The sequence below is a fragment of the Pseudoalteromonas shioyasakiensis genome, from assembly GCF_001550135.1.
In the GTDB taxonomy this organism is placed as follows: Bacteria; Pseudomonadota; Gammaproteobacteria; order Enterobacterales; family Alteromonadaceae; genus Pseudoalteromonas; species Pseudoalteromonas shioyasakiensis.
In genome coordinates, this window is the sequence record NZ_LRUE01000016.1 from 57,672 (window position 1) to 115,342 (window position 57,671).

General features: G+C 42.0%; 47 protein-coding genes (2 of these 47 cut by a window edge). 14 read left to right on the top strand and 33 right to left on the bottom strand.

Annotated elements, in window-relative coordinates:
- Positions 1-762 carry the final stretch of a S8 family peptidase gene (locus PASHI_RS13160; RefSeq protein WP_062565976.1) on the top strand. 1,374 nt of this gene lie to the left of the window's left edge, so the window shows 762 of its 2,136 coding nt (coding positions 1,375-2,136); the start codon falls outside the window, past its left edge; its stop codon occupies positions 760-762.
- Positions 763-1,094: 332 nt separating this feature from the next.
- On the opposite strand, the gene PASHI_RS13165 is transcribed toward PASHI_RS13160, so the two are convergent.
- From PASHI_RS13165 to prlC, 5 genes are all read right to left on the bottom strand, one after another.
- A complete protein-coding gene (locus tag PASHI_RS13165) occupies positions 1,095-1,568 on the bottom strand; it encodes a peroxiredoxin (RefSeq protein WP_062565977.1) in 474 nt (157 codons plus the stop codon).
- A 106-nt stretch (positions 1,569-1,674) separates the two neighbouring features.
- Positions 1,675-3,600, bottom strand: a complete 1,926-nt coding sequence (locus PASHI_RS13170; protein ID WP_062565978.1) for a methyl-accepting chemotaxis protein — start codon at positions 3,598-3,600, stop codon at positions 1,675-1,677.
- A gap of 149 nt (positions 3,601-3,749) precedes the next feature.
- The gene (locus PASHI_RS13175; RefSeq protein ID WP_062565979.1) at positions 3,750-4,505 is read right to left on the bottom strand and encodes a class I SAM-dependent methyltransferase; all 756 of its coding nucleotides are present in this window, start codon (positions 4,503-4,505) and stop codon (positions 3,750-3,752) included.
- 43 nt (positions 4,506-4,548) lie between these two features.
- The gene (locus PASHI_RS13180) at positions 4,549-5,727 is read right to left on the bottom strand and encodes a response regulator (protein ID WP_062565980.1); all 1,179 of its coding nucleotides are present in this window, start codon (positions 5,725-5,727) and stop codon (positions 4,549-4,551) included.
- Between the two features lie 109 nt (positions 5,728-5,836).
- Entirely contained in the window at positions 5,837-7,888 is a 2,052-nt protein-coding gene (gene prlC / locus PASHI_RS13185; RefSeq protein ID WP_062565981.1) for an oligopeptidase A, read from the bottom strand.
- A 151-nt stretch (positions 7,889-8,039) separates the two neighbouring features.
- Here prlC and gorA point away from each other — a divergent pair, with 151 nt between their 5' ends.
- The 5 genes from gorA to PASHI_RS13210 all read left to right on the top strand — a co-directional run bounded on the left by gorA (position 8,040) and on the right by PASHI_RS13210 (position 13,285).
- Entirely contained in the window at positions 8,040-9,401 is a 1,362-nt protein-coding gene (gene gorA / locus PASHI_RS13190) for a glutathione-disulfide reductase (RefSeq protein WP_054563362.1), read from the top strand.
- A gap of 178 nt (positions 9,402-9,579) precedes the next feature.
- Positions 9,580-10,563, top strand: coding sequence for a helix-turn-helix domain-containing protein (locus PASHI_RS13195; protein ID WP_062565982.1), 984 nt, complete (start codon positions 9,580-9,582; stop codon positions 10,561-10,563).
- A gap of 97 nt (positions 10,564-10,660) precedes the next feature.
- Positions 10,661-11,905 (top strand): tetratricopeptide repeat protein, encoded by a 1,245-nt coding sequence (locus PASHI_RS13200; RefSeq protein ID WP_062565983.1) that lies wholly within the window; start codon positions 10,661-10,663, stop codon positions 11,903-11,905.
- 10 nt (positions 11,906-11,915) lie between these two features.
- Positions 11,916-12,428 carry a S41 family peptidase gene (locus PASHI_RS13205; RefSeq protein ID WP_062565984.1) on the top strand — a complete coding sequence of 171 codons (513 nt, stop codon included), beginning with the start codon at positions 11,916-11,918 and terminating at the stop codon, positions 12,426-12,428.
- A gap of 125 nt (positions 12,429-12,553) precedes the next feature.
- Entirely contained in the window at positions 12,554-13,285 is a 732-nt protein-coding gene (locus PASHI_RS13210) for a glutaredoxin family protein (protein WP_062565985.1), read from the top strand.
- 54 nt (positions 13,286-13,339) lie between these two features.
- On the opposite strand, the gene tldD is transcribed toward PASHI_RS13210, so the two are convergent.
- From tldD to PASHI_RS13255, 9 genes are all read right to left on the bottom strand, one after another.
- Positions 13,340-14,779, bottom strand: a complete 1,440-nt coding sequence (gene tldD / locus PASHI_RS13215) for a metalloprotease TldD (RefSeq protein ID WP_055021391.1) — start codon at positions 14,777-14,779, stop codon at positions 13,340-13,342.
- The gene (locus PASHI_RS13220; protein WP_062565986.1) at positions 14,776-15,606 is read right to left on the bottom strand and encodes a carbon-nitrogen hydrolase family protein; all 831 of its coding nucleotides are present in this window, start codon (positions 15,604-15,606) and stop codon (positions 14,776-14,778) included. The genes tldD and PASHI_RS13220 overlap by 4 nt, the downstream gene beginning before the upstream one ends.
- Positions 15,596-19,453, bottom strand: coding sequence for a YhdP family protein (locus tag PASHI_RS13225; protein WP_062565987.1), 3,858 nt, complete (start codon positions 19,451-19,453; stop codon positions 15,596-15,598). Before PASHI_RS13225 ends, PASHI_RS13220 begins: the two co-directional genes overlap by 11 nt.
- Positions 19,453-20,925, bottom strand: a complete 1,473-nt coding sequence (rng, locus tag PASHI_RS13230) for a ribonuclease G (RefSeq protein WP_054563357.1) — start codon at positions 20,923-20,925, stop codon at positions 19,453-19,455. Before rng ends, PASHI_RS13225 begins: the two co-directional genes overlap by 1 nt.
- A 1-nt stretch (position 20,926) precedes the next feature.
- Positions 20,927-21,496, bottom strand: coding sequence for a Maf family protein (locus PASHI_RS13235; protein ID WP_062565988.1), 570 nt, complete (start codon positions 21,494-21,496; stop codon positions 20,927-20,929).
- On the bottom strand, positions 21,496-21,975 hold the full coding sequence (mreD, locus tag PASHI_RS13240) for a rod shape-determining protein MreD (protein WP_058583828.1): 480 nt from the start codon (positions 21,973-21,975) through the stop codon (positions 21,496-21,498). The genes PASHI_RS13235 and mreD overlap by 1 nt, the downstream gene beginning before the upstream one ends.
- On the bottom strand, positions 21,968-22,810 hold the full coding sequence (mreC, locus tag PASHI_RS13245) for a rod shape-determining protein MreC (protein ID WP_054563354.1): 843 nt from the start codon (positions 22,808-22,810) through the stop codon (positions 21,968-21,970). The genes mreD and mreC overlap by 8 nt, the downstream gene beginning before the upstream one ends.
- Positions 22,810-23,853, bottom strand: a complete 1,044-nt coding sequence (locus PASHI_RS13250) for a rod shape-determining protein (RefSeq protein WP_054552787.1) — start codon at positions 23,851-23,853, stop codon at positions 22,810-22,812. Before PASHI_RS13250 ends, mreC begins: the two co-directional genes overlap by 1 nt.
- 132 nt (positions 23,854-23,985) lie before the next feature.
- Complete coding sequence (locus PASHI_RS13255; RefSeq protein ID WP_054563353.1) at positions 23,986-26,013, bottom strand: SUMF1/EgtB/PvdO family nonheme iron enzyme; 2,028 nt, start codon at positions 26,011-26,013, stop codon at positions 23,986-23,988.
- Between the two features lie 238 nt (positions 26,014-26,251).
- On the opposite strand from PASHI_RS13255, the gene PASHI_RS13260 reads away from it, so the two are divergent.
- Entirely contained in the window at positions 26,252-27,151 is a 900-nt protein-coding gene (locus PASHI_RS13260; RefSeq protein ID WP_062565989.1) for a 1-aminocyclopropane-1-carboxylate deaminase/D-cysteine desulfhydrase, read from the top strand.
- On the opposite strand, the gene PASHI_RS13265 is transcribed toward PASHI_RS13260, so the two are convergent.
- The 4 genes from PASHI_RS13265 to PASHI_RS13280 form a co-directional block, all read right to left on the bottom strand.
- Complete coding sequence (locus PASHI_RS13265; protein ID WP_062565990.1) at positions 27,148-28,872, bottom strand: EAL domain-containing protein; 1,725 nt, start codon at positions 28,870-28,872, stop codon at positions 27,148-27,150. The two genes, PASHI_RS13260 and PASHI_RS13265, sit on opposite strands and share 4 nt — an antisense overlap.
- A 217-nt stretch (positions 28,873-29,089) precedes the next feature.
- A complete protein-coding gene (locus PASHI_RS13270) occupies positions 29,090-31,069 on the bottom strand; it encodes a methyl-accepting chemotaxis protein (RefSeq protein ID WP_062565991.1) in 1,980 nt (659 codons plus the stop codon).
- 337 nt (positions 31,070-31,406) lie between these two features.
- Entirely contained in the window at positions 31,407-32,096 is a 690-nt protein-coding gene (ssb, locus tag PASHI_RS13275) for a single-stranded DNA-binding protein (protein ID WP_054563349.1), read from the bottom strand.
- 20 nt (positions 32,097-32,116) lie between these two features.
- On the bottom strand, positions 32,117-33,484 hold the full coding sequence (locus PASHI_RS13280; protein ID WP_062565992.1) for an MFS transporter: 1,368 nt from the start codon (positions 33,482-33,484) through the stop codon (positions 32,117-32,119).
- Positions 33,485-33,646: 162 nt separating this feature from the next.
- On the opposite strand from PASHI_RS13280, the gene uvrA reads away from it, so the two are divergent.
- Positions 33,647-36,466, top strand: a complete 2,820-nt coding sequence (uvrA, locus tag PASHI_RS13285) for an excinuclease ABC subunit UvrA (RefSeq protein ID WP_062565993.1) — start codon at positions 33,647-33,649, stop codon at positions 36,464-36,466.
- A gap of 12 nt (positions 36,467-36,478) precedes the next feature.
- Entirely contained in the window at positions 36,479-37,534 is a 1,056-nt protein-coding gene (locus tag PASHI_RS13290) for a hypothetical protein (RefSeq protein ID WP_062565994.1), read from the top strand.
- A 14-nt stretch (positions 37,535-37,548) separates the two neighbouring features.
- Here PASHI_RS13290 and PASHI_RS13295 read toward each other — a convergent pair whose 3' ends face one another.
- Positions 37,549-37,794, bottom strand: a complete 246-nt coding sequence (locus PASHI_RS13295) for a hypothetical protein (protein ID WP_062565995.1) — start codon at positions 37,792-37,794, stop codon at positions 37,549-37,551.
- Positions 37,795-38,071: 277 nt separating this feature from the next.
- On the opposite strand from PASHI_RS13295, the gene PASHI_RS13300 reads away from it, so the two are divergent.
- Positions 38,072-38,263, top strand: coding sequence for a hypothetical protein (locus PASHI_RS13300; RefSeq protein ID WP_062565996.1), 192 nt, complete (start codon positions 38,072-38,074; stop codon positions 38,261-38,263).
- 54 nt (positions 38,264-38,317) lie between these two features.
- A complete protein-coding gene (locus tag PASHI_RS13305) occupies positions 38,318-39,208 on the top strand; it encodes a TraB/GumN family protein (RefSeq protein ID WP_062565997.1) in 891 nt (296 codons plus the stop codon).
- A 129-nt stretch (positions 39,209-39,337) separates the two neighbouring features.
- Here PASHI_RS13305 and trpS read toward each other — a convergent pair whose 3' ends face one another.
- The 3 genes from trpS to rpe are packed head-to-tail and all read right to left on the bottom strand — an operon-like array spanning position 39,338 to position 41,741.
- Positions 39,338-40,342 (bottom strand): tryptophan--tRNA ligase, encoded by a 1,005-nt coding sequence (trpS, locus tag PASHI_RS13310; protein WP_054552798.1) that lies wholly within the window; start codon positions 40,340-40,342, stop codon positions 39,338-39,340.
- 50 nt (positions 40,343-40,392) lie between these two features.
- Positions 40,393-41,058, bottom strand: a complete 666-nt coding sequence (locus PASHI_RS13315; protein WP_062565998.1) for a phosphoglycolate phosphatase — start codon at positions 41,056-41,058, stop codon at positions 40,393-40,395.
- Entirely contained in the window at positions 41,055-41,741 is a 687-nt protein-coding gene (gene rpe / locus PASHI_RS13320) for a ribulose-phosphate 3-epimerase (RefSeq protein WP_054563342.1), read from the bottom strand. The genes PASHI_RS13315 and rpe overlap by 4 nt, the downstream gene beginning before the upstream one ends.
- Positions 41,742-42,074: 333 nt before the next feature.
- Here rpe and PASHI_RS13325 point away from each other — a divergent pair, with 333 nt between their 5' ends.
- Together PASHI_RS13325 and PASHI_RS13330 are read left to right on the top strand one after the other, a co-directional pair.
- Positions 42,075-42,371, top strand: a complete 297-nt coding sequence (locus PASHI_RS13325) for a hypothetical protein (protein ID WP_062565999.1) — start codon at positions 42,075-42,077, stop codon at positions 42,369-42,371.
- A gap of 5 nt (positions 42,372-42,376) precedes the next feature.
- The gene (locus PASHI_RS13330) at positions 42,377-42,562 is read left to right on the top strand and encodes a DUF2970 domain-containing protein (protein WP_054563341.1); all 186 of its coding nucleotides are present in this window, start codon (positions 42,377-42,379) and stop codon (positions 42,560-42,562) included.
- Here PASHI_RS13330 and PASHI_RS13335 read toward each other — a convergent pair.
- From PASHI_RS13335 to PASHI_RS13375, 9 genes are all read right to left on the bottom strand, one after another.
- Positions 42,534-43,376, bottom strand: a complete 843-nt coding sequence (locus PASHI_RS13335; RefSeq protein WP_054563340.1) for a Dam family site-specific DNA-(adenine-N6)-methyltransferase — start codon at positions 43,374-43,376, stop codon at positions 42,534-42,536. The genes PASHI_RS13330 and PASHI_RS13335 overlap by 29 nt on opposite strands.
- Positions 43,377-43,429: 53 nt before the next feature.
- Positions 43,430-44,821 (bottom strand): SPOR domain-containing protein, encoded by a 1,392-nt coding sequence (locus PASHI_RS13340; protein ID WP_062566000.1) that lies wholly within the window; start codon positions 44,819-44,821, stop codon positions 43,430-43,432.
- Positions 44,821-45,891, bottom strand: a complete 1,071-nt coding sequence (gene aroB, locus PASHI_RS13345; RefSeq protein WP_062566001.1) for a 3-dehydroquinate synthase — start codon at positions 45,889-45,891, stop codon at positions 44,821-44,823. The genes PASHI_RS13340 and aroB overlap by 1 nt, the downstream gene beginning before the upstream one ends.
- Before the next feature lie 27 nt (positions 45,892-45,918).
- Complete coding sequence (gene aroK / locus PASHI_RS13350) at positions 45,919-46,437, bottom strand: shikimate kinase AroK (RefSeq protein WP_036973192.1); 519 nt, start codon at positions 46,435-46,437, stop codon at positions 45,919-45,921.
- Between the two features lie 179 nt (positions 46,438-46,616).
- The gene (locus PASHI_RS13355; RefSeq protein WP_082401713.1) at positions 46,617-48,710 is read right to left on the bottom strand and encodes a type IV pilus secretin PilQ; all 2,094 of its coding nucleotides are present in this window, start codon (positions 48,708-48,710) and stop codon (positions 46,617-46,619) included.
- A complete protein-coding gene (locus PASHI_RS13360) occupies positions 48,697-49,233 on the bottom strand; it encodes a pilus assembly protein PilP (RefSeq protein WP_054563337.1) in 537 nt (178 codons plus the stop codon). The genes PASHI_RS13355 and PASHI_RS13360 overlap by 14 nt, the downstream gene beginning before the upstream one ends.
- Entirely contained in the window at positions 49,230-49,835 is a 606-nt protein-coding gene (locus PASHI_RS13365; protein ID WP_054563336.1) for a type IV pilus inner membrane component PilO, read from the bottom strand. The genes PASHI_RS13360 and PASHI_RS13365 overlap by 4 nt, the downstream gene beginning before the upstream one ends.
- Positions 49,825-50,397, bottom strand: coding sequence for a PilN domain-containing protein (locus PASHI_RS13370; RefSeq protein ID WP_055021382.1), 573 nt, complete (start codon positions 50,395-50,397; stop codon positions 49,825-49,827). The genes PASHI_RS13365 and PASHI_RS13370 overlap by 11 nt, the downstream gene beginning before the upstream one ends.
- A complete protein-coding gene (locus PASHI_RS13375) occupies positions 50,385-51,464 on the bottom strand; it encodes a pilus assembly protein PilM (protein WP_054563334.1) in 1,080 nt (359 codons plus the stop codon). The genes PASHI_RS13370 and PASHI_RS13375 overlap by 13 nt, the downstream gene beginning before the upstream one ends.
- 132 nt (positions 51,465-51,596) lie before the next feature.
- Here PASHI_RS13375 and PASHI_RS13380 point away from each other — a divergent pair, with 132 nt between their 5' ends.
- Positions 51,597-54,101 carry a penicillin-binding protein 1A gene (locus PASHI_RS13380; RefSeq protein ID WP_062566002.1) on the top strand — a complete coding sequence of 835 codons (2,505 nt, stop codon included), beginning with the start codon at positions 51,597-51,599 and terminating at the stop codon, positions 54,099-54,101.
- A gap of 80 nt (positions 54,102-54,181) precedes the next feature.
- On the opposite strand, the gene metL is transcribed toward PASHI_RS13380, so the two are convergent.
- Both metL and metB read right to left on the bottom strand, forming a co-directional pair.
- Complete coding sequence (gene metL / locus PASHI_RS13385; protein ID WP_062566003.1) at positions 54,182-56,527, bottom strand: bifunctional aspartate kinase/homoserine dehydrogenase II; 2,346 nt, start codon at positions 56,525-56,527, stop codon at positions 54,182-54,184.
- Positions 56,528-56,532: 5 nt separating this feature from the next.
- A protein-coding gene (gene metB / locus PASHI_RS13390; protein ID WP_062566004.1) for a cystathionine gamma-synthase crosses the window boundary here: on the bottom strand, positions 56,533-57,671 show its 3' portion. The gene runs 121 nt beyond the window's last position; the window shows 1,139 of its 1,260 coding nt (coding positions 122-1,260); its start codon lies beyond the right edge, outside the window — the gene reads right to left on this strand; the stop codon is at positions 56,533-56,535.

Consider the following 57,671-nt stretch of genomic DNA (forward strand, 5'->3'; position numbering starts at 1 on the left):
TTAAAATCAACAACTCGTTCTTTCCCTGCAACATGTACAAGCTGTGGTACAGGTATTGTTGATGCAGCAGCCGCTGTGGCAGCAGCATCAGGCACAACACCGCCACCACCAACAGGCAATGTGTTAGAAGATGGTCAAGCCCTAACAGGTTTAAGTGGCTCTGCTAGCAGCCAAACTTTCTACACAATGGAGGTGCCAACAGGTGCAACTAACGTAACCTTCACAATGAGTGGCGGTACAGGTGATGCTGACCTTTACGTTCGTGCAGGTAGCGCACCAACAACGTCAACCTATGATTGTCGCCCGTATAAAGGCGGTAACAACGAAGTATGTTCTATCGATAACCCAACAGCAGGCACTTACCATGTAATGCTCAATGGTTACTCTGCATACTCAGGTGTTAGCCTTGTGGGTGATTTAACAACTTCTGGCGGTGGTTCAGGCTCAGGTTCACCACAAGCAGGTGGCGGCACAGTGACTGATATCTCTGCAAGTGCTGGTCAATGGAAACATTACACACTAGAAGTACCAGCAGGTATGGCAAGCTTCACTGTTACGACGTCTGGTGGTTCAGGTGATGCTGACTTATTCGTTAAGTTTGGTAGCCAACCAACGTCATCTAGCTATGATTGTCGTCCGTACAAAAACGGTAACGCAGAAACATGTACATTCAGTAATCCACAAGCAGGTACGTGGCACTTAAGCTTAAATGCTTACCGTACTTTCTCTGGTGTAACATTGGATGCACAGTATCAACCTTAATAGTTGATCTCCCCAGTATCCCCCTGGGACTTTTCAGCCGGACTTACGTCCGGCTTTTTTGTATTTATACCCAAACCACCTCAAGATGCGAGTTTCAGTTGGAATTAAAAGCGGTTTAGGCAAGGCATTGATTGCAAGTAATAGTGGTTCTATTGTTAAAATCAATAACGCAGTATAAATCGCTTTTAAACCAACCCTTTGGGCGTTTCACAGGCACTTACTCTCATCGTTGTTACTTCTTAAAAGGGACTACCATTATTGCAAAGTAACGCCTTGATATTAAGCACCTGTGAAACGCTGAATTCTGCATCTTGAGGTGGCTTGGGTATATATTAAAGCTTTTCAAGCACAGCTTCAGCGCGGCTTACTACAAACTCTTTGCCTTGTTCAACAAACAGCCCTGTTACCGTTTGGTTTTCAACGATCATCGCATAACGCTTTGAACGTACGCCACCAAAGCCAGCTGTGTCTTTATCTAGACCAAGTGCTTTAGTAAAGCTTGCATCACCATCGGCTAACATACGAATATGCTCAGCGTTATGAGCTTCACCCCATGCTTTCATTACAAATGCATCGTTCACCGATACGCAGTAAATTGCATCAACGCCTTTCGCGGTAATTTTATCGGCTAGCGTAATAAACTCAGGTAAGTGAGCATTTGAGCAGGTTGGCGTAAATGCACCAGGCACCGCAAATAACACTACTTTTTTATCTGCAAATAATGCCTCTGTTGATAGGGTTTGCATGCCCTCGCTAGTTAATTCACTAAGGGTTGCTGCAGGTAAAGTTTGGCCTTGTTCGATCATTGTAATTCCTTGAAAGAAAATAAGAGTACAGAGTATATACCCAAAAAATTGAATACCGCATGATTTAAGGGCAAACAATGCAAACCATTGCTCGCCCCTTGAAGAGTTATAAACCTAAGCTGGTTTTAATGGTGTGCATTTGCTCTTGTAGGCGGTGCTGAATATCACTAACCAGTGAATTTGACTCACTTACCTGCCCTTTCATGCTCTGCATTGATTGGCTAAAGTTTTCGAGTAAGGCATTTTGCTGTTTAGCAAGCTCCATAGCATCAAACGCGACTTTGTTAGCATCTTGCGCGTTATCGGCAACACCTTCTGAGTTACGTTTAAGCTCTTGAGCATTTTGTGTTTGTAGCTCGGCATCAGTAGCCAGTGCACTAATTTGCTCTGATACCATGGTTGAGTTTTCACTTAGGCGGTTTAGCTGATTATTGATGTCATCAAGCGAGCCTTGTGTTTGTCTGGCAAGCTTTCGTACTTCGTCAGCGACAACCGCAAAGCCTCGACCATGCTCACCTGCACGTGCCGACTCAATCGCCGCATTCAATGCCAGTAGGTTTGTTTGCTCAGCAATGTTTTTGATCACCTCAATAACTTGGCCAACATCATCAACGCCTTTTAATAGCTCTTTTAAGCTATCTAGACCTTGCTCAACGCGCTCTTCAGTGCGAGAGCTTGAGGTTAACATGCTGTCGGCAAAGCCTAAGCTCTGCTCCATCGCACCAAAGGTTTGTTTGGCGTTATCAGCAACTTGACCATTAATGTTATTAACCTGCTCACCAATGTGTTGAATATCAGTAAGTAAACCTTGGTTTTGTTCAACCTGAGAGTGGCTGGCATCCGTTTGCTGAGCAATGGTATGTAAGTGCTCGCTCATCTCTAGCATAAAGTCGTTAATAACCTTAAGCATTTGTGCTCGCTCTTCTGCCTCACCACGCTGGCGTTCAATCAATTGATTAAAGTAATGAGCAATTTCACCAACCTCGGTTTTCGGGTTTTTACTCTCAATGTTTTTAAGTTCATTACTTTCAATCAAGAAGGCAAAGCCATCACGCAATTGGCGCAGAGGGTTAAGCACTTGGTTGCGCTGTACAAAATACACACCCGCCGCTAAAACCACCAGCATGCCAATAGCGACACAAAACACGATAAACACTTGTTGCTTAAGCTGGCTTTGTTCATCTTTTAATTTTTGCTCTGCACCGAGCACCGTTGCAGACAACGCGCCGATTTGTTCGCGAAGTGCTTGCATGCCGGTTTGTCGTTGCTCAGCTTGCTCAAGTGTTGATGCTAAATCACGAGGGAAACGTTTAGGCCAGCTTGTTAGCTCTGCTTTAATATCACCGGCTAAATCTTCTGCTTCTTCACCAAAAAATAAAGCGTCTTCATCCACTTCACTCATTACACCTAGGTTTTCGAGTCTGTCGATTTTAGTAGCAAGGGCATTTAAGTTTTCAACACTTTGATTAAGGCTGTTTTTAGTGTCTTGATCAAAGTTGATCACTAACTTGTAAGTATATAAAGCAAGTGATGTCACTTCGCTGTAGTAGTCAGCAGCAAGTTGATAATATTCAAGCGCAAGCGCTGTTTGCGGCTGTGCTTTACGTGCATAGCCAATTAACGAAGAGGCAGAGCCTGCCATTTGTCTTAACGAGTTATCGAGCAGTGCCATTTCGTTACCCGATAGCTTACCTAAAGCGCGATACTTACCATTAATGTCTTTATCGAGGGCCGTAAGTTGGCTATTTAGTTGACCCGCTAGATCATTTGGTAGCTCAGCTAAATGCTGCTTTTTAACATCGCTAATCAGCGTTGAGGCTTTATTTAAGTGTTGGCTGTCACCTTGCTCTAAATAATCATCAAGGTAACTTTTTAAATCAATAATGATGGTGTTTTTCAGCTTATTATAAGCGTTATCTTGCTGCTCTAAGCCGAGTAAGGTTTGACTAGCCCAGAACAGAGTGGCTGCCAGTAAGATACTGGCGAGTGTGAGTAAAACGGCCAATAACCGAGTAAATGATGACACGCGCATAAACGATATTCCCAAGTAACGTTACGCGCGTAGAATATTAACCTTTTATGACAATTTGATGTAAGCCGTAAAAAATAACAGGTAAAAGTGAGAGTAACTAACCCAAAAGGATTAAATAAATACCAATTCGCTTAATATTGCGGATGGTATCAGACCATTGCAGCTTTTACGTATACATCAAAGCGGTTCTTCTTGGTTTTGATTTGCATACTCGGGGTTTTGTCATTTAGAAATGGGGCGTAATCAGGGCGCTTCACAACGACTCGCTTACTAGCAAGCGGATAAGCAAATTCTAATAGATCATCGGCATCGCTATCTCCGCCAACAAGCTCTTGGAATACTCGCATTTCTTTTTTAACTAGGGCTGATTTTTCACGATGAGGGAACATAGGATCTAAGTACACAACATCAGGAGTATCACTACACTGCGCCAGTAAAGTATGGCTTGAGCCAAACACTAGGCTCATGTTTTCTTTCATCCAAGGGCCGATTTCTGCATCGTTATAGGCGCGTTCTAGGCCGTCAAATAATAGCGCAGCAACTACAGGGTGGCGTTCATGCAAAATCACTTTACAGCCTAGTGATGCCAGTACAAAACCATCGCGGCCAAGGCCTGCAGTGGCATCAAGCACCACTGGCGTGGCACCTTTGTTTAACCCTACAGCCTTAGCTATTGCCTGCCCTTTACCACCACCAAACTTGCGTCGATGAGCTGCAGCACCCGTTACAAAATCAACATGAATAGCACCAAGCTTTGGCTCGTCCTTTTTCTTCAGGCTAAGACCTTGGTCGTCATAATGAAGCGAAAATCCCGCATTTTGCTCAGCCCACTTAGCCAAACCAAAACGTTGCTCAATCGCATCTAAATAAGGACGCATTTCTTTAAAAGGACAATGAATTACCACGTAAAACTCCGAGCTATATTATTCGGCGCCAGTATAGCATGGCTTAAAATAGCTCGATATCCGTTTGTGAAGTCACATCTTCGGTCTCACTCGGTTCAGCCATTTTTTGTAAGCTCGCTAAAAGTTCACTACGCGATTCGATAATATGCTTTAGCTGAAACTTTATAAACGATAAGTCTTCATTCAGTGAGGTAAATATTAGCTGGGTTTGTTTTAATTGCTGCAAGTGAAATGCGACTTCGTCGCTGCCCGATAAACCACTTTGCTCAATAGACTTATTTAGCTCATCAAGTTGGGCGGCAAATTTCTCGACAGCATGTTCGCGCGAATCACTGTTTTGGTACATTTGATCAGATAACTCATTAAACGAGTTACCAATTTGCTGCGCCTGAGTCAGTGCCCGCTCATTGTTTTCCATGTCTTGTACTTTGGCGTTAGTCACCTCAAGAATATGCGGGAATAGATCTTTATAACGACCATAAAGCTGGGCATCATCAAGTGGCATGTTTTTGATCAGCATCGACACTTTAGGGTAATTAATAATAGTGCGATGGCTAAAATCAACAAAGCGATTTGCATCACGGTGTTTTTCGAGCAGCTCTTGCTCAAGTGGACACACCCCGCCCTCAGCACTACAAAATATGCCTACATCTTGATACCAAAACGCCAGTACGACATCGAGCTCCATCGGATTAAAAAACTCAAACATATGCTCAGATAACGCTTTGATATCGTGTGCATGATAGCTTTGCCCAACGTAGCGCATTATACGACCCATATCCCCTGAATCTGTCATCGCGATTTCGGCAGTGATTTGCGCTCGCTCTACATCACTTTTAAGCTTTTTAGAGTGCTGACGATATTGATATAACACGCGAATACGTGCCATGAGTTCTTCAGCATTAAATGGTTTTACAATGTAGTCAGCAGCACCTGCGTTATAACCTTTTACACGGTCTGGTAGGTCAGCTTTACCCGATAAAAACATCACAGGCGTGTCTTTTGTTTGCGGGTTAGCTTTTAATTCGTTACATACCTCAAAGCCCGTTTTACCCGGCATTTCGATATCTAGTAAGATGATATCAGGGTTGTACTTTAACGCCTGTCTTAATCCTTCGTCGCCATTTTTAGCATGGATCAGTGTGCAAAAGCCCGATAGCGATTCCTCAATCACATGATGGATATATTTATCATCATCAATGGCTAATACAAGTTTTGACATGCTTAATTCCTATAAACTCTTTTTTAAGAAGGATAGTACGAGAGCGTGATTTTGCGAAGAAATATTAATAAAAAAAGCGCCTTACGGCGCTTTAGATCAACAAACTTTATTATGCAGCAATGCCGCTGTGTCTAAGTAGTGCATCAACTTGAGGTTCGCGTCCTCGGAACTTTTTAAATAGCTCCATCGGCTCTTCACTGCCCCCTTTCTCTAAAATGTTCTTTAAGAAAGCTTCGCCCGTTGCTGGGTTAAAGATGCCTTCTTCTTCAAATTTAGAAAACGCATCAGCCGAAAGTACTTCAGCCCACTTGTAAGAGTAATAACCTGCGCTGTAACCGCCCGCAAAAATGTGGCTAAAGCCATGCTGAAAGCGGTTAAATGCAGGCGCTTTAACAACGGCCGTTTTACTGCGCACATCATCAAGAGTTGCTTGAATGTTACATGGCTCACCCGCTTTGTAAGTATAGTGAATAGTAAAGTCAAACAACGAGAACTCAAGCTGACGCAGCATTTGCATACCTGATTGGAAGTTCTTCGCAGCTAGGAGTTTATCTAATAACTCTTTTGGTAACGGCTCATCTGTTTCGTAATGGCCCGAAATAAAGCTCAGCGCTTCTTCTTCGTAGCACCAGTTTTCAAGGAACTGACTTGGTAACTCAACCGCATCCCATGCAACACCGTTAATACCTGCAACTGGCGCAGCATCAACTTGTGTCAACATATGGTGAATACCATGACCAAACTCATGGAATAACGTAGTCACTTCGTTATGCGTAAACAAAGCAGGCTTATCACCCACTGCTTTATTAAAGTTACACACTAAGTACGCAACAGGGGTTTGTAATTCGCCGTTTGCACGTACTTTTCGACCCATGCAGTCATCCATCCATGCGCCGCCACGCTTACGATCGCGAGCGTATAAATCTAGATAAAAACGGCCACGTAAAGTATTGCTACTATCGTAAATTTCGAAAAAACGTACATCGGGGTGGTAAGTATCAAACTCTGTGACTTCTTTTACGCTAATACCAAATAAACGATTTACAGTAGTGAATAAGCCACTTAAAACTTTATTGGCAGGGAAATATGGGCGCAGTACTTCATCAGAAATCGCGTATTTTTCTTGCTTAAGTTTTTCACCGTAATAAGCGTAGTCCCACGCGGCAAGCTCTGTCACACCGTGCTTATCTTTTGCGTAAGCAGTTAGCTCAGCAAGCTCTTGCTCAGCTTGTGGTTTAGACTTAGCTGCTAAATCTTCTAAGAATGAGAAAACTTGCTCTGGCGTTTCTGCCATTTTAGTCGCCAATGACATATCAGCGTAGCTGTTAAAGCCAAGTAACTCGGCAAGTTCATGACGAAGGGCAAGCTCTTCGCTCATAATGGCAGAGTTATCAAACTCACCGGCATTAGGGCCTTGATCAGAGGCACGCGTCACAAACGCAGTGTAAAACTCTTCACGTAACTCACGGTTATCAGCATAAGTCATGATTGGTAAGTAAGATGGAAAATCTAACGTGAATACCCAGCCATCTAGCTCTTTACTTTTAGCTGTATCAGCACCAAGAGCTAACGCAGACTCTGGTAAACCAGCCAGTTCGCTTTCATCTGTAATGTGCTTTTGCCAAGCGAGTGTGGCATCCATGACATTGTTACCAAACTTAGAGGCCAGCTCAGATAAACGCGCACTGATTTCGCCATAACGCTTTTGTTGCTCTGGCTTTAAAGCAATACCAGATAGCTCAAAATCACGCAGTGCATTAGTAATGGTTTTTTGCTGGGCAATCGTTAGTGTTTTAAATTCGTCACTGTTGTGAAGCGCGTTGTAAGCATCGTATAAACCTTGATGCTGACCAACAAACGTTGAATACTCAGATAACAACGGCAAACATTGCTCATAGGCTTCACGTAGCTCGTCGTTATTAACGACAGAATTCATATGTGATACCGGTGAAAATAAGCGTGATAACTTGTCATCAGCTTCTTCAAGCGGAAGCACCAAATCATTCCATGTGTATGATTTAGTTTCCAGTACCTCATCTATTTTGGTACGACACTCAGCAATCGCTGCTTTTAATGCTGGCACTACGTGTGCTGGTTTAATTTTAGAAAACGGCGGAAGCCCTTCTAAACCAATGAGTGGGTTATTTTCTGCAATTGTCATTTTCGTTCTCAAATTTTATGCGAAGATGATTTTGAAGTTGGGGCGAATTGATGAAATACAAGGGGCTTAACCTTGGTCTTTATTATGCTATTATCAACTTATTACTAAATCGATTAATTAATAAAGAATTATCTATTTTTGAGGACAAACTATGGCTCAGCATTTTGATTACATTGCAATTGGTGGTGGTAGTGGCGGTATTGCCTCTGCAAACCGTGCAGCAATGCGTGGCGCAAAAGTCGCTCTTATTGAAGCAAAACACATGGGTGGCACCTGTGTAAACGTGGGTTGTGTTCCAAAGAAAGTTATGTGGCACGGCGCACAAATTGCTGAAGCAATTAACGCGTATGCACCTGACTACGGCTTTGATGTTGAATTAAAAAGCTTTAGCTGGGCTAAATTAGTTGAAAGCCGCGAAGCGTATATAGGCCGTATTCACCAAGGTTACAACAAGTACTTATCTAGCAATGGTGTAACTGTAATCAATGGCTTTGCTAAGTTTGTTGATAACAAAACAGTTGAAGTTAACGGTGAGCTATACACGGCAGACCATATCCTTGTTGCTGTTGGTGGTCGCCCTACTATTCCTAACATCCCAGGCGCTGAGCTTGGTATTGATTCAAATGGCTTCTTTGAGCTAGACGCACAGCCTAAGCGTGTTGCTGTGGTTGGTGCTGGTTACATTGCCGTTGAAATCGCAGGTGTACTTCATAGCCTTGGTACAGAAACACATCTGTTTGTTCGTAAAAACAAACCACTACGTACTTTTGACCCATACATCGTTGATACGCTTGTCGATATTATGGCAAAAGAAGGCCCTACTCTTCACACTGAGTGCACACCAAAAGAAGTGGTTAAAGAAAGCGATGGTAGCTTAACAATTCACTTTGAAAATGGTCACAGCCAAAACGTTGATGAAGTTATTTGGGCAATTGGCCGTACACCAACAACAGACAAGATCAACCTTGCAGCGGCAGGTGTTGAAGTAACTGAAGGTGGTTACGTTAAAGTAGACGAATTCCAAAACACTACAGCTGAAAACGTATACGCAGTTGGCGATATCATCGAAAACGGTATTGAACTTACGCCAGTAGCCGTTAAAGCGGGCCGTACTCTATCAGAGCGTTTATTCAATAAAGAATTGCCTGATGATTTAAAAATGGATTACGAGCTAGTACCTACAGTGGTATTCAGCCATCCACCAATCGGCACAATTGGTTTAACAGAGCAGCAAGCAATTGATCAGTACGGCAGCGATAACGTTAAAGTATATAAATCAAGCTTTGCTGCAATGTACACAGCGGTTACTCAGCACCGCCAAGCATGTAACATGATGCTAGTGTGTGCAGGCGAAGACGAAAAAGTTGTTGGCTTACACGGCATTGGTTTTACCGTTGATGAAATGATCCAAGGTTTTGCCGTTGCAATGAAGATGGGCGCAACCAAAGCAGACTTTGATGCTGTTGTGGCAATTCACCCGACTGGCTCTGAAGAGTTTGTTACCATGAGATAAACTCGCGTTACGAGTCAATTTTAAAACCTTGTGGTGCTGCCACAAGGTTTTTTTATGCCTATGATTACAAAGAGAGGGTGAGTTGTTAAACTCAGTTAAAAGAATAAAAACGTAAACTACTTTGCAATCAATCACTTTATTTCCTGTACACCTTGTACAGTGCATCTTTCTGTTTCAAATGTTATTTGGTGCATTATTAATTAATAGCCAAAAACAAAGTCGTTCCTTGGTGCTGCTGTTTGCGTTTCAAGGCTGTGTATGTGCCTTTAACCTGCTAGAAGGGTTAGGGTTTTCTAGTTACTTAATCACCCCTGCATTTACATTACTGTATGGGCCTATGATTTACTTTTTTACCTTGTCGATTACAGGTAAACAGCCCTTTAAAACATCACACTACGCGGTTCACTTAATTCCTGCGGCTATTTCCTTAGCCTTTACCCATTACACGCAAGCGATTATTTTACTTGGTTCGCTCAGTCAACTTGGCTACTTTTACTTTGCTTATGGCATTTTAAAGCGCTATCACAAACAACTTATGCATGCGCGATCAGATGCTGAGAGCCTTAAATTAAAGTGGCTGATCAAAGCATTATTTATTTTTGCCATTATTGTCATATTCGATTTGCTGCGCATGAATGCGCAACCAATTACGCCGCTCGATTTAAAGATGCACTGGTATTTATTAAACGAAATACTGTTACTGCTAATGTTTAGCTTTTTGTTGTTTCACACCATCAAAAATAGCTTTCAATTCGAGCCAGTCACATTCTCTGAAGAACCCGAAGCTGAACAAACTGATTCGTCTGACGAGCAACTTGCACAGCAAATTTTCTCAACCATTGATGACTTGATTATTAACGAATCGCTTTATCGACAACCTAGGCTCTCACTGAACGACTTAGCAAATCAAACTGGACTCTGTAGTAAAGAAATATCTTGGGCTATTAACAGCACAACGGGAAACAACTTTTGTGAGTACATCAACCAGCATAGAGTGAATGATGTTAAACGCGAAATAGAGCAAGACTCACCTCAAAAACTCAGCCTGATAGAGCTGGCATTTCAAGCTGGCTTTAATTCTAAATCGACGTTTAATGCCGTGTTTAAAAAAGAAACGGGATTAACACCGAGTCAATTTAAGAAGCAAACGCAAAATAATTAGCTCATAAAACAGACAAAAAACGTCCTAAATCCTATTTTAGGACGCTTTTTTACAACCCAAACGCTAATTTAAACAAAAAACAGCTTTGAGACTCCTGATGAACAAGTCCTATTTTTTACTACTCACATTGTGCCTATTAATAAACTTTTCGGGTTTTGCGTTTGCAACGAATCACTCTTTAGAAGTAACGAATCAAGCCTTAAAAGTACAACCAAGTCGTGTTGGTGCAAGCGACCCAATCGCTTACTTTCAATCGAAAACAGCAGCAATAGAGTTTGCTAAACAACAAAACTGGGCTCAGGTGAATAAACTCACAGAAAAGCTCATTAATGAATATCAACATGATGGCGATACTTGGTATTTACTTGGTCTCAGTTATTTTCAATTGGCCGATTATCAAAATGCCAGCAATGCTTTGAAACGCGCACTTGCAATTGGAACTAGCTTAAAAGGCATTCCTAATGGGGCCAGTAACCCTAACGATTTAATGGTGAAAATTGCAGAGGCATATGCAGAGCTTAATAACCAACAGCAAGCCGAGTATTGGCTTAAAGAAGCACTGGCAGCAAGATGGGATGACCGCCCAACACTTGCTGGCACCAGCTTATTTAAATCTGGTATTAACCCTCACTTTCAAGGCTTTGCGCAATCAGCCAGTTATAAATCACTTGCAGGTAATGATTTAGATACTGAGCTCAATCGAGATCAAAAATGGCGCGCCGATTTAGCGTTTTTAGTCGCAGAGATTAAACGTTTACACGTGGCAATGTATCAAAACATGAGCTCACAACAGTTTGCAGAAAAAGTAGCTGAGATTGATAAATCGATTCCTGATCTGACTGATCAGCAAATTGTTTTTCAGTTTATGGAGCTAATTGCATTGCTTGGCAATGGCCATAATTTATTGATTCCAGCATGGGGTAAAAAAGGCAACTTTCAGCAACTACCATTTCAGTTTTATCAATTTAGTGACGGTTTATATATCACCAAAGCTAGTAGCGATTACCAACAATATGTTGGCTATAAAGTTGAGGCATTTGCCGATACACCAGCCCAGCAAGCTCTTGAGTTAACTAAGCGTGTTAATGCTCGCGATAATGAAATGCAAACCCTTTGGCTAGGCCCATATTATTTAAGTTTGCTTAATGTGCTAAACGGGCTTGGCATTAGCAAAGGTAACGAGGTAACACTCACGCTCAGCTCACCAAAAGGCGCTATCACCACAATTACACCAGCGCTCAAATCAATGCAATTTGCAGGCTTTCCTAAGTTACCAAAACTTGCTGAACACCCTACGCTTAGATACTTAGCAAAAAACAAGATGCCAATTTGGAGCGAATAAATTACTGTATGTGCAATTCAATGATGTGCGTAATAGCAAAGATCTCACTCTTGTTGAATTTGCCATGCAGCTACAAGAACAGATCAAACACGATGACATTGAACATATGGTGCTAGACCTTCGCCATAACAGTGGTGGTAATGGCTCGCTCACCCCGCCTTTGGTGGCAACGGCCGCATTTTTTAAAGTATTAAAGCCACAAGGAAAGTTATTTATATTAATTGGCCGCAATACGTTTTCGGCAGGTCATGATGTAGCTGTTAAGATTGCCAATATAGTGCCTGCTATTTTTGTAGGTGAATCATCAGGCACCCGCCCTAATGTGGTAGGTGAAGCAGGCTGGTTTAACCTGCCATACAGTAAGCAAACAGGCCTTATTTCGAGCCAATTCCACCAGCAAAGCCGCGCAGAAGATCATCGTATTTGGTTAGCACCGGATATGCCAATTACGCTTTCTGCAAAAGACTACTTTGCAGGTGTCGACCCGGTAATGGATGCCGTTTTAACTATAACTAAGCAATAAACAGTGCTGGCACAAACCTTGTAACTGTTAATAAAGTAATCAGTTATAGCAAGAATTTGCCCTTGTTTACTGTGTAATTAAGCAATTATTACGCAGTAAACAAGGCATTTTTACAAGGAGGCACTGTGTCTAAGTCTGCAATTTTATATCGCATGGTGACCGATGAGCATATTTGCCCATTCGGTTTAAAATCAAAAGATTTATTAGAGCGTCATGGCTACGATGTTGATGATCGTCATTTAACCAGCCGTGAGCAAACTGACGAATTCAAACAGCAGCATGATGTAAAAACCACACCACAAACCTTTATCAATGATAAACGCATTGGCGGTTACGATGATTTGCGCGACTTTTTTAATCTACCTGAGGCAGGTCAGCAAGGCACCAGTTACACCCCTGTATTAGCGATTTTTGCAATGACCATGTTACTAAGCTGCGGTTTTACTTATGCCAGCGGTGAAGCTTTATTTTCTATGCAAAATCTGATGCTGTTCGTGGCATTATCAATGGCGGTATTAGCGATACAAAAGCTGCAAGATTTATTCAGCTTTTCTAACTCATTTATTACCTATGACCTATTGGCCATGCGTGTCGTGCCCTACGCCTATGTTTATCCATTTATCGAGGCGTATGTAGCGATAGGTATGGTGGCTAAATTACCCGCCTTAGCTGTTGCACCATTTTCATTTTTTATTGGTGGTATAGGTGCGGTATCGGTTATTAAAGCTGTGTATATCGATAAACGAGAGCTGAAATGCGCCTGTGTTGGTGGCGACAGTAATGTGCCGCTCGGCTTTATATCACTGAGTGAAAACTTATTTATGATAGCCGCGGGTATATGGATGCTATTTAGCTAATACAAAAACGCGAGGGATTACCCTCGCGTTCATTTTCACTATTAGTGAGGATTATTAAGCCGTACCACCCACGGTTAGGTTATCAATTTTAAGGCTTGGTTGACCCACACCAACGGGTACGCTTTGGCCATCTTTACCACACACGCCAACACCTTTATCAAGGGCTAAGTCGTTACCTACCATCGAAATTTGCTGCATCACTTCAGGGCCATTGCCAATCAGTGTTGCACCTTTGATAGGTTGTGTGATTTTACCGTTTTCAATTAAGTAGGCTTCAGAGGCACTAAATACAAACTTACCTGACGTAATATCCACTTGGCCACCACCGAAGTTAGGAGCAAAGATACCTTTTTTCACTGAGCTGATAATATCGGCTTGGCTGTGCTCGCCACCTAACATATAGGTGTTGGTCATACGTGGCATAGGTAAATGAGCGTAGGATTCGCGGCGCGCATTACCAGTAGGGTTAACACCCATCAAACGGGCATTTAGCTTATCTTGCATGTAGCCTTTTAGAATACCGTTTTCAATAAGCACGTTATACGCAGCTGGTGTCCCTTCATCATCCACGTTCAATGAACCACGGCGATCAGCAATAGTGCCATCATCCACGACTGTACACAGCTCAGATGCCACCTTTTGACCTACTTTACCGCTAAACGCTGATGCGCCTTTACGGTTAAAGTCACCTTCTAGACCATGGCCTACCGCTTCGTGTAGTAACACACCCGGCCAACCTGCGCCTAGCACGACTTCCATGCTACCAGCAGGCGCATCGATTGCTTCTAGGTTTACTTTTGCTTGGCGAACAGCTTCTTCGGCGTACTCCATCCAACGCGGTTTGCCATCAACTAATTCTTTAAAATAGCCATAATCTAAACGCGCACCGCCCCCTGCACCACCGCGCTCACGACGGCCGTTCTTCTCTAGTAACACTGAGCAGTTTAAGCGAATAAGCGGGCGAATATCGGTAGCAAAGGTGCCATCACTTGCAGCAATTAACACTTCTTCATAAACCGCCGACATTGAACTGATCACTTGCTCAGCATCCGGCGCTAATTGACGAATATAGTTTTCAAGTTCACGTAGCAGGCTTACTTTGTCATCGTTGCTCATGCTCTGAATTGGTTGATGCGGCGCATACTGCTCTTTAGCAGCAACATCACTGAATACTTGAATCGTTTTGTTTTCGCCAGCATTGGCAATGCTGCGCGCTGCCGTTGCGGCTTTGTTTAACGCTTCAAGGTTAATCGCATCTGAGTATGAAAAACCGGTTTTTTCACCGCTAACAGCACGCACACCCACACCACGTTCAACGTTGTATGAGCCTTCTTTTACTAAGCCATCTTCAAGCACCCAAGATTCGTGGTGGCTCGATTGAAAATACAGGTCGGCATAGTCAACTTGATGTTGATGAATAAAAGCGAGCGTTTTTTCTAATTCTTCTCTCGTTAGTTGGCTGTCATGTAATAAATGCTGTTCAACCGTGTTCATAATAAATGCTCTCTAAATCGTTGCTGAGACTGCACAGGCATGTCTTGGCGAATTGTATTCAAGCGGTTTAAATCAAGCTCATGGCTGATAAACCCGGTACCAGAGGCAAGCTCACTGAGCGTTTCTCCCCATGGTGAAATAATAATGCTGTGACCATAAGTGTGGCGGCCATTCTCGTGCTCGCCCCACTGCGCTGCGGCAACCACATAACATTGTGTTTCGATTGCCCGCGCAGCTAATAAAATATGCCAATGAGCAGCGCCGGTGACAGTAGTAAAGGCACTTGGCACTAAAATAAGCTCAGCCCCTTGGCGCTGCATGGCGGTGAATAAGCCACTAAAACGTAGATCATAACATACTGCTAAACCAATTTTACCAAATGGCGAGTCGACCACCACAATATCCTTGCCTGCTTGCGTCGCATCAGACTCTCGGTAACTGCGCGTAGTGTCGGCAACATCTACATCAAATAAATGAATTTTATTGTACTGCGCAACCACATCGCCTTGGTTATTAAATAAAAACGAGGCAGCTAAATACTTACCATTTTGCTGTGAAACAGGCAGGGTGCCAGCAGCTAACCAAATATCATGTTGCTTACATAAATCGGCAAGTTTCGTTTTATATGCCTCACTTTGCAGACCTAATTCATAACTTGCTTGGCTTTGCTTACTAAAGATCAAAAAGCTTTCGGGTAAACACACTAGCAATGGCCGAGTTGCAGGAAGGGTTGATAATGTCTGTGCTAAAAAAGCGAGGTTTTGCTCAGCATTCATGCTTGAGCACATTTGCACTGCAACAACCTGTGGGTGAGGGTTAGCCTTCATTGTTATCTAAACTCGCTGAAGATGCGGCATCTTTTAATTTTAGTTGCGTCGACGACTGCGGCTGGCTTTGCGCGGCTTGCGGTAACGTCACTTCACGGCTCTTACGATCCACTTCTTTCACAACAGGATCGTTCATACTACCTGTTACTTTAAAGTTGATCTCTGAAATCACCCGCGCCGAGTGAATCACCTTATCGATTGCCAGCGCTGCCAGACCACTTACAGGGTTAACCATCCATGCCACAATCACTGGAATACTCGACGTCACCTGTGGTGCAACCGCTAGGTCGTAATCAATTTCAAAGGTGTTTAAATTAGTATGGCCTTTAATCGTTAGATCGGCAGGCACACCATCAAGCTTGGTATCTTGAGTGTAAGCTATGCCCTTTTCTAGCTGCATGGTGCCTTGCATGCTGTTATAGAAAAAGCCTTTCGAGAATACATCTCTAAAATCCAGTTTCAGCTTACGCACTAACGAATCTAAACTCAGTAAAGAGAATACTCGCGCACCACCATCACTTATTTCTGCAAGGTGCCCTTCACCTAAACGCCAATCTAATTCACCAGCTAAACTTGGTACATCAAAGCTATAAGGTGCGCCTTGCCAAGCAAGATCAAACTTAATATTGGCATCTGAATCTTTGACTGTGGTGGTGATATCAAACTCGTCAAATAACTCGCCAATGTCGTCACTTTGTAAGTTACCGCTAAAGCGTGTTTGCCCATCAGCAAATTGCCCTTTACCACGTAATACGTGATCGCCTTTGTCGATGACCAGCTCAGTGAACAAGAGTTTATCGTTCTCCCCAACTAAGCTGCTTTTAATTTTATCGAGCTGATACTCAGCCACTTTACAATCTTCACAGTTAAACTCGATGGCTGGGACTCGGGTTAACCAGCTTAAATCTTCTGGTTCTGAATCTTGCTCTGTTTGCTCTGTGGCTTCGTTAAAATTAATACGCAGGTAGTCTGTAAAAATTTGAATTGGTCTGCGTGTCTCACCTGTTGGAATAAGCGCATCGGCACGTAATTCTTTAGCATTTAGCTTTAACTCTAAATCTGATTGCTTTGGTGCTAAGCGAAATTCAAAATCATTAAAGTCGATATTGTGTAGTGCCAGTTTATTAAATTTACCCGTTACGTTGTTGAATGCAGGCATCACACTTGGCGCATCAGACTTAACTTTGGTAAGCGCAATAATTTGATCAATTAAGCCAAACCAAGGCACTATTTCGGTTTCTGGTAAATCGATAGATACCGCAAAACCTTCACGATTAAGCCCTAAATCTTGTGCACCTAAAATTAAATGGGCGTTACTAAATTTCTTTTCGCCGTTATCTAAGATCGCATTAAAAAATAACTGCTCATCGATATTCGCGGTGATCAAGTTAGAAATACGGTCGCCCTGTACCACTGCGGTTAATGGCCATTTCTGCTCTGCGCTTTTGCTATAAGGTGCAGGTAGCTGGCTAGTCACACCGATTAAATTACCACTCACATCGGCGCGGTAATTAAAGTCATTCGGTAAAAAGTTAAGCGACACATTAATATCTACATCACTTTGGCCGCTTAAGTAACCGGCCAATAAACCATGAGCTTGTTCAATTAAAGGCTCAGCTTCAAGGCCCAGCTTTACCGCAATTTCGGCGCGATAGGTATCAGCCACATTTTCACTGTTGTAGTTGGCTGTAAGTGGCATGCCCATCCAATCTGCTTTGGCATTTTTTAAGTCGATTTTATCGTTATTAAACTTAACAATACCGGTCATGTGGTTAAGGGTGATACCAGGCTGTGCAAGGTAAACCGGAATATTAGCTAATTCAACTTCACCAATCGCATCAACATGACCCGAACGTAAATTTACTAACAGCTCAATATCGGCTGTCGCTTCGCCTTGCGGTTGCACAACTTCAAAAACACTCGCCAAAGGCTTGGCAAGCGGAGTTGCCGTAAAGAACGGGTTAAGCTTATCGCCATGAGCACGTTTATTAATGGCAACTTTTAGGATTTCTGCATTCATTAAATCAGCAATACTGACATGAACACTCTCCCCCAAAGCGAGGTTAACCAGCTTGCCCGACTTACTATAGATATCCATGCGCTCATTTTCGAAATGTAAAATGACGTTGGCATCTTCAACTTCTGGCCAGCTTGGTGAAAACTTATATTTAGCGTTTTCAACATTCGCTAACACTTCAAATTGACCTTGCTGCTCTTTAAACGGAAAACCTTTAAATGGCCCCGAGAACAGCACTTGAGCTTTATTAACTTCACCGCCCTTAATTGCACCATTTAGGTAATTAACTAGCTTTTCGCTCATTACAGGTAACGGGAAATAATGCCCAGCGACTTTGGCATCAGGGGCATAGGCTTCGGCATATAAATCTAACCGCGGTTCATCGGTCAGGCTTAGCATCATCTCTGCAGCCACAGTAACTTCGTCGTTATCAAGCCAGATATTATTGCTACTAATGCGCCAGCCATCATCGTAATGGTGAAGGTCGAGTTCTACATTTAATTGGTTATAGGCAATATCTTGGCTAAAGCTGCCGTTCGTTAGCAGTTGATTGTTCTCGCCATATAGCTGAATTCGCCCAGCTGATTGATTAATTAAGCCATCAACACGAATCGCCTGACCGCCAGGAATGCCCTGCAGTGACAGCCAATTAATTTGTTCGCCCTGAAACCAAAGTTGCCAGTTATCTTGCTGACCCAACTCAAGATAGGCATCACTTAACTGACCATTGGGTTGACGGGCTAAAAACGGGGCAAGTACTTCAAAGTTACTTAACTGCGATAACTTTGCCAGCAATGCAAAATCAAATTGCTTTAACCAAATTTGGCTTTTATCGCCAAGTTGAGCTTCAAACTGTAAGGTTGGCCATTGTTTTAAGTCACTTTCAAAGGTGAGTCCGGTGCTTTTTAAGCGCCAGCCATTTTGCTTTGGAAATAAATGAAAACCACCTTCACTTAAACTAATTTGGTGCGCTTCTTGGTTTTGTTGCCAGTTAATGAAACTCGGTAGCCACTGCACTTTTACATCGCTGATCAGGCCTTTTTCAAGACTAAACCAGGTTTGTAAATTGATGTCTGAAGTAAGTTGCTGCTTGTCGGTATTAATATATTGCGCCAGCCACTTAGATACATCAACGTTAGCTGCTTGCACATAGATATCGCCAGCCATGGTTTCAAGAGTCGAACCATTCAGCGCCATGCGGGCGTCAAAACTACCAACCGAAATTCCTGGTAACGCTAATGTGCCCGAGCCTTGATGTTGCTCTGGGGTATTTTGCCAGACAATGTTTTCGAGGATCAGCTTGCGCTCTTTACCATCATTGAGGGTAAAATTAAGGCTACTGTCTTGCACCGCAAAGTGACCCGTTTCACCAAGGAATAAGCCTTCAATTAGTTCTTTTTGCTCAAAGTTGCTGGTTTGCTGGTTATTCCCCAAATCAAGCATAGTGGGTAAATCAACATCAGCATGAAAACCATTGATCACAAAATAGTTCGATTTAAGCTGACGGGTTTTTACTGATTCCCATAAGTTAACTTCAAGGCTCGCTTTATCAATGGTGAGTGCAATCGGTGAGGTCTGGTTATCTTCAAAAGAAATATCTTCGATGACTAAGGCAGGGCCTTGGCCATGCCAACTGGCTGAGATTGAGCCAATCGCTAAATTTACATCAAAGCGTTCATACAAAAACGCTTCAATGTCATCTTTATAATCATTTGCGTATGGCAGTGAATACTTTACCACAGAGACAATAACGGCCAGCAGTACGAGAGTAATAGCAAATACTTGCCATAACTTACGTAAACAATAAAAGCAGACCGTTTTTGCCTTCATTACATCATTACCACATCAAACTGTTCTTGGTTATATAAACTCTCTGTTTGAATACTGACTTGCTTACCGATAAATAGTTCCAGCTCAGCAAGGTTATGATACTCATCGTTGATCAATGCTTCGCTTACCGAAGGAGCTGCGTAAACCATAAACTTATCAGCTGCATAAGCACGGTTTACCCTAACGATTTCACGTAAGATTTCGTAGCAAACCGTTTCTACTGTTTTTTGCGAGCCGCGCCCTGAACACGCAGGACACACATCACAAAGAATGTGCTCTAAGCTTTCGCGGGTCCGTTTGCGGGTCATCTCTACTAAGCCTAGTGCAGATAAGCCGTTTATGTTGGCTTTTGCACGATCTTTTGCAAGCGCAGACTCAAGTGAATGCAAGACTCGGCGTTTATGCTCATCACTAACCATATCGATAAAGTCGATGATAATGATGCCGCCTAAATTACGTAAACGTAGCTGACGAGCAATTGCTGAGGTCGCTTCGATATTAGTATTAAAAATGGTTTCTTCTAGGTTACGATGGCCAACAAACGCACCGGTATTTACATCAACGGTTGTCATCGCTTCGGTTTGGTCGATAATTAAATAACCACCCGATTTGAGCTCAACTTTACGATGTAGCGCTTTTTGGATCTCAGTTTCAACATCGAATAAATCGAAAATAGGACGCTCACCCGGGTAGTATTCTAATGCTCCCGATAACAGCGGCACAAATTCTTCAGTAAACTCTTTAAGCTCTTGATAGGTTAGTTTTGAGTCAACACGAATACGCTCCATATCTTCACCTACGTAGTCACGTAGAGTACGAAACGCCAGTGTTAAATCTTCATGCAAGATGCTTTCTTTACTGGTTTTTTTGCGCTTGGTGACGATTTTTTGCCACAGTTTTTTCAAGAACTCAGCATCGTGACGTAGCTCAGCTTCCGACGCCCCTTCTGCTGCGGTACGAACAATAAAGCTGCCGTCATCATCACCATATTCGGCAACAATTTTCTTTAAACGCGAACGCTCTTCTTCCGTTTCAATGCGCTGGCTTACCCCTACGTGTGTTGCATCTGGCATAAACACTAAATAACGAGAAGGAATAGTGATATCAGTTGTTAAGCGCGCGCCCTTGGTACCTAACGGGTCTTTAACCACTTGCACCATGATATGTTGGCCTTGGCGCACAAGCTCACGAATATCTTGTACTTTTTTGATTGGCTGCTCATCAACGCCTTCTACAATTGAGGCACTGTTTACAATGTCTGATGCATGTAAAAAGGCAGCTTTCTCTAAGCCAATATCGACAAACGCAGCCTGCATACCCGGTAGTACGCGACTGATTTTACCTAGGTAAATATTGCCCACGATCCCAAGGTTGCCAATTCGCTCTAGTTGGATTTCTTGCAGTACGCCATTTTCGATAAGCGCAACGCGACTTTCGCTCGGTGTAACGTTGATCAGTAATTCAGTGCTCATGTTACCCTCTTAAAAATTCGTTTAATAACTGCTCTGTCTCATATAAAGGTAAGCCGACAACCGCAAAATAGCTACCCGAAAGGTGACTAACAAAGCGACCACCTAAGCCTTGAATTCCATAACCACCGGCTTTATCTTGCGGCTCTCCACTATGCCAGTAAGCACCAATTTCAGCATCGCTGAGCGGTTTAAATGTAACATCGGTGACAACAAGGCAGCTTTTTACTTGCTCACTATCAGCAATTGCCACAGCCGTCATCACTTGATGAGTACGGCCAGATAAGCGCTTCATGGTGGCGGTAAAATCAGCTTGGTCTAGCGGCTTACCGAGTGCGGTATCATCAATGACAACCACGGTATCGCTGCCAAGTACTGGGCGGTCAGTGTAACCCATAGCAACGCCCGATTGCGCCTTGAGTCTAGCAAGACGCTCTACATAGTCGCGCGGGGCTTCGTTTGGGAATTGGCTTTCATCAGCATCAACGCTAAATTGAGAAAACTCAACGCCAAGTTGGCTGAGCAACTCTTTTCGGCGCGGTGATGCAGACGCCAAATAAATTGCGGTTTGCATTATCTAATCCTGAAATGACGGCGATATTTACGCAAAATTAAGAATATCCACCACCAACAAAGCATGCCGGTTAGTACTGGCCACATATAATGCGGGCTAAAGTAAACGCCCATTAAAAAGTGGTTAAGCCAAAACTGCATGAGGTGGTAAAGCGTTAAAAACAAAGCAATTAAAATGCTTTGCTGCCATAAAGAAAAGTTTCTAATTTTTTGGAAGTTACTCGCAGTGATAAATATACACACAGAGTAAGTCAGTGAATTCACACCGAGTGGCGAGCCTGATGCAAGGTCCATTAATAAACCAACCACCCAAGCTGTGCCAATATTTAAACGGTGTGGCACCGCTAACGACCAATACATTAATACCATTAACACCCAGTCTGGGCGGTATGGTTCAAACGAAATCGGTAACGGCATTAATGCCATTACCAATGCAAAGAAGATACTGATAGCAATCAGCAAAAAGTGACGACTATTCATTGCTGATGCTCTCCTGCTGATTACGCCACAGCACAACCAATAAGCGAATACGGTCAAGTTGCGCAATTGGCTCAGCATAAACCTGCGCAAAAGGGCGCCCTTCATCACGGTTAATTTCGGTCACTACTGCAACCGGATATCCCTCTGGGAAGGTGCCACCAAGGCCTGACGTAACCAAGATATCGCCAATGCGAACATCAAGGCTATGTGGTACATGCGAAAGCTTTACCACGTTAATTTTACCAATGCCCTCAACCACGGTACGTACATCGTTACGTAAAATACGTACAGGTGTGGCATGGGTTGTATCGGTCATCAGTAGTACGCGCGAGGTAGTTGAACCCACTTGAGTGATTTGCCCTACTACACCCATTTCGTCAATCACAGCTTGGCCTTCGCTTAGGCCATCCGTTGTACCACGGTTAATAACCACTTGGTGGCTATACGGGTTTGAGTGAACAGAGAGGACTTGTGCAATAATTTTACGATTTGATTGTTTAGCCGATGAACCGAGTAAAGCGCGTAATTTATCGTTTTCACGAGATAAAAATGACAGTTGTTGTAGTTGTTCGCTTTGTAGTAACTGCTTCTTTTTTAACGCTTCGTTTTCGGTTAATAGCTGTTCGCGGGTATGCAGGTTCTTCGCGCCAATACTAAATAGCTCATAGGGCAAGTTGGCAAGGTAAATAAGTGGGCTAACTAAAGTGTTTAGGCTGGTGCGGATTGTTGTACCACCTTGAGTGTAGCGATCGCCCACGATCAGCACGACACTCAAAAGCACTGCGACAAAAAGTCGCAGTTGCAAAGAGATGGTACGACCAAAAAGTAACTTCATTAGTCGTAACTAAATACGTCACCACCGTGCATATCAATCATTTCTAGTGCCTTACCGCCGCCACGTGCAACACACGTTAATGGATCATCAGCAACCACAACTGGAATACCGGTTTCTTCCATTAATAAACGGTCTAGGTCTTTTAATAATGCACCACCACCGGTTAATACCATACCGTGTGCAGAGATATCAGACGCAAGCTCTGGTGGAGATTGCTCTAATGCAACCATTACCGCGCTCACAATACCCATTAATGGCTCTTGCAGTGCTTCTAAGATTTCGTGTGAGTTAAGCGTGAATGAACGCGGTACACCTTCAGCAAGGTTACGACCACGTACTTCAATTTCAATAGGCTCGTCTGTTTTGAAAGCTGAACCGATTTGGTGCTTGATGTTTTCAGCTGTCGCTTCACCAATTAAGCTACCAAAGTTACGGCGTACATAGTTGATGATAGCTTCATCAAATTTGTCACCACCAATGCGTACAGATGAAGAGTAAACCACACCATTTAATGAAATAATGGCAACTTCAGTTGTACCACCACCGATATCAACAACCATTGAACCGGTTGCTTCAGACACTGGTAAGCCAGCACCGATAGCCGCAGCCATTGGCTCTTCGATTAGATATACTTCACGAGCACCAGCTCCCATAGCAGACTCACGAATAGCACGTTTTTCTACTTGCGTTGCACCACAAGGCACACAAATAAGTACACGTGGGCTTGGGCGCATAAAGTTGTTGTTATGCACTTGCTTGATGAAGTGTTGCAGCATTTTTTCAGTAACGTAGAAATCAGCAATAACGCCGTCTTTCATTGGACGAATTGCTTTAATGTTACCCGGAGTACGACCTAACATTTGCTTAGCTTCGGTACCTACAGATGCTACGCTCTTAGGACCACCAGCACGCTCTTGACGAATAGCAACAACTGAAGGTTCGTTTAATACGATACCTTCTTCTTTTACATAAATTAGGGTATTGGCTGTACCCAAGTCGATCGATAGATCGTTTGAAAAAATACCACGGAGTTTTTTAAACATGAGGCTGGATGACCTTTGAAAATTCGTTCTTATACTAGCTGCTCTCACTCTATCATGCTAATCATGAAAAAGCGCAACTGCTTTAATTAAAATGCTAAAAAAGGAAGCATCCATTGCTTCCTTTTTAAATTTTTATCGTTCGCGTACTAAACGGAAACCGATATAGTTTGCACGAAAATCTGGCGCTAAGATTAAGCGCGTTGATACGCGTGCTAGGCTAGGAGCAAAATTCCATGCACCGCCTCGAACAGCCACATCAGACTGTCCTGACTTTTTGTTTGTCCATTCCCACACATTACCTACTGTATCGTATAGGCCAAATGCGTTAGGAGAAAACGACCCTGTTGGTGCAGCGCTCTTGTTTGACCATTCGCTACCACACCAGCCACAGTTCGCTAAATTTTTACCAATTTCGTTACCCCAAGGGTATTCAGTTTCTTTACCTGCACGTGCAGCGTATTCCCACTCAACCTCATTTGGTAAACGAAACAGCTGGCCTGTTTGACCCGATAACCAATCAGCATACGCTTTGGCATCGTTATAAGTTAAACACACCGCCGGAAAATCACTTTCTTGATCAAAGCCTGGGTTGCGCCAGTTTAAGGTTGCTTCCCACACTGGTTCGCCATTTAAGTAATACGCACAGCCGCGATCTTTTTCTGCTTCTGTTTTATAGCCGGTATTCGCAACGAATTGCTCATACTCACCAACGCTTACTTCTTTGCTTTGCATTGCAAATGAGTTAGCAATGGTTTTTTCTACCACTGGGCGCTCATTCGCTAACCCATTGCCGTTAATGTCACCCATCTTAAATTTACCAGCGGGAATAACTACAATGCTGGCAGAACTGGTTTTATTAACAATACTTGCAACAGGTGCTGTTACAGGTTGCTCTGGTGCCGCAGTCACTTCAGCAACAACAGGCTCTGGCACTTTAACTAGGTTTGCATTAATGGTTTGTGCTTTACGCAGATCAATTCGCGCTTTATAGCTTTTGTAGCCACGTTTGCGAATTTCAATATCATGAAAACCTTTTGGTAATGATGTCGTTAACCTAGTTGCACCATAGCTAACACCATCAATAAACACTTCGTCGTCATAAACATTTGAACGCAGTGTTAATTCAACCATTTTAGATTTTTTTAGATCAGGTAATGGTTCAACCTTTATTGGCTTTTTTACAGAATAATCGCTTACTGGTTGCTCACTCATACGTGAAACCGATACCACCTGCCCATTATCCTGAGAGTCACTGAATGTTAACTGACTATCTGAATAGGTAGTGCCGTAGCTTGGCTGAAAGTTACCAGCCAGTGGCGTGCCATAGTCAGCACAAAAACGATTATCTAAGTTAAGTAAGCTACATAAACGGCTGCTGTTTACATCACCGCGCATCGTCACACTTAAGTTAACGTTGTAGTTACCTTGACCACTGAACGCGCTGTTCACGACATGGCTACTTAAAATCTTAACTTGTGCACCGGCAAGGTTACGTTTTGGCTCAACTAAACGCTCTTCAGTTAAGTTAGCAAAAATCTGGTCTACAAAACGTTTAGTGGCTTTTTGTAAGCCCATTTGTTGGCCACGTTGTTCACAGGCAGCAAGTGTTTCGGTGCGCTTACAGTTAATCGTGTGATTAACCTCTAATGTGCCTTCACGAGTGAATTCGTTACGTAAACGCTCAACACGTGCCGTTGCTAACTGCTCTTTTAAACTTTCTAAGGTGTTTAACTGGGTGTGCTTTGATACACGAATTTGCTCAATGTCTTTTCTATGTGAAGCAATTGCCGCCAATTGCATCGAAATATCATCTTTGTTTTGTTTGTGATCAACCACAGCTTTTTGATAGCGCGACTGCGCATTGCTGATATCAAGAGTTGGGTCATCAATAAGTCGGCGGTACATCTCGTTCATTGCATCTAGCGCTTGGTTTTTTTCTTTATCTAGCTCAGTTGAGCGGGCGCGCAATAATTCGAGTTGTTTTTGTAACTGACTTTCTTCTTTTAGGTGTTTTTCGAGGATTAAGGTCGAGTTATCGTATTCGGCTTGTTTTTTACTGATCTCTGATTCAATGCCAGTTACCGTAGCAGTATCTTGTGCAAATGCACTAGTTGCTAGCAAACTAACTGAAATTAACAGAGATAAAGGAGCAATTCGCATATATTCCATTCCCAAAAAGCGGCAATTATTTGGTCATTATTATTTTTTTATAATTAAACTCTTATGCTATGTACTTGCAAGGCAAAACACAAGCTTTGTTCAATTATTATCTGAGTTTACATCTATTACCTTAGTTGATGCCAGTAAATAACAAAATCATTTGAGTTTAATTGACTAATTTCTATCTGTAAGACGACTTTGCTACAATAAGACGTGTTTTTTTACGAAAATTAATGCCGTGAATAGTTCTTTTGAATCACCAGTACAAACAATTCATCACCCCTTATTAGCTGCACGTAAAATTCAGCTGAGCATCAAGCGAGATGATCTTATTCATCCGCAAATTAGTGGCAACAAATGGCGTAAGCTAAAGTTTAACTTAGATGTTATGCAGCAACAGGGTAAATCTGAACTACTCACTTTTGGTGGCGCGTTTTCAAATCATATTCATGCCACGGCAACTGCAGGTAAACTATTTGGCTTTAAAACCCACGGTATTATTCGCGGCCCTGAGCTAGACGAAGCAAATCCAACACTCAACTACGCAAAGCAATGCGGTATGAGCTTACACCCAGTAAATCGAATTACTTACCGCTTAAGGCACGACCAAACGTATTTAGCACAGTTACAAGCGCAGTTTCCGAATGCCTACATATTGCCAGAAGGCGGCACTAACACAGCCGCACTTTTAGGCTGTAAAGAATTAGCGCAAAGCCTACCAAGCTCTGATGTGATTGTTTGCCCAACTGGTAGTGGCGGCACACTAGCAGGTTTAATCGAAGGTGCACCACAACACACAAAGCTGTTAGGTGTCGCAGTACTAAAGCAAGCGCACTACTTAATTGATGAGATAAAGCAGCTAAGTAATAAAGCAAATCAGCAACAAAACTGGCAGCTGCTTTGCGACTTTCATGATGGTGGTTACGGAAAGTTTAGCGATGACTTGTGGCAATTTTGCCAAACCTTTAGTGAGCAGCACGTAATCCCGCTTGAGCCAATCTACAGCGGCAAAATGCTCTATGCCGTTTGGCAATTAATAGAGCAAGGTTACTTTAGTCAAGGAACGCATATCATTGCAGTTCATACTGGTGGGCTACAAGGTTTAGACGGCCTTAAGTACCGAGGGCTAATTGACTAGCTGTAAGGTGTAATATCCGCCAGTTTTTGCAATGGCTCAGCAAAGTAAAAGCCTTGAGCCGCAATGATCCCTAGGTTTTTTAAGGTCGCAAGTTCGTTCTGTGTTTCTACTCCAACCGCATAAACAGGAAAGTTTAGCTCAGTACCCTTAGAAATTATTTGCTTTACAATTTTTTGCTGTTGGGTGTTGGTATCTATATTGTGTATCAGTTCAAATGCTAACTTAATACTGCATACATTTTTGATATTTCTATAAGTTGCTATATGTTCTGCGCTACGCACGTTATCAATAACAATACCAGCAGACAGTTTCTCTAAACATTCAAACTGTTCACTGAGCTTTTTATGCTGTTTTAGATAATCGTCTTCGCTTAGTTCAAATTGCAATTTGTCTGCGCTATTAAACCCTTCCATTTGCTGTTTAAACCACAGCCAAAACTCGTCATTAAACCAGTTCATTGCGTGTAAGTTTATACTCACCGTTAATGAGCCCGTTTCGTTCAGCAGCATTTTCTTCACTTGAGAAATCACAGTTTGGTCCAATAACAAGACATCTTTTTTACTACTCATGTGAGGAATAAAATGCCGAGCCGCAAGCAAGCCTAAACTCTTGTGGCGAATACGGATCAACGCCTCATGCTGTAAAATATCGCCTGTTTGTAAGTCGAACAGAGGCTGAAAAAACAACATAAAATGTTTTTTCTTTATGTACTCAAATAGGTGTTCTTTACTATCAGCAAGCATGCTTGACTGGGTATGGCCAAAGGGTAAGCGATGAATGTGCTGCCAAGCACTTTGTTTCGCCAGCGCTAATGCTGATTTAGTAAGCTGATAAACCACAGCCTGATCAGCCCCTGTGCGGTAATTACACACACCAATTTTTATATCTGCACGAGACAAGTCACTACGATAATTTAAACAAGCTTGATATATAACCTGATGTAATCGCTTAGTGTATTTATCAACTTCGGTGGCAGGCACACTGTTTAAGGTCATGGCAATACCACCCGATGGCAATAATTTCACAGAGCGATTTACAAGTTCACCAAATCCTTTTGCTATGACTAACTTAAAGTAATTATCAACGTCGAGGTTAGCAGGGAAAGGGTTCTTCCAAAAGAATAGCGCAAACAAATGGTTATAGTTTGTTGGTACACCATACAAAATATTTAAATCCTGATGACCTAATGGTTTAGGTGATGCAACTTTCTTGGCTGTAACCTGAGTGCTTAATTGTTCAAATGGTTTGCTCAGCGGTTTTTCTGTAATTGCTAATTGCTTGAACATTTTTTTCCACCAGCGGAAGCCCCAATACCCAGTGCCAAGCAATATTAAATTTAGGAAAATAAATAAGTGACTTTCGACCAGCCAAGAAGGCCAATGAAATAAACGCAAATTAACCGTTTTATAGCTAAATACCTCTTGCTCTAAGTCGATAAAGTTTGCAAAGTTATGTGGTACATCACTAGCGCTCATTGCAAAGCCTTGGCTTTTAACTAAGGTAGCAATAATATCTTGCGAGGCAATCGGGTCGAGGTTTAATTCATACACTTGTTTGGCAAGCTCTGTACCCGTGCGATGAACTTTGTCGTGCAACACATCACTTAAGAAAATATTAAAAACAACTAATAGCAAAAAAGCGGCCGCCACATAGATGACCACCGGTTGCTTTATTTGTGAAGCTAAGTCTCGTTTCATTTCACAGGTTAGTTGCTTAAACATATACAAAGTGTTGTTCAAGAACCCTATAAATACAAGGCTACAGGGCGATTTAAAGCAATATCAGAAATATCCTAGAACCAGCGCTGTCAAAAGTTTTGTAATTTTAAACACCTAGCAAAAACAGTTAATGAGAATTATTTTGTAACCGACAAACTGCTACTTAAAGAGTAGTAAGAAAGTTTGCAGTGCTAAAGCTTCTCCAAAATCAACGCAGTTGCTAATCAACTTTAAACACATTTAGGGCATCGGATGTTCTTTGCTGTGCATTTTCTAAATCTGTAATTAACTTCTCAAGTAACGCTAATTCGTTTTGAACATCATGCATGTTTGAAGTGATATTTTGACTTGCTTTGCTCGCTTCTTCAGCAAGCTGACTTTGCGATTCAATCGCATCGGATACCGTATTTGTTTGACTGCTCACATCAGCAATATTCGCTGTTAACGTATCTATATTCGTTAACGCTTGTTCACTGTTATCACTAACCATTTGCGTTGAGTCAGAGGTATTTTCCATATACACCTGCAACTGCTGAACCTGCTGTTTTATATCATCTAGTACTGAAGATATTTCAGATGTAGAGTCTTGGCTACGTGTAGCTAAACCACGAACCTCATCGGCTACAACAGCAAAGCCACGGCCTTGCTCCCCTGCCCGAGCAGCTTCTATTGCCGCATTCAATGCAAGTAAATTCGTTTGCTCTGCAATGCTCGAAATCGTATCGAGTACAGATTGAATACTGTTTGTTTTAGCACTTAGGGCATCTGATTGTTCATGGGCTTGCTGTATTAACTCTGACAACGAGCTAATACTTGCTTTATTCCTACCAATAATTTGTTTAGTACTTGCAGATAGATCATTCGCCTTTATCGTATTTTTAGAGCTCTCTTCTGCAGATACTGCTATTTGCTCTATCTGGCTATATAGCCTAGTGAAGTTGTCATGCAATGTTGCGGTCGTTGAATTAATATTTTCAACACGCTCAGATAGCTCTTTTGCAAATGTGATCAATGATTGAACACTGGATTCGCTGGTGTTATTTGCTTGCTGAACTTGCCTAATTAAATCGGTAAGCGCATCGACGAGCTCATCAACGCTTCTGGAGATTGCACCAATTTCATCACTCGAATTATCGTTAATTCTCACCGCTAAATCATGGCTGGTAGCAATAGTGCTAATCACATCTCTAACCCTAGTTACTTTTCTCGCCAGCGACTTAATAACGAATAACCCAAAAGCAAAGAACAAACCTATAAGAATAATGGCAAAGCCACTAGTGGCATAAACCTTAGTATTTGCACTACTACGACTTTGCTCAATCAGCGACTCTAAAGCTTGCTGCTTATTTAGAATATGCTTACGGACCTTACCTATTAACTCAGTGGAGTGAGCAAACCAATCTGATGGTGTTGGGTAACTTAAAGATAACTCACCATTTTCTTGATTAAGCTTTTCAACAATGCTCTTTACATCTTGGTAAGTTTGCGAGTTGGTCAATTCTGCTAACCACTTTTTATCAGCATCACCTGTGAGTGTTAAAGATAGCAAAAACAAGGTTTCTTCAATATTGTGAAAATAGCTACTGACTAAGACTTGATTACTCTCAGAAATAAACTTGGAAGATAAGACACCATTCACTTTACCTCGCACTTGCCCAAGCCTCTCCTTCAATAAAGACATTTCGACTATTGCAAGACCAGAGGCGATTGCCTCACTTTGTTTGACCTGTGAGACTCGTCTGTTGGCAACATCGAGCATAAACTTATTTGAATCAGAATAGACCACAAACGCTTGTTTACCTTGCTTCTTGTCGACACTTTCTCTCAGCTCAGTGATTTTCTTATGTTTTGCTAATACCGCATTGAATAGTGTTGATGAAACCTTATGCTGCTGAGTGTAACGGGCAAATTTATCAAATGCTTTATCGACCACTACACGCTGCTGTGCAACACGCTCTTTATTTTGACTATAACCAGAGCCAATTAGGCCTGCCGTTAAGCCTCTTTCAACAGCCGTTTCGTGAGCTATCTCATCAATCATTAAAGCTTCACGTATATATACAGCATCTTTCTCAACTGTGCTTTTTCTAACAAGCGACTCATTGATAACAGTATAAGACGCTGCAAACATCACAACCAAAGCAAAAGCGATAACCGCTGCAAGCGCCTGTTGAAAACTAATCTTCCTTAAAAGCTGCATAGTTAATAATAAAGTTGTGGAATTAAGGTTCTATAAACTTAGACCAGGTTTTGAATATAGCCAATTCGGCCTATCAAATTGCTTTTATACCAATCCGCTTAATTAAGTAGTCTATTTTGAGGCAATAAAACCTCGTTGATAACAAGGCAAAAACTTCGTTATTTAGTTGTTCTAAATGAGAAATTTTTAACGCAGTTAGCGACAGGTTTAATCCCTCAAAATGATTAAGTATTATTGCGGGTTGGTATTAGGTTAAGCATTAACTCTCGCACATAAAAAAGCCCCGCTTATGCGGGGCTTCTTAAAAACTAATTACATAGTTTTGCTATATCAGCAATTAGAACGGAATATCGTCATCAAAGTCGATTGGTGGTTCCATTGGGTTTGATGCGCCGCCTTGTGGTGCATTTTGTGGTTTAGGAGCAAAACCGCCTTGTTGAGGTGCGCTGCTTTGCTGCTGACCATAACCGCCACCATATTGGTTATTACTTTGTTGTTGTGGTGCAGATTGCTGTTGTGGACGCTGTTGCTGCTGTGCTGGCGCAGACTGTTGCTGTGGAGCATAGCTATTATTACTTTGTGATTGCTGTGCACCACCGCCGTAACCGCCACCTTGTTGTTGACCACCTTGGTAACCGCCTTGTGATTGACCACCTTGATAGCCACCACCTTGCTGCTCACCACGACCGCCTAACATTTGCATTTGACCGCCCATGTCTACCACGATTTCTGTGGTGTATTTTTCTTGGCCTGATTGATCAGTCCATTTACGCGTTTGTAAACGACCTTCAATGTATACTTGTGAACCTTTACGAAGATACTCACCAGCAACTTCTGCTAGTTTGCCAAATAACACAACACGGTGCCATTCAGTACGCTCTTGCATTTGCCCTGTGTTTTTATCTTTCCAGCTATCTGTCGTAGCAATGCTGATATTCGCTACGCCATTGCCATTAGGCATATAACGTACTTCTGGATCTTGGCCTAAATTACCAACCAAGATAACTTTGTTCACACCGCGTGCCATGGAACTTCTCCTATAAAACGTTAGATTAAACCAGCCACTTTGCGTGCTTGGTCTAGGTCAAATTCTTTATCATTAATCTTTAAATAGCTGCGATTTTCATCACAGACAACCGTTGCTTCAATTACGCCCGGTAAAGCAACAAGACGAGAAGCAAGCGCTTGTGCCTGCTGCTCTGAACTTAATTCAGTCATTAAGCTAATTATTTTACTTCTTGGTGGGACTTGCATATTCCAAGCAAGGATAAGCCATATTACCCCAACAAGTGCCGCCGCCGCAAACACTGCTTGCGCACTTAATGCTTGAGCAACGTAACCCCCTAATAAACCACCTAAAAAGGCACCAAAAAACTGCGTAGATGAAAATACTCCCATCGCAGAACCTTTCTGGTTTGCAGGGGCAATACGCGAAACAAGTGCAGGCATGGTTGCTTCTAAAAAGTTAAAAGCAATAAAGTAAACCAACATACAAATACCGATGCCAATCACCGAATCAACCCATAACGACATCGCGAGCATACTTAAAACAAGCAGCGCGATTGAGCCAATAAAGGCTTGTTTTTCTTTTTCTTTACGAATAGCCACAATCATCATTGGTGCCATCAAGAAAAACGCTAAAAACAGTACAGGGATATATAAATACCAATGGTGGTCTGCGACTAAGCCATCTTTTATCAGCTGGCCCGGTAAGGCTACAAATACGGTAGTTAATGTAAGATGAAGCAGCATCACACCAAAATCAAGGCGTGCTAATTGTGGATGTTTAATTAGTTGCTTAATATCATCAAGGGTAGCAAGTGTGTCACCTTTTGGCGCCTTATTGACAGCATTTGGCACTAAAAACAACACAATTAAAATACCTAAAATGGCCAGTCCTGCAGTAAGCCAAAATACTCCAGCAACTCCCCACGATGCAGCAACAATTGGCCCTAGTAGCATAGCAATGGCAAAGCTCATACCAATACACATACCAATAACGGCCATAACTTTCGGACGCTGTTCATCACGGCTTAAATCAGAAGCAAGCGCCAATAAGGCACTGGCAATTGCCCCCATGCCTTGTAGTGCACGCCCTAGCGTAACCATTTGCACAGACTCAGCGGTTGCCGCAATAACAGAGCCAAGTGCAAACACACAAAGGCCACCAATAATCACTTTTTTACGACCAATTTTATCAGACAACCAACCCATAGGAATTTGCAGCACGGCTTGCGTTAAACCATAAGCACCAATAGCAAAGCCAATCCAAAGCGGCGAAAACCCTTCTAATTGCTGACCATAAATCGCCAATACTGGCATCAGCATAAATAGGCCAAGCATACGGAATGCAAAGACGCTCGCCAACGAAACGGCAGCGCGTTTTTCTCGAGAGTTGAGTGAAGATGCTGTCATGAATTACTGATCTTGCTGTCTATTAAAATTTGAGCGTGGATTCTACCACAAGCGAAAACTAAATAATCACCTGTAAGTGATGATTTTTTCTTTGATCAAGGATTAATCTTATCGCGTATTATGAGATACTGAAAAAATAATTAGGTAATAAAACGAGATAGCATGGAAAACATTGAAGTCCGAGGCGCCCGTACGCACAATTTAAAAGACATCAGCCTAACCATTCCCCGTGATAAGCTGATAGTTATCACTGGCCTATCTGGTTCAGGGAAATCGTCTTTAGCGTTTGATACTTTGTATGCAGAAGGGCAACGTCGTTATGTTGAATCACTGTCAGCGTATGCAAGACAGTTCTTATCGCTAATGGAAAAACCCGATGTTGATCACATCGAAGGTTTATCGCCAGCTATCTCTATCGAACAAAAATCAACGTCACATAACCCGCGTTCAACGGTCGGTACTATTACCGAGATTTACGATTACCTTCGTTTATTATTTGCCCGTGTAGGTGAGCCACGCTGCCCTACTCACGACTTGCCACTTGCCGCACAAACTATCAGCCAAATGGTCGATACGGTTTTAGCTCTGCCAGAAGGTAGTAAGCTAATGCTATTAGCACCAGTGGTAAAAGATCGTAAAGGTGAGCACGTTAAGCTGCTTGAGCAACTCGCAAGCCAAGGTTTTATTCGCGCCCGTATCGATGGCGAAGTCTGTGACTTATCAGATCCACCGACCCTTGAGCTTCATAAAAAGCATACTATCGAGGTTGTCGTTGACCGCTTTAAAGTAAAAGATGGTCAGCAACAGCGTTTAGCTGAATCATTCGAAACGGCACTTGAGCTATCAAGTGGTATTGCCCATGTAGCGGCAATGGACGATTCACTCAGCGAAGACATGCTGTTTTCTGCTAATTTTGCCTGCCCAACGTGTGGCTATGCCATGAGTGAACTTGAGCCGCGTTTATTCTCGTTTAACAACCCTGCGGGTGCGTGTCAAAGCTGTGATGGTTTAGGTGTGCGTCAGTATTTTGATCCAAACCGTGTTGTGCAAAACCCTGAGCTAAGCTTATCGGGCGGTGCAATTAAAGGCTGGGACAAACGCAGCTTTTATTACTTCCAAATGCTGCAAGCAGTCGCAGAACATTATAAGTTTGACCTAGAAGTGCCTTTCCAAGAGCTTGGAAAAGATGCGCAAAAGGTGATTCTTGAAGGTTCTGGCAAGACTAAAATTGCCTTTAACTATCGTAACGACCGTGGCGATTTAATTACGCGTAACCATGAGTTTGAAGGCGTTTTAAATAATATGAATCGCCGCTACCGTGAAACCGAGTCAAACTCAGTTCGCGAAGAGCTTGCTAAATACCAAACAAGCCAAGCGTGTCCGAGCTGTCATGGCTCTCGATTACGCGAAGAAGCTCGTCACGTATTTATTGGCCAAACAAACCTGCCAGCTATCACCACAATGAGTATTGGTGAAAGCATGGCATTTTTTGATGGTTTGAATCTAACTGGTCAGCGCGCCCAAATTGCCGAAAAAATCCTCAAAGAAATTCGTGACCGTTTATCTTTCTTAATTAATGTAGGCCTTAATTATTTATCACTTGAGCGAAGTGCCGATACCCTGTCGGGTGGTGAAGCGCAGCGTATTCGTTTAGCGAGTCAAATCGGTGCAGGTCTTGTTGGTGTTATGTACGTATTGGATGAACCATCAATTGGTTTGCACCAACGCGATAACGACCGCCTACTAAAAACCCTTATTCACTTACGCGATTTAGGCAACACGGTCATTGTGGTTGAGCATGACGAAGATGCTATTCGCGCTGCGGATCATATTATCGATATCGGCCCGGGTGCCGGTGTTCATGGCGGCCATGTTATTGCACAAGGTACCCATGACGATATTCTAGCCAGTAAAGATTCAATCACGGGTCAGTACCTCTCTGGTGAGAAGAAAATTGAAGTGCCGGAGGCTCGCCATCAAACCAACGACAAATGGCTTGAGTTATTTGGTGCCACAGGTAACAACTTAAAGAACGTTGATTTACGCATTCCATTTGGCTTAATGACCTGTATCACCGGTGTGTCAGGCTCAGGTAAATCGACACTTATCAACGACACTTTATTTAAACTGGCTCATACCGAGTTAAATGGCGCAACGACCGCAGAAGCGGCACCGTATAAGTCAATCAAGGGTCTAGATCATTTTGATAAAGTGATTGATATTGACCAAAGCCCTATTGGCCGTACTCCGCGTTCAAATCCTGCAACTTACACCGGTATTTTTACCGGTATTCGTGAGCTATTTGCGGGTACTCAAGAAGCCCGTTCACGTGGCTATAAGGTCGGTCGTTTTAGCTTTAACGTTAAAGGTGGTCGCTGTGAGGCCTGCCAAGGTGATGGCGTGATCAAGGTAGAAATGCACTTTTTACCTGATGTATATGTACCTTGTGATGTATGTAAAGGTCAGCGCTACAACCGTGAAACCCTTGAAGTACAGTACAAAGGTAAAAACATTCACCAAGTACTCGAAATGACCGTAGAAGATGCCCGTGACTACTTTGATAAAATTCCGGCTATTGCACGTAAACTGCAAACCTTAATGGATGTAGGCTTGTCGTATATTCGCTTAGGTCAAGCTGCTACGACTCTCTCCGGTGGTGAAGCGCAGCGTGTGAAACTGGCTCGTGAACTTTCAAAACGCGATACCGGTAAAACCTTATATATCCTTGATGAACCAACTACGGGTTTACACTTTGCTGATATTCAGCAATTATTAGTAGTACTCCACCGCTTACGCGATCACGGTAATACCATTGTTGTTATTGAGCATAACCTTGATGTGATTAAAACTGCTGACTGGATTGTCGACTTAGGCCCAGAAGGTGGCTCTGGCGGTGGTGAAATTTTAATTTCTGGTACACCTGAAGACGTTGCCGAGTGTGAGCGTTCACACACAGGAAGGTACTTAAAACCACTACTATAAAAAGGATATTGCGTGCGTAGGTATTTAAAAATTGCAAAATGGCGCGCTAATAAACAGTTTCAACAACAGCAACGTAGCTGGCAGCCTCATAAAACGAGGCTGGTTGAACGATTACAAGCCATTTGGTTTAACTTAAGTACCGCACAAAAGCTCTATCTTTTAGCATTAAGCAGCCTGATTGTTCTGCAATCGGGCTGGTTAAGTGCCACCATCACCATTATTGCGCTTGTTATTGAATTTTGGCCCAAGTTTAACCAACTTTGGCACTCTCTTGCCGGCAAAGCACTGATTTTAATCTTCTATGCCAGTATCGCTAATTTTGTATTAGCTGGTGCGAGCGGCATAGTTAATGATGTAACTCATGTATCAGCTAGTCACTTTAATTACACCCATAACTTTGCCACCCTGTTATATTTACCACCTTGGGCAATGGGAATAACCCTAGGTACTTTATTGTTATTTCAACTTTTTTTACCCTTCTATATCTTTGTTTTATTGCTAATAAAGCCATTTGGCTCTGAGCGAGTTAAGTTTATTAGTCAAAGCTATTCACCACTGTTGACTGCCATCGTGCGCTTTGTTTTAGCGTCAGTGGTCTTTATTAACCTAATTTCGTTCCTTGATGATAAGCCACCTGAAGAAGTACTCGATAATATGGTTAGCACCTTTTTAGATAGCAAAGTTATTGCTAAAGAATCAGGTGAAGAGCAGCAAAAAGCAGTCGAACAACTCGGTGAAAAACTCGAACAACAACTTCCTGAAAGTACACAAAACTCAACCCCTAACCAAGACGTCAATATAGAAGGTGACAGTGAAACCGCCGAAAACCTTCGTCAGTTTCTAGATACCAAAGGTTACTTTGAGCGTAGCAAACGTTTAATTGCGATGTTTGCTTACAGCTTTGAAGCCGATAGCTATTCACGCTGTTTAAAAGCAGAAAACAGTAAAGCCGTTGAGCTGAATGATTACGAAATAGTGCAAGTAACCCCTGATCACCATGCTGAGTATGGCTATCGATTTGAAGTCATTGCTTGTGACTCGCCAGGCGTTACCCCTGTAGAAAAATAGCGCAGCAATCAATATTACTCGCTTGGCTTACTGCGTTTCTCTCTTATGAAATGAAATATCGAAAGCCCAATAAAACCAAAGCAAACTAAGGCGATTACTAAATTAGGTATAAAAATAAGTAACATAGTAGCATCATAGCCGATCTTTGCGAATGCAGCACAAAGGCTACCAATGATAAGCTCAGTTAAGATTAGCTCCCATTCTAATGAGCTATTCGCAGCTACAGTTTTAGCCGCATAATGTTTTACTTTAAAACCCATATCAAAACCTCCAAGCTCCTATTTGCTTCATTCAAATTATCATCAATAGGCAAAAACACAAAAATAAAATGATTTAAAACCTTATTTCCCCTCATAAGAGTCACACCTAAACCATTGAAAATATTTAAGTTAATATTTTAAAACCTTATATATAAATCGCTTAGAACTAGATAAGCGACTCAAGCAACTTTCCTCGCTATTGTAGTTTCCATCAACGGGCCACCAACCAACTTTGCTTCGCTGATAAAACTAATCAACCAATTAAGAGAATAAAGTTATGAGCAACTCAGCTTTAAAAATAGTGTCGATACTCGCAGTAAGCACGCTTGTTGTTACACTGCCAAACCCCTTATTTAATAGCCAAGATACTCAAAAATTAGAACAACATCTTGAGATATCTATCGAGGTTTCTATCGAGCAAATGAACAAAAAAGTTGACCATCAAATTGAGTTAAAACTCAACAAGTAATGCCCTGCTTGCCCAGAACATTGGGCAAGCTTTTTCAATTAACAGGCTAAAAGAATGAAACAACTAACTCAATTACTGCTCTCAACAATTGCTGCATCATGCTTGTTAACAACGAGTATTTGTAATGCAAAAAGTGCCGTTTGGCAGGTAAGTAAAGGTGATGAATTTATATACATTGCGGGGTCAATTCATGTTTTACCGCCCAAGGAACTACCGCTACCGGCTGAATTTAATCAAGCATATAAACAAGCCGATACCCTAGTACTTGAAGCCGATATGCCAGCGCCAAGTAATAGCTCAGCACAACTTACTATGCTTAAAGCACTGAGTTACGAAACCGGTGAAACATTAAGTAGTAAGCTCTCTGCAACAGTAAAAAAACAATTAGAAGCACAGCTTACTCAATACGATATGCAACTTAGCGAACTCGACAGCTTTCGCCCTTTTATGGTGAGCTTGCTGATGATGTCGCTAGAACTACAAAAGCAACAGCTTTTCGGTGAAGGTGTTGATAGCTATTTCGCAAAGCGAGCCAAACAAGACAGCAAAGAATTAGCTTTCCTCGAAACCTTGGCATTTCAATTACACCTTTTTAAGCAATTAGGCAGCCAAGACGAAGATGCCTTTATTCAGTCACAGTTAGCTCAAGTATCAAGTTACCAAGCGCTTTACAGTGCAATGCTTGATGCATGGCGCAATGGCGATATGCACGCAATGAATGAGCTAACTATCATGCCATTAAAACAACATGATCCCCTCACCTACCAAATACTCATTAAGCAACGTAATTTGAATTGGCTTAATCATATTGAGGATTACTTTACTGATCAGCAAAAAGAGTTGGTACTTGTTGGCGCTGCTCATTTGGCCGGTGAAGATAGCCTATTAGCCTTGTTAGAAAGTAAAGGCTACGTGATTGCACAGTTGAGCGCTGATGAGGAGTAAAAAAATGGAAAAAACAGACAAAACCGCTGCCGCACTTATCTGCTTGTTTACTGTTTTAATTGTGCTGAGTTTTTAATAAAAAAATACCGCTTTATAGCGGTATTTTTTATTTCAATAATTTGTGCAAGCTTACGGGCGAGGAATAAAACCTACCGCATCGTAGACTGCTTTTAATGTTTTTTCAGCGCGAATACTCGCCTTTTCAGCACCTGACTTCATAATGCTATCAAGTAGTGACTGATCTTCGCGAATTTCTTTAAAGCGCGCTTGGATTGGCTCAATCATATTAACGACCGCTGCTGCAGTGTCTTTTTTCAGGTGACCATACATTTTGTCTTCATATTCAGGCACTAAGTCTTCAATTGAGCGCTTAGTTGCGACTGATAATAAAGTAAGTAGGTTTGATACACCTGGTTTTTCTTCACGATCAAAGTAGATACGAGCTTGCTCGTCTGAATCGGTTACTGCTTTCTTCAGTTTCTTTTCAATCTTCTTCGGCTCATCTAATAACATGATGTAACCGTTTGGATTTTCATCTGATTTAGACATTTTCTTGAGCGGATCTTGTAAGCTCATTACACGCGCGCCAAACTCAGGAATGTAAGGCTCAGGTAATTTGAACACGTCACCGTATAGGTTGTTAAAACGTGTTGCGATATCACGTGTCAATTCAAGGTGTTGCTTTTGATCTTCACCCACTGGCACTTGATCTGCTTGGTATAACAAGATGTCTGCAGCTTGCAGTACAGGGTAAGAGAACAAGCCCACATTAACGTTATTCGCATGCTTAGAAGACTTATCTTTAAACTGCGTCATACGGTTAAGCTCACCCATTTGCGCGTAACAGTTTAAAACCCAACTAAGCTGTGCATGTTCTGGCACTTGAGATTGTACAAATAACGCCGCTTTTTCTGGGTCGATACCACATGCAGCATAAAGCGCAATACCGTCAAGCACGCGCGAGCGTAGCTGCTCAGGATCTTGGCGTACAGTAATGGCGTGTAAATCTACTAACATAAAGAAACTTTCGTGGTCTTCCTGTAGCTTAAGCCACTGGTTAATAGCGCCAACATAGTTGCCTATTGTCATACCACCGGTTGGCTGAATGCCACTTAACACTACTGGTTTACTCATGATGTTCCTTTATATTTTTACTAAACTAAAAAGACGAAATTAAAATGCACTTACCTTTGGGTAAGAACGGGTATTATATCTAAGAAATTCTCGCAGAGGTACTCTGGATTGAAATCAGCGAGGTTTTCACCTTGGTTATAGCCATAACTGAGTGCGACAACGTCAACCTTAGCAGCTTTTGCTGCCAAAATATCACTTTTTGAGTCGCCTATCATAACCGCTTTGGCTGGGCTGACATCTAATTGCTGACAAGCAAATAGTAAAGGCTCAGGTGATGGTTTCTTTGCCATATCATCACCACATACAATCAACTGAAAATGACTAGTCAGTGAAAGCTTATCAAGTAACTTTTCGGTAAAACGACGTGCCTTATTGGTGATCACCACTTTAGGAATACCAGCAAGTGCAGCAAGCCCAGTTTCTACATGTTGATAAAGCGCACTGTAGTCACCTACAACTTGGTCATAGTGCTGATAAAACAAATTAATTGCACGCTCAGTAAGGGCTTCATCTAAATGCTCACTGATTTGCATATCGCCACTTAAACCACGCTTTACAAGTGTTTCTATGCCATTACCTACCCAGCTCTCAACTAGCTTTTGTGTAACAACCGGAAATGCGAGGTCAGTTAGAGTCAGATTCATCGCAATGTATAAATCATAAACACTGTCGACTAAGGTGCCATCTAAATCGAAAAATGCCGCATCGTATTTCATGACTCAACCTTTGCAAGCTCGCTGCGCATCGCATCGATAACCGCTTTGTAATCTGGTTGATTGAAAATCGCTGAGCCTGAAACAAACATATCAGCGCCCGCTTCTGCAATTTCAGCAATGTTATCAACACCAACGCCACCATCAACTTCTAAACGAATATTGCGACCTGAGTCATCAATAATTTTACGCGCTTGACGAAGCTTTTCGAGGGTATGAGGAATAAAGCTTTGGCCGCCAAAGCCAGGGTTAACCGACATTAATAGCACTACATCAACTTTATCGAGCACGTGCTCAAGGTAGCTAAGGCTGGTTGCAGGATTAAATACAAGCCCTGCTTGGCAACCACTGTCTTTTATAAGTTGCAAGGTACGGTCAATATGCTCGCTAGCTTCTGGATGAAAGCTAATAATAGAAGCGCCTGCTTCAGCAAAGTCGGGAATTAAGCGATCGACAGGCTTAACCATAAGATGCACATCTATCGGGGCTGTAATACCGTAATCGCGCAGTGCTTTACAAATCATTGGGCCAAAGGTTAGGTTTGGCACATAATGGTTATCCATCACATCAAAATGTACAACATCTGCCCCACTTGCGAGTACACGATCAACATCTTCACCTAAACGGGCAAAGTCAGCTGATAAAATAGAAGGGGCTATTAAATACTTTTGTAATGTTTCCAACATGAGAGATTCCATCATAATTTGTGACTGCAAGAAGAGCGCATAATGTAACCCAATCGACAGCTGATTAAAACACCACAGCTAACTGTTAAAACGCTATTACTCAAGGCTAATCCTTTTAGCTTATTGAATTAATGTAAATTTAATCAAAAATTGAACAATCGTTCTATTCAGCTGCTTGCATAAATGCATTTAAATGAAACAAAATATAAACATAAAATTTACTTTAAAAGACTAATTTTATTAAATTTTTATTTAATTCAGCCGTAATTAAGTTTGTTATTTGAGCAATTGTTATGTATGCTTGTCTAAATAACACAAACAAGGGTTATTCTCATGCGTGCTTTTAAAATAGGGATCTTAATCGCGTCCGCACTTACGGTTGCTGCGTTTGTATCTTTTTCATCTGCTGATGAAGACGACTTTTTAGCAGCGGCGTCTGGCTGCTCATGCAATACGCTTAACGTATCATCATCTTCTGCTCAATGTATGAAAGCAGAACAAGAAACAGGATGGTTTTCTTGGTTAACGGGTGATAGCCGCAGCGCTCAGTTCCATTATCTTGATTTACTTGAGTTATTAACAAGTAGTGAAGAGTCAAAGAAAGTTAGCGGTTTAGGTTCTAAGTTCTAAATCGCATGAACAAATTCATTAGTGCATTACAAAGTGTCTTTGCGGCATTTTTTGGTGTGCAATCAGAAAATAAGCGTCAAGCTGACTTTAAAGAGCATTCGCTCAGTACTATTATCGTCATTGCCCTCGTTTTATTCAGCCTGTTTGTAGCAGCGATTTATTTCACCGTTTCTTTGGTGCTAAATACATAGCCATTAGCTCATTCACTTTATTGCGTGAACCGCCCTTCGGGCTAATCGTGCGCTTTACCTGAATTTCATCCAGTGATGCTTGGCTGTAGATCTTACGAGTCCACACCGTATCGTGGTTAGAAATAAGTACCGGCGTGTTATTTTCGAATGCAGCCTGCTCAGCTAAATTCGCCAAGTTAGCTTGATCATCTAAATTGAAACCGCCTTTAGCGTAAGAAGTAAATGAAGCTGTTTTACTCAACGGCACATAAGGTGGATCGCAATACACTACCGCATTATTAGGAATAAGCTTAAAGACTTCATCATAGCCTAAACACGTAAAGGTGGCTTGCTGGGCTTTTTCAGCAAAGAAGTGCATTTCTTTTTCAGGAAAATACGGGCGCTTATATTTACCAAAAGGAACGTTAAAAATACCTTTAAGATTGTAGCGGCACAGACCGTTATAACCATGACGATTCATGTATAAGAATAAAATTGCGCGCTCATACACATCGCTGCTCTGATTAAACTGAACACGGTACTCATAATAGGCTTCAGGATGGTTATTGAGCTCTACAAATAGTTTTTTTGCATCGCTAATAAATTCGTCAGGCGTTCGCTTTAGCTCGGTGTACAGGTTGATCAGATCCGCATTAATATCATTTAAAATATAATGCTTAAAATCAGTATTGAGGAATACAGAGCCAGCACCAACGAAAGGTTCAACTAAGGTGTCAGCATCCATACTCGCTTGCTTTAAGCGGGTACGAATATCTTCAACTAGGCTGTATTTTCCACCCGCCCATTTAAGGAAGGCTCTGGTCTTTTGCTGCATCTGCTCTTAACTTCAATTCGGTGTTGCGCGATTTTACACTAATCAGTTTTAATTTACTGATTTAGTGAAGCGATTTCTTGTTTAATTTTACTTATTTTTTTATAAAACGGCTGATTTTTACGCACATTATCAGAAAGTGTTGTTACGCCCTTCTTAGCCTCATTCAGTGTGGCATAACTGCCATAAGTGACAATCCACCAAAGCTTACCGCTCCGTAAGCTTTGGTAAGTATTTACCTGCCCTTGCAAGCCATTTTCATTAATAAACTTATCACTGATCTCTTGCTTAGTGACCGCTAGTAATTGGATTACAAAATTGTCGTCTGGCTGAGACAAATACCATGCATTCCCAACTAATGGCTGCTCTGGCTCAATTGCAGACTCAGCATCGCTGATGCTGGCTGCTACAACTTCATCTGCCATTGGTTGCTCAGTCTCTTGTGCTATTGGCTCTGCTGGCAAAAGGCTATCAACAATCGCAGCCACGTTATTGTTATGACTTTCATTGTTATGGTTTTTACTGTCAGAGCCATCAACTGGCAACTCGGTTTCCAGAGTCGTGTTGTTATCATCATTAGTAGCAACTGGCTGCTGGGCTTGAGACTCATCTTGAGCTTGTTCTAGAACAGGCTCTTTGCTTGCTTCTGGGCTATTTATTACTGCTTCTGCAGGCAGTGCTGTTGCCACAGAGCTTGTTGTATCTTGTTGGTAATGTGCTTTCCACCACTCGGTCATATCAGCTTTATATAAAAAGCCAATGATCAACAGCATGGTTGTGATTAAGAGCAAAATTAAATAAAGCAGTTTATAGCTTTTCTCGGGTGTACGAATATCCGCAGTTTGCTGTTCAGGCTGCCAAGCTAGCAATAAGGCAGGGTTACCATGCGCTTCTTGTAAAAATGTGCGAAAAACTGGGTCTTCTTCAACAGGTAGGTTATCGAAAAACCAACGCATAAGTTGCTTACTTTCGCTCAAGTTAAGCGCTTCAAGGTGAATTTCGACCGCTTGGCTAAACTGGCCGACCGATTGTGATGCAATCAATATGTATAACGTGCTCGGGCTTTGCTTGGCAAGAATTTCTAATTGCTGAATTAACTCTTCAGATAAATGACGCCCTCCATCAATCACCCATAAACAATCACCACAAGGCTGTTGCTTATAGAGTTGATAGAAGTTTTCAGACAAACTTAAAGAATGATCAATTAGCGGATTGCTAAAGCTTTGTTCTAACAGTTCAGTCATAAACTGTTGGTCGGTCATTTTTCCAGACAACTGAACAAACGCTTTATTAAAGTCGAGGTATTTATCAGTAATGAAGGTTTCTAATAAATAGCTTTTACCAAGGCCTGACGGGCCAAGTAAGCAAATTAGATTTTGCCCATATTCAAACTGCAGAGCGATTCGATCAACTAGCGCAGCACGGCTAGGCAATATTTGCGATTGCATTAGCGCGCTATTAAATCACAAACCTGCTGATCAGTAACATCACTTACCAGCGCACATTGACCAAATTGAGTAGGTAGAATAAAGCGAATCGTACCTTTTTTGTTTTTCTTATCTTTACGCATGTGCGTTAAAAACTGCTCGCTTGTCATTTCTGCCGGAATATCGACTGGTAAATCATACTCAGCAATCAATTTAACAATGCGTTCAACTTCTGCAGTAGTTAAGTCATCACGGGTATGTGCAAGGCGTGCTGCCAGCACCATACCTGCCGCAACGGCTTCGCCGTGTAGCCAGTTACCGTAACCCATTTGTGCTTCAATAGCGTGGCCAAAGGTATGCCCAAGATTAAGTAATGCGCGTAAACCGGCTTCTTTTTCGTCCTGTGCAACTATCAAAGCTTTGATTTCACAACAACGGTAAATCACATGCTGCAATGTTTGCTCATCAAGTGATTTAAGATTAGCGATATTTTGCTCTAGGTAAGAAAATAGCTCTGTGTCGTAAATAAGGCCGTATTTAATGACTTCTGCCATACCGGCTGCGAATTCACGCTCAGGTAAAGTATGCAACGATTGCGTATCGATAAACACGGCTTGCGGCTGATAAAATGCACCAATCATGTTTTTACCAAGTGGATGGTTTACTGCCGTTTTGCCACCAACCGATGAATCCACTTGCGAAAGCAAGGTAGTTGGTACTTGAATAAAAGGCACGCCACGCTGATAACATGCAGCAACAAAACCAGTTAAGTCACCTACAACACCGCCACCTAAGGCAATAAGGCAAGTATCACGACCACAGTTATGTTCAAGTAAGAACGCCGATATCTTTTCAAACCACTCAAGTGATTTGTATTGCTCACCATCAGGGATAATAAAAGATAACGGGTTAAGATCAGCCAACGACGTCATTACATTGTCAAGATATAAAGGTGCAATGGTGTCGTTGGTGATAATGATAGGTCGACAATCGCCGATGTGCTCGCGTAGCCGACCAGTCTCTTTAAGAGCAGATTGACCAATATAAATAGGATAACTTCGCTCGTCCAAATTAACTGTTAATTCAAGCATAGCTAGTTTCCTTTTTATTATTGGTTTTTAAAAATCTAATTTCTCGATGATTTGATTAGCAACAACTTTCGCGCTTTGCTCATCAGTGCGGACAACAAAATCAGCAACTTCTTTGTATAACGGTTCGCGTTCTTCAGCTAAGCGTTCTAATACATCACGCGGTGCTTCTTCTGTTTGCAATAATGGGCGACGCTTGTCGCGCTGCGTGCGTGCAACTTGCTTTTCGATTGGTGTCTCTAGGTATACAACGATACCGCGAGCAGATAGCTTGTTACGCACTTCTTTACTGATCACAGAACCACCACCAGTAGCAAGAACAATACCTTGCATCTCAGTTAGGTCTGAAATTACAGTTTCTTCACGAAGTCGAAAGCCCTCTTCACCCTCAAGATCGAATACCCAAGCAATGTCTGCTCCAGTACGACGCTCGATCTCTTGATCTGAATCGAAAAATTCAAGGTGTAATTGGTCAGCAATGTGACGACCAATTGTGCTTTTGCCAGCCCCCATAGGGCCCACTAGAAATATATTACGTTTCTCAGCCATATCTTTTTAGTACAAACGAACTCTAAAATTTGAAATAAAACCCCGCCTAACGACCTGGCCCCAAAATTAAGGAGGGGATTATCTCAGTAATTGCTTGGGTATTTCAAGTCAATTAGCATAAAAAGCTAGATAACGAGCAATTAAACATGCTAATTGCTCGTTGCTTAAGAAAAAATCACTTAATCGATTTGAATTTTTGGTGTTACAAAGATTAACAGCTCTTTCTTCTCGTTAAATTCACTCGTACTTTTGAACAATACGCCTAAGTAAGGAATATCGCCTAACAGAGGTACTTTCTTAGTTGAGTTAACGATTTGCTGTTGGAAGATACCACCAAGCACCACAGTTTGGCCGTTTTCTACTAATACCTGAGTTTGAATTTCTTGGGTATTAATTGCTACAGCAGAACCTGTTGGTGTTTGTACTGTATCACCACGCGTGTCTTGCGTGATAACGAGATCTAAAATCACTTTGTTATCAGGGGTGATATGTGGCGTTACTTCTAAGCTCAATACTGCTTTTTTGAAGGTTACTGTCGTTGCACCACTTGATGCTGCTTCAACGTAAGGGATCTCAGTACCTTGCTCAATACGGGCTTTTTGTTGGTTAGCCGTCGTAATACGAGGACTTGCGATAATCTCACCACGGTTCTCTTCTTCAAGGGCACTTAACTCTAAATCTAATATTGTGCCGTTAGCTAATTTAGCTACTTGAACACCAATACTACCCGCAGGGCTAGAAACCGGTAAGTTAACATTTAAGCGGTCAGAAATACTTGGGATATTATCGTAAGAGCCAGCACCAAACATGCCACCAGCGCCCTCTAATGTGCCAGAGATAGCACCGTCGCTACCTACATCGCTGATACCCCAGCGCACACCTAAGTCTTCTTGCACATTATCATTCACTGTTACCATGCGTGATTCAATCACCACTTGCTTAACAGGAATATCTAAGGTTTCCACCATACGGCGCACGCTTTCGATGCTTTTCGCTGTATCTTTGATAAGTAAGGTATTAGTACGTTTATCAACAGACACACTGCCTCGCGCAGAAATAATGCTGTTGGTGTCTGTTTTCAATAAGTCAGCAAACTCTTCAGCTTTAGCATAGTTAAGGCGGATATATTCACTGTAAAGTGGCTCTAAATCCTCAACTTGCTGTTTTGCCTTAAGCTCTTTTGCTTCACGTGCGGCAAGCTCTTCTGATGGTGCAACCATCAAAATAGTACCGTCCATGCGCTTATCAAGACCTTTAATTTTAAGCACAACATCAAGTGCCTGATCCCAAGGAACACCATCTAAACGCAATGTGATATTGCCTGTAACTGAGTCACTGGTTACTAAATTAAACTCGTTATAGCCCGCAATAATCTGTAGCACAGAGCGAATTGGAATATCTTGGAAGTTAAGGCTCATTGGGCGACCTTGATATTCAATACCGCCTTCGAGGTAGGCGCGCTGTGTATCATCTTTTTCAACAGTTAGCGTAAAGATATTTTCAATTTGTTGATGAGTAAACTTAAACGCTGCATTTGGTTCAACCACAATGCGCGTCATATTACCTTCTTTGAAGGTTTCGATGTTACTTACAACCGTACCAAAATCCATCACATCTAATTGATACAATAAGTCGTCTAAAATATCAGTGTGGTGGAACTCTGCAATAATTTTGCCGCCACTCTCATGAACATCAATTGCTGCTTGCGTATCTTGTAAAAAAACTAACAGGCGAGCTTCGCCTTTCTCACCACGGCGAAAATCAATCGACTGTACTGTATTAATAAAGTTGCTAGACGCTGTCAGTCCATCCGCTGAATCATCCGTTGCGATTGGGTTATCTGAAACATGCAAAGTAACGATATTGTCTTTCGCCATTGTTTTATAAATTTTTAGCTTATCTAACGTTACAACAACTTTTAAACCGTCTGCGGTCAAGGTGCTGGTTACATGCTGGATACCTGCTTGGTTAACTGGCACATCACGCACTTCATTATCAACACCTACATTGCTGAAAAGCATTTCAATACGAGCAGGGGCGTTATATACCTGAACTTTTGGTTCAAATGTTAGCGCTTCATCAAATACTAGCTGTAATTGTGTTTCACCTTTCATTAGCGGGTTATAACGTACGTCATACAGTAAAGGGGCAGCGATTGCTGTCTGCGTCAAAATTAAGGCTAATGCAGCTAACATGAATTTATGCATGTGTTTTAACCAAGCCATTCCTTTATGCATCTTCTTTTTACCTTTCATAAGATTAACTTGCACCATTTGTTTCCGCCTCTAACATTTCTAGCTTAGTCAGGCGCTCTTTCCAACAACCAGCCCCATCCGGGATTAATTCTAATAATTCTATATAATTGTCGTGCACTTGTTTAATTTCACCATGATACAAACCAATATAATTACCTACAGTAACTCGATAAAGCGTATCGTCTGCAGCTTTTATTAGCGCCCACGTATTACCAACACGGCCAATAGTTCCTTGCATAACAAGGTTATCTAGCGGGTACTTTTCAAGTGGTTGACGAACACGATCAGGGTCTGGGTGTAAGCAGTTTTTAACTTGCACTAAATTGCTCTGAATAATTTCCGGTTTAGGCGCCACAAATGGACTACGTAATTTTCCGGCATTATAAGCAAAGTGCTCGAACTTAGTGATCTCAGGAATCGGCTCAACTTTAGGTGTTGTACTTGCTTTAACTTGATCAATAAACTCTTTTTGTTCTGAAGTATCATCATTACACGCGCTAAGTACAAGTGTCATGGCAATAATTAAGGGAAGCTTTTTCATTTTTTAGTGCCCCCTTCATAACGATAAGTCTTAGCAACAACACTAAAAGTGAGTTCATTATTGCCGAGAGTTTGGATTGTAAAGTCATGCAAACTTACAATTCGCGGTAACTGAGCAACTTTACCAACAAATTCACCAAATTCATGGTACGTCCCGACGACTTCTATTTTAATTGGCAGCTCTGTATAAAACTCTTTTTCCACTTCAGGTAACCAGCCAATTTTCAAAAACGTCAAACCACTAGTAGTGCCAACGTAAGATAAGTCGTCTAACAAACCAGGTGTCTCGTTCGAGGTTGGTAAGCGCTTTAATAGCTGCGAGAACTTATCTTCCATCTCAACCATTTGCTGGCGATAAATCTCTAAATTACTCGCAATAGCATATTTTGCTTTATATGTTTGGCGTAGCTCGGTTTCTTTGGCTACAGCACTGTGATAACTGGCGATTTCGTCAGAAACTAATAAGCTGTAACTAAAGTATAAAACCAGCGCAGCCACAAACGCACAGCACAGAGCTTTAACAGCAATAGGCCAATCGCCCATGTTTTCAAGCTCAATTTCATTCCAATCTATGTCTGTTAACGCTTTGATATCAAGGTTCATTGCGTGCCTCACCTATCTGATCAAATGGTTTAACGTAAAAATCCATATTAAAGTCACTCAATAATCTTGAGGTTTGTTCACCTGCGACAATACCTTGCATAATAGGTCGTTCTAATAAATATGAGCTCTGAACTTGACGCAGCATGGTAGATAAACGGTTATTTGATTCACTGCGACCAATTACATGAATGCGGTCATCACGACGTTCAAGTTTCGTTAAATAAACCCCAGCAGGAACAATCTTGGCGACTTCATCCATGATTTGTGTACCTAGGTTACGGTTACTTTGTAGCTCTTCGATTAGACGCATACGCTGTTGTAAGTTTTCTTTTTTCTTATCAAGTTCGTTAATTTCACGAATACGTTGGTTCAATAAAGCGATTTCTGTATTCAAAAAGTTATTTTTTACATTTTGCCCATCGCGTAATCCGCCATAAAAAGAACTTAGTAAATACATACTTAAGAAGCTAATAACAACAACACCAAACAACACAGTGACGAACTTATTTTGTGAGTCTTTTCTTTGTTGTTCGCGCCAAGGCAGCAGATTTATATGTGGCATGATGAAAAGCTCCTTAATGCCAATCCTGTGGCTATCGCAAATTGAGTGCGGTGACGCTGCAACATATTGCGATCAATCTTTGGCGAAATTTCAATGTTAGCAAATGGCTCTGCAACAACAGTGTGAATGCCTAGCTCTTCAATTAGGAGCCTGTCTAAGCCTTCGATCATAGCAGTGCCGCCAGTCAGGACAATGTAATCAACTTGATCTTTACCACTGGTTGTTAAGAACATCTGCACTGCACGACGAACTTGTTGCAATAATGAAGTTTGGAATGGGGCTAAAACTTCGAAGGTATAATTTGGTGGTAAATCACCTGTAGTTTTACCAATTTCAGCTTCATCAAAGCTTTTGTTGTAATACGCAACAATGCTATTGGTATACTGGTCGCCACCAAATACTTGGTCACGGGTGTAAATTGTTTCACCTTCTTGTACAACGCTAACAAGCATCAGCACAGCACCAATATCAACCACAGCGACACATTTATTGTATGCATCACTAGGTAATTGTTGATAATACACATCCATTGCTCGACTTAGCGCATAAGTTTCTACATCGACAACCGCAGCTTTTAAGTTGGCTGTTTCAAGAGCACCAACTCGCGCTTGCACACTTTCAGTTCGCGCAGCAGAGAGAAGAACATTCACTTTACTTGGATCAGCTTCATTGATGGCAAGTTTTTCAAAATCGATATTTACTTCATCAAGTGGATATGGGATTAAACTATCAGCTTCGATGGCAATTTGTGACTCTAATTCAGCATCTGTTAATGATACATCCATAAAAATCACTTTCGTAATTACAGTTTGACCTGAAACAGCTACTGCTGCGGTTTGCACTGATTTAGGAATTTTTCTTTTTAGTTTAGCGATAACATTACCTATCGCTTCTATGTCTTGAATAGAACGCTCAGACATAGCGCCTTTAGGCATAGGTTCAATAGCTAACGCTTCAAGCCGCAAACCTGCGTCTGTCTCTTGCAACAACACTGCTTTTATACAGTGCGATCCGATGTCGATTCCTACCATCATAGATGAAGGCTTTTTAAATAGCTGACTTAGCATGTTTGCAACTTGGCCTTTGTTTTAATAATAAACAAGTTATAATTTTTATCTGAAAAAATATTATTCATTTTTTAATCAATATATACTAGCAGTCTCCGATTCTAATTGGGAGTCCATTTAGGGAAAATATAAGTGATTTTATTAAAGCGAACTTTACAATTTATTATCATCTGCTCATTTTTAGGACTAATCACTTTAGTTGGTCTATACTATTACGTTAAACCTGATATTCCTAGCGTACAGGTTCTAAAAGACGTTCAATTACAGACACCTATGCAGGTATTCTCACGTGATGGATTATTGATTAACCAATTCGGTGAAAAACGCCGCATTCCCGTTACAATAGACCAAATCCCCCAACCATTAATCGATGCAATTTTAGCAACAGAAGATAACCGTTTTTACGAGCATATTGGTATCGATCCAATTGGTATCGTACGTTCAGCCATTGTACTCATATCTACAGGCGAAAAGAAACAAGGCGCAAGTACTATAACCATGCAGCTTGCCCGTAACTTCTTCTTAACTAGAGAAAAAGCATACATTCGTAAGGTCAAAGAGATCTTCATTGCTTTACATATCGAAAGTATATTAACTAAAGACGAAATCCTCGAATTATATTTAAATAAAATTGAATTAGGTAACCGCGCTTTTGGTATTGGTGCAGCAGCACAAGTTTACTACGGCAAAGACCTCAATGAGCTTACTTTAGCGCAAATGGCGATGATCGCTGGCTTACCTAAGGCTCCTTCAGCCCTTAACCCTATTCGCAACCCTGTACGCGCAAAGGCACGTCGCAACGTTGTACTAGGCCGTATGTATACCGAAAAGTATATTACACAGAGTGAATACGAAGAGGCTATCAATGCACCAATTACAGCTAAATTCCATGGTGCAGAAATTGAAGTGTACGCCCCTTATATCTCTGAGATGGTGCGTGCTGAAATGGTTGAACGCTATGGTCATGAGCGTGCTTACAATACTGGTTTTAAAGTTTACACCAGTGTTGATTCAAATATTCAGCAAGCTGCACAAGATGCCATTGTTGATAATCTACACGCTTACGACATGCGTCATGGCTACCGTGGTGCTACGGCTCAGTTATGGGACAGTGAAAACGAAAGTCCACTTAACCAAGAAGAGATCTTATCTAAATTAAAAGATGTCAAAGAGTTTGGTCCACTATTAGCTGGTGTTGTCACTAATGTCGCTGAGCAATCAATTGATGTGCTATTAAAAAGCGGCGAACAAGTGACGGTTGAGTGGGATGGTCTAAAATGGGCACGCAAATATATTACCCGTTACCGTCAAAGTTTCGCACCAAAAACGGCTACTGAAATTTTATCAGCGGGAGCGCAAATTTGGCTGCGTAAAAATGCAGATGAAAGCTACATTCTTAGCCAAGTGCCAGAAGCATCGAGCGCACTTGTTTCACTTGACCCACAAGATGGTCGTATTAAAGCCATTGTCGGTGGTTACAGCTTTGAACAAAGCCAATACAATCGCGCAGTTCAAGCAAAACGCCAGGTTGGTTCAAACATCAAGCCATTTATTTATTCAGCAGCACTTGAAAACGGCTACACACTCGCTTCAATTCTTAACGATGCACCAATTAATCAATGGGATAAAAGCCAAGGTGTAGCATGGCGCCCTAAGAATAGCCCGGCGGTTTATAATGGCCCTATCCGAATTCGCCGTGCACTCGCTCAATCGAAAAACGTAATTTCTGTGCGTCTGTTACGTGGTGTTGGCCTTGAACGTACTGCAGATCACTTACTAAAGTTTGGTTTTTTAAATAGTGATATTAATCGTAGCGAGTCATTGGCCCTAGGTAGTGCCTCAATCACTCCTCTTGAACTAGCTCGCGGGATGAGTACTTTCGCCAATGGCGGCCACTTAATTACCCCTTACTTTATTTCTGAAATTCAGGATTCTGCTGGTAATGTGTTATTCAAAACAGAGCCAGAACTGGCCTGTGATGAACCAGAGCAAGTTGTTACACCAGAGTTTGCATCATTAGATGATAACCAATTGGATCAAGCACAAAGTGTGAGCACGCCACGTTGTGCTCCGCGTATCATTTCAAAGCAAAATGCATTCTTAATTTCGCAAGCTATGCACAGCGCAATTTGGGGTGGTGGTAGCTGGACTCACAAAACAGGCTGGAGTGGTACAGGTTGGCGTGCACAGGCCCTTGACCGCCGTGATCTAGCAGGTAAAACAGGTACCACCAATGACTCGGTTGATACCTGGTTCAGTGGCTTTAACCGCAATGTGATGACCTCGGTATGGGTTGGTTTTGATAACCCAGGAAAAGCCCTTGGCCGTTCGACCTACAATAGTAACCTCGATAAGTCACAAATCTCTGGTGCAGAATCGGGTGCTAAAACCGCGCAACCTGCATGGGTCGACTTTATGCGTGCTGCCCTCGATGGCATGCCAGAAGCACCTATTGAGTTTCCTGAAGGTTTGGTATCGGTTCGTATCGACTTAGCAACAGGTCTTTTAAGCCATAAGAATGACTATACCAGTCGTTTTGAATACTTTATCAAAGGAACAGCACCAACCAAGTACGTACTTGATCAACCAACAGACGTATTTGAAGAAAAGCTCACCACAGAGGAAGAGTTGTTCTAAATAACTAAGTTGCTATAAGACATAAAAAAGCGCCCTTCTGGGCGCTTTTTGCTTAGCTATTTAAACTAAGATCAGCAAAATTATTTTAGGTTATTTACCAGCCAATATAGGTCTGAATGAACCCCAGCGGCAGTGACTTCTTTACCCGCTCCAGGGCCTTGGATCACCAACGCATTATCTGTATACCACTGTGAATTGATCACAAAAATGTTATCGCCCGGTTTAAGGCTGGCTAATACATCATCTTTACCAACATTGACTAAACCAACCTGAGCCTGAACCTTACCATCAACGAGTGTAATAGCACCGGTGTAGCGCACCACTTTGTCTTCTGCCGCAGCTTGGGCTGCTTTTTCTGTCATGAATTCATCGAGTAGCTGTTTGTTTGCAAGAAAATCTTGCCAGCTACCTGCAGCAAGCTGTTCAGGCATTAGTGGTGTCAAAGCAATATCATCTAGCTCTAAATCAAGGCCTAGATCACGCGCTAAAATCAGTAGTTTACGCTGCATATCACGGCCAGATAAGTCTTCACGAGGATCTGGCTCTGTATAGCCCATTTGCTGAGCTTGAAGCACTAAATCTGAAAACGGCACGCTGCCATCATAACTGCTACATAACCACGATAAAGTACCCGAGAATACCCCTTCAATACGGTTAATGCTGTCTCCGCTATTTTGCAAATCAGCTAAAGCAAAGTTAATCGGTAAACCTGCGCCCACACTGGTGTTATAACGCCACAACAAGTTTCGCTCAGCCAAATTAGTGCGTAGGTTTTGATACCAGCTATTTTCTGCGGTACCCGCATATTTGTTTGCACTGATCAAATGACAGTTAAGCTCTACAAAATCAGGATACAACTGACTAAAAGCCTCACTGGCAGTGATATCAATCACCACTTTGTGCTCATAATCTAGCTCATTGATACGTGCTAATAACTCAGCTTTGTCGTAGCTTTGCGCTTCATTATGCCACTGCTCTTGCCATGTTTCGGTATTTAAACCACTAGCACTAAAAAGCATTTGCTTAGAGCGTAAAAGAGCTACTACTTTTACTTTGTACTGAGCAGATAAACGAGCAAACTGAGTTTGTAGTTGCGATAAAAACACTTCGCCTACATTACCAAGGCCAGCAACAATAATAGCAAGCTCTTGACCTTTGTTTACCAGCTTGTCATGTAGAAGAGTTAAAACATCACTATCAATTGCCTGATCGTTTAAGATCAACACATAGTTATCGTCTTGTTGTACAAAACGAGGATGAATGCTTTGCTCTTTTAAAAGCGCTGTTGCTTGCTCTGTCAGCGCAATTACATCAGCCGTTGGTGCAACCACTGCACAACCACTTAAATTTGACTCGACAATATTGGCACGGCCCGCTAAGTGGCTGACAACTTGGTGAGTGCTTTGACCTGGCACTAATAAGTAAGTATCTCCATCTTTAGTAAAGTGGTGCAGGCTGTGTTGAATTAATTGACTAAGCTCACCGACTTCACCACTGCTTAGTTTATCAACCCGTAATAAATCTATGTTATCTAAGGTAGTAATAAAACGCTTTGCTTTACTATAACCTTCTTTGACTACTTCGGTTGGCGTTGCATCACAATCAAAACTACTTCTTACCACCAATTTAATTTCTGTGTCTTTTAAAGGCGACAAGGTTTTTGCATGCAATACTGGGTTACCTAAACGCGCTAATAAGTTAGCTTGCTCGCGGCACACCTTGGCATACTTAACTGCATTTTTAACTTTACGAGGGTCAGTACTAAATACCCCTTGTGTGTCTGTCCAGATAGACACTTGCTTAGCAAAAGTATAACTCGCTAACAAAGTGGCACTGTAATCACTACCATTGCGGCCTAATGTCACCGTATTACCTTGGCAATCTGCAGCTATAAAACCCGTTACTACGTTGATATGTGTTCTGCTAATCGCATCACTGCATTGCTGTTGGTTTTTTTGATGTAAAAGCTGACCATCATTTAGAGTAAATAGCTGCCTTGCATCAACATCTTGCGCATCAACACCTAACTGATTTAGGTAAGCGGCCAATAACCGCGCCGACCACACTTCACCATGAGCAAGTAAAGGTGCTTCAAGTAACTGCTGCTGACTAATTAATTCATTTAATACGGCAAGTTCATCTTTTAACTGTGCCAAAGCCTGTTGTTTATTCTGACCTGTAAGTAGCTGCTCAATTAAAGCCCGTTGATTGTTATCAATAAGCAATAGAATATCGCTAACAGCCTGGCTATCTTGCTGCTGGTAACTTTGCCAAAGCTTTACCAGAGTATCGGTTGTTTTACCCGATGCCGACACAACGATGCAATCGCCCTGCTCAGTATTCGCAAGAACAATGTTCGCTACCGCATGGTAACGATCTGCCGAGCTTAAGCTTGAGCCACCAAATTTATGAACAATATTTACCATTTCTTCTACCACAATGCCGTATGTGCTGGCGTTAACTTAAATGACGAGTTTTGCTGTGTATCTTGCTGTGTTAGCTTAGCTTCAGCTTTTGTAACTTGTTGGCCTTGACCTGGTTTTACTAAATTGAAAACACGGTCTAAATCTGCAATGAGATCTTTTACGTCTTCAATGCCTACAGAAATACGGATCAACGTATCGCCCACACCAGCTTCAAGGCGCGCTTTAGGCTCCATGCCTGCGTGGGTCATTGTTGCAGGGTGACAAATCAAGCTTTCTACCCCACCTAGCGACTCAGCAAGGCTAAAATCTTTAAGGCTAGTTAAAAACGCTGCTGCATCGTTAATGTCGCCTTTAATATCAAAGCTCACCATGCCACCAAAACCACGTTGCTGTGCTTTAGCAAGCTCATGTTGTGGGTGAGAAGCAAGGCCTGGGTAGTAAACTTGGCTTACATAAGGTGAATTATCTAAATACTCAGCAATGGCAAAGGCATTTTCTTGGTGCTGCTTTAAACGTACATTTAAAGTACGTAAACCACGAAGCGTTAAGTAGCTGTCAAATGGTGCACCAGTAATACCGATATTATTCGCCCACCAAGCAAGTTCATCGCCTAGCTCTTGCGTTGCAGCAATCACTGCACCGCCCACTACATCAGAGTGACCATTGATGTATTTAGTGGTTGAGTGCACAACAATATCAACACCAAACTCAATTGGGTTTTGTAATGCAGGTGATAAGAAGGTGTTGTCAGCCGCAACCAAAGCACCGCACTGCTTAGCAATGCTAGTGATTGCTTTAATATCTGTTAAACGCAAGATTGGGTTACTTGGCGTTTCAATCCAAATCAACTTAGGTTTAATCGCTAAAATTTCTTGGAGATTTTCAGATTTAGTTAAATCCAAAACTTTTAGTTTTAACAGGCCACGTTTTTCAAGCGAGGTGAATAAACGGTAACTACCGCCATAACAGTCATGTGGGATCACTAACGTGTCGTCACTGTTTAATAGCTGAGTTGCTAAATGCACAGCAGACATACCTGTTGCAGTGATAATACCTCTAGCACCACCTTCAAGCTCAGCTAAGGTTTCAGCTAAGATATCGCGATTTGGGTTACCACTGCGACCATAGTCATACTGGCGCTTAG

What these genes read in the sequence shown, in the direction of transcription:
- PASHI_RS13165 (WP_062565977.1), bottom strand. Translation starts at nt 1,568, where the DNA reads ATGATCGAACAAGGCCAAACTTTACCTGCAGCAACCCTTAGTGAATTA.
- PASHI_RS13170 (WP_062565978.1), bottom strand. Translation starts at nt 3,600, where the DNA reads ATGCGCGTGTCATCATTTACTCGGTTATTGGCCGTTTTACTCACACTC.
- PASHI_RS13180 (WP_062565980.1), bottom strand. Translation starts at nt 5,727, where the DNA reads ATGTCAAAACTTGTATTAGCCATTGATGATGATAAATATATCCATCAT.
- prlC (WP_062565981.1), bottom strand. Translation starts at nt 7,888, where the DNA reads ATGACAATTGCAGAAAATAACCCACTCATTGGTTTAGAAGGGCTTCCG.
- gorA (WP_054563362.1), top strand. Translation starts at nt 8,040, where the DNA reads ATGGCTCAGCATTTTGATTACATTGCAATTGGTGGTGGTAGTGGCGGT.
- PASHI_RS13195 (WP_062565982.1), top strand. Translation starts at nt 9,580, where the DNA reads ATGTTATTTGGTGCATTATTAATTAATAGCCAAAAACAAAGTCGTTCC.
- PASHI_RS13200 (WP_062565983.1), top strand. Translation starts at nt 10,661, where the DNA reads ATGAACAAGTCCTATTTTTTACTACTCACATTGTGCCTATTAATAAAC.
- tldD (WP_055021391.1), bottom strand. Translation starts at nt 14,779, where the DNA reads ATGAACACGGTTGAACAGCATTTATTACATGACAGCCAACTAACGAGA.
- PASHI_RS13220 (WP_062565986.1), bottom strand. Translation starts at nt 15,606, where the DNA reads ATGAAGGCTAACCCTCACCCACAGGTTGTTGCAGTGCAAATGTGCTCA.
- PASHI_RS13225 (WP_062565987.1), bottom strand. Translation starts at nt 19,453, where the DNA reads ATGAAGGCAAAAACGGTCTGCTTTTATTGTTTACGTAAGTTATGGCAA.
- rng (WP_054563357.1), bottom strand. Translation starts at nt 20,925, where the DNA reads ATGAGCACTGAATTACTGATCAACGTTACACCGAGCGAAAGTCGCGTT.
- PASHI_RS13235 (WP_062565988.1), bottom strand. Translation starts at nt 21,496, where the DNA reads ATGCAAACCGCAATTTATTTGGCGTCTGCATCACCGCGCCGAAAAGAG.
- mreD (WP_058583828.1), bottom strand. Translation starts at nt 21,975, where the DNA reads ATGAATAGTCGTCACTTTTTGCTGATTGCTATCAGTATCTTCTTTGCA.
- mreC (WP_054563354.1), bottom strand. Translation starts at nt 22,810, where the DNA reads ATGAAGTTACTTTTTGGTCGTACCATCTCTTTGCAACTGCGACTTTTT.
- PASHI_RS13250 (WP_054552787.1), bottom strand. Translation starts at nt 23,853, where the DNA reads ATGTTTAAAAAACTCCGTGGTATTTTTTCAAACGATCTATCGATCGAC.
- PASHI_RS13255 (WP_054563353.1), bottom strand. Translation starts at nt 26,013, where the DNA reads ATGCGAATTGCTCCTTTATCTCTGTTAATTTCAGTTAGTTTGCTAGCA.
- PASHI_RS13265 (WP_062565990.1), bottom strand. Translation starts at nt 28,872, where the DNA reads ATGTTTAAGCAACTAACCTGTGAAATGAAACGAGACTTAGCTTCACAA.
- PASHI_RS13270 (WP_062565991.1), bottom strand. Translation starts at nt 31,069, where the DNA reads ATGCAGCTTTTAAGGAAGATTAGTTTTCAACAGGCGCTTGCAGCGGTT.
- ssb (WP_054563349.1), bottom strand. Translation starts at nt 32,096, where the DNA reads ATGGCACGCGGTGTGAACAAAGTTATCTTGGTTGGTAATTTAGGCCAA.
- PASHI_RS13280 (WP_062565992.1), bottom strand. Translation starts at nt 33,484, where the DNA reads ATGACAGCATCTTCACTCAACTCTCGAGAAAAACGCGCTGCCGTTTCG.
- uvrA (WP_062565993.1), top strand. Translation starts at nt 33,647, where the DNA reads ATGGAAAACATTGAAGTCCGAGGCGCCCGTACGCACAATTTAAAAGAC.
- PASHI_RS13295 (WP_062565995.1), bottom strand. Translation starts at nt 37,794, where the DNA reads ATGGGTTTTAAAGTAAAACATTATGCGGCTAAAACTGTAGCTGCGAAT.
- PASHI_RS13300 (WP_062565996.1), top strand. Translation starts at nt 38,072, where the DNA reads ATGAGCAACTCAGCTTTAAAAATAGTGTCGATACTCGCAGTAAGCACG.
- PASHI_RS13305 (WP_062565997.1), top strand. Translation starts at nt 38,318, where the DNA reads ATGAAACAACTAACTCAATTACTGCTCTCAACAATTGCTGCATCATGC.
- trpS (WP_054552798.1), bottom strand. Translation starts at nt 40,342, where the DNA reads ATGAGTAAACCAGTAGTGTTAAGTGGCATTCAGCCAACCGGTGGTATG.
- PASHI_RS13315 (WP_062565998.1), bottom strand. Translation starts at nt 41,058, where the DNA reads ATGAAATACGATGCGGCATTTTTCGATTTAGATGGCACCTTAGTCGAC.
- rpe (WP_054563342.1), bottom strand. Translation starts at nt 41,741, where the DNA reads ATGTTGGAAACATTACAAAAGTATTTAATAGCCCCTTCTATTTTATCA.
- PASHI_RS13325 (WP_062565999.1), top strand. Translation starts at nt 42,075, where the DNA reads ATGCGTGCTTTTAAAATAGGGATCTTAATCGCGTCCGCACTTACGGTT.
- PASHI_RS13330 (WP_054563341.1), top strand. Translation starts at nt 42,377, where the DNA reads ATGAACAAATTCATTAGTGCATTACAAAGTGTCTTTGCGGCATTTTTT.
- PASHI_RS13335 (WP_054563340.1), bottom strand. Translation starts at nt 43,376, where the DNA reads ATGCAGCAAAAGACCAGAGCCTTCCTTAAATGGGCGGGTGGAAAATAC.
- PASHI_RS13340 (WP_062566000.1), bottom strand. Translation starts at nt 44,821, where the DNA reads ATGCAATCGCAAATATTGCCTAGCCGTGCTGCGCTAGTTGATCGAATC.
- aroB (WP_062566001.1), bottom strand. Translation starts at nt 45,891, where the DNA reads ATGCTTGAATTAACAGTTAATTTGGACGAGCGAAGTTATCCTATTTAT.
- aroK (WP_036973192.1), bottom strand. Translation starts at nt 46,437, where the DNA reads ATGGCTGAGAAACGTAATATATTTCTAGTGGGCCCTATGGGGGCTGGC.
- PASHI_RS13355 (WP_082401713.1), bottom strand. Translation starts at nt 48,710, where the DNA reads ATGGTGCAAGTTAATCTTATGAAAGGTAAAAAGAAGATGCATAAAGGA.
- PASHI_RS13360 (WP_054563337.1), bottom strand. Translation starts at nt 49,233, where the DNA reads ATGAAAAAGCTTCCCTTAATTATTGCCATGACACTTGTACTTAGCGCG.
- PASHI_RS13365 (WP_054563336.1), bottom strand. Translation starts at nt 49,835, where the DNA reads ATGAACCTTGATATCAAAGCGTTAACAGACATAGATTGGAATGAAATT.
- PASHI_RS13370 (WP_055021382.1), bottom strand. Translation starts at nt 50,397, where the DNA reads ATGCCACATATAAATCTGCTGCCTTGGCGCGAACAACAAAGAAAAGAC.
- PASHI_RS13375 (WP_054563334.1), bottom strand. Translation starts at nt 51,464, where the DNA reads ATGCTAAGTCAGCTATTTAAAAAGCCTTCATCTATGATGGTAGGAATC.
- metL (WP_062566003.1), bottom strand. Translation starts at nt 56,527, where the DNA reads ATGGTAAATATTGTTCATAAATTTGGTGGCTCAAGCTTAAGCTCGGCA.